A 57,671-nucleotide genomic window follows, 5' to 3' on the forward strand; every position below is an offset into this window, starting at 1 on the left:
GTCCTGAGTCCTGGGCCTTTCTGAGATTGGTGAGAACTTTCACCGGATTCTCCGGTGTTGTGGTCTCGACCTCGATCGCAAACGTCTCTTCGAGGTCGGGATGCGTCGCTGTGGCATCTGGCAGTTCGCTCCCATCCTGTGTGGGGATCGCGACACGGAATCCAAGTGGTGTGAGTGCTGCTTCGACCGCAAGTAACGCTGCATCGTGTGCCTCGCTTCCGGCGGCTCGTGTGTCACCAGTCTCTGGCGCTGCTGCTTCCTCTCCGGCGTCGGTCAAACGGATGAGGAGTGCGTCGCCGGCTGCATCGAGGTCAATCTCTAGCAAGCGAGACCGCTCGCGGATATTCGCCAGCACATCGTACTCTGGTGGCTCGGTATCGAGATCGTCGAAACACGATCGCAATTCGGCGTCGACGTCTTCGACGGCCACCCAGCCGTTCTCTTCGCGAACCCCTTCTCTGAGCTGAACGATCCGAATCGTCTTCGCCAGCGCCTGATCGAGATCTTGATTCGTCGTTGCCAGAGCCTCCTGTATTGCTTCAGGCAACTGCTCTGTAGAGGTATTCTCCTCTTGTGGCACACAGTATTCTTCGCGAATCCGCTGGTGCATCGCCGAGAGCGTCTCTTGGAAGCGTTCTTCTTCCTGACCGCGCAGCGGGAACTCGCTTTCTGGATGACCCGCGGGGATCGGCAATGGCTTGACGCTAAACGGATACGGACCTGTTTCACCAAATGTCGGGCTCGGGAGGTTGGCAATCCATTCTCCCCGTGGGAGTGACCCAACTCGATTAGCGAAGTCCTCCGGGTCCATCTCTTCGTGTGCCATCGCTCTGGCTAATTCCCGGTCGACGTTGACATTCCCGACGAGTGAACTCCCGACGTTATTGAGGACGTTCAGGTACATCTTCCGTCCGCCTTCGGCTTCGATCTGCTCTGGAAACTGCATTGCCAGCCCCACGGACAGCCGGAAGCTTCGTCCCTTTTCGAGGAGGTCATTCAATAGATCGGAGACCACGAGCGACGCCGCTTCGTCGATGAACAGATTCACGACGTAATCGTCCGAGAAACCGTTTACTTCCTGTTTCTGCTCTTTGAGCGCTTCTTGGAGATTGCTCAATATGAGGCCAGTCAGCAAGTGGGCACTCTCCTCACTCAGGTCACCAAGATCGAAGATGATGACCGTGTCCTCCTCAAGCATATCGCGGAAGTCGAATCGAGCCTCAGTATTGTTGAATATCCGGCGGAGATGAATATTGTCGGAGATATATGCAAGGCGGCTTGCGACGCCACTGAGAACTTTCTTGGCCGTCTTTGTATCACGATCAACTTGTCGCCGGATGCGTCGAGTGTCCACCTCGTCACTCGACTTGGGTGCCTTCTCGAGGTCGGGATTTGGTGGTCCTGCCGCCGCCACTTGGTCAACCATGTCTTCCAATTGTCGATAGGCGAAATAGTCTGCTGACTCCCGGTAGCGGCCGTTTTCGCGACCGTGTTCCTCGTCCAAGAGCGAACCGATGAGGGCCTTGATGAGCGTGCCTGAGGTGACGGTGCTTTCGTACTTGTCCTCGCCCATCACGAGGATCATCATCTCTCGGAAATATTCGTAGAGGCGCTGGATCGCATCTCTTCGTTGGTGCCCATTCGCCAGCGCTGGAGTGAGGTTGAAAAAAGAGAAGCCGGGGAGCAGATCCGGGACTTCAAAGTGGATCACATTCTCTTCGAGGTCGGTCGTACCGAATCGGCGAGCGTGGGCACGCATGTAGTTCCTGGCCATCCCGTCGCCTTTCCGGTCGAGCATGATGGTTGGGCCGCTCGTGTTCTCGTGCAACGAGAGGAGAGCAATGATCAGTTGGATTGACTTCCCCGCCCCAGTCATTGCGTGGATGGCATAGTGGACTGGCAACAACCGTGGTGGAATGTAGACCGGAGTGTCTTCGGGTTCTCCGTCTTCGTCAAGTGCGTAACCGAGCGCCATACCGGTACGGAACTCACGCATCAAGTCCGGGTGAGGCCGTGGGAGTGGGTTGCGACTCTGATGTTCAGCGCGAGTCCCTCTGCTCCCTTCGACAGTGAGTTTCTCAGCAGACGGGGCGAGCACGAAGTTCGCCAATTCGCCTGCATTCAATACCAGATCTGAGCGGCTCTTCCCGCTCCCGGTGCGAATTTCTCGATCCAGAATATGGCGAAGCACCTTACGCGCATTCTTCGTTTTCGTCGTCTGTCGCCAGCCAGCCTGACGGATCCGTTGCCCCTCAATTCCGTAGTATGTGCCATCGAGCGAATCGAAGACCGAACGGAGCGACTCCATCTTCGAATCCAGTGTCACTTCGGCATCTTCGTTCGGTGGAGCCGCGATCGCTCGCAGGTTGACGGTGAACGTTCGCTTCGGATCCTTGTTCGTGATCTGGTCGATTCGCTTCTTGACAGTCTCGTCCAACTCTCGATCATCCCTGTCGATAGCGTCACCTTCGAGTAGTGAGCCAATCCAGCGTTGGCTCCACGTATCTCGGGCATCCCTGAGATTTTCTTTTCGAAGCTCTGCGTCTGAGACCCACCCCGAACGGCGCTCAAAGAGCGCCTGGAAGCCAATCGGATACTCAGCGTCACTCAGTTCGTCGATGAGTGTTGCAAGCGGCGGTCCCGTGAACGCATTCGTCGATCCGGACCGTGTCGACGCCGACGCTGGATTGTCGATCGTCGTCATCCAGTCGTCTTTCCGAGTCGCAACGCCACACCACTGCACGCCGACTGGTTGCAGACGGTCGATCGCTTGACGAGCTAGAATTGTCCCATCTGCCGTCTGTGTTGGCTTCTTGATCGACGTGTGCATCTCGCCCTCGGAAAGTGCCTCGCGGGAATCGATCTCGATGGTCCCCGTCTCTGTCTCGATCACTGTCTCAACGGTTGTCTCGCCATCTTCTTCGGTGGACGCCGCAGGTTCCATGGACGTGTCCACAGCACTCGAATCGTGCTCTGGTTCGGCATCTTGATCACTTTCGACTCGTTCATCCTCCGAAAAGTCGTAGAGCAACTCACCGCTATCAAGGGCTTCGACGAACTCCTCGTGCTCGTACTGAGTTGGTGGGATGAGCTTCGTCGCCGGGTCGATCTCGACTCGGGTAATATTGAACGTCGAGGGATAGATCGAGCGAAGCCGGTTTTCGAGGGTATCGAGATGCTCATCTGCTCCATAGTAGAACTCGACAGGGGCGTCCTTTCCCTCGCTGAGGATCAGAAACTCGAAGCGAAGTGGTGCTGTCGATTTCAGCGGGTTGAGCCTTTCGAGAAGGCCGGGAGTCTCTCCAGTCGTCAATTTATGGAGGCTGGCGAGGACTGGTGCAGCCGCCTCAGTCTGCAGTTCCTCGGACGTCAATGTGACACGGATGTATTCGCGTTTCATCACGGTCGCTCTTCCTCTGAGCCGCCATCTGTTTCTGTCTCAGCTGTTGGCTCCACAGTACTCGAAGCTCTGGCTTGTAGGGCATCACGCAGTGCCTGCCCCTCAGAATCAATTGCATCCTGGTCTGCACCGGGAAGTCGCTCTGGGATCTGTGCTGTCGGATCGAAGTCGATGACGTGCTTTTCTTTCTGCATTGCTTGTACCTTGATGCCGCGCCACTCGGCGTCGACGCCGACGAGTGCTTCAGAGAAGCCTGCCTCCTCGTTGCCGGGGACCGCATCCTGCACATAGCGCATCTGGGCGTAATTCAGGCCGAACTCGTTGGCCCACTCTTCGTCCATCCCATTCAGGCGATGGAACTGTTTGACCGCACACTGATCGAGAATCGCCTCGGATTCGACGTGCTGGAAGAACTCGTCGACAGTCTGCGTGACGAGACGAATCGAGAGATCGTGGTGGCGGTGATGTCGGAACACCGTTTCGAGGAACGCCAGACTCGCGGCGTCCTGCATGATGTAGCGTGCCTCGTCGATGACGAACACGACTTCCTTGTCCGTCTCCTTCGCCCGCTCGTATACGAGCGAGATGAGCAACTGCATCGTCAGCGCCGTGCTGCTTTCGACGCTTCCTTCCTGCTGTGCAAGGTCGAGGTAGATGACCTTCTCGTCGCGAATGTCGAACTCTGAGGACTTGCCCAGATTAGCATGGCGGCCCTCCTCCTCGAAGGGGCGAAGCTGGTCCAGCAACCACGTCGCGTCCTCACGTATCTTCCCGGTCTCCTCGTCAGACCGAACGACGAACGAGTCTGGATCGTCGACCATCTCCTCGAAGACGTCCATCATCTCTCGGATAGTCGGGCTAGGATTGCTGTGCGTCGCAATGTCGTCGGTGATATCGTTGCGCTTGTACGCACGCTTCAGGCCGAGTTCGAGCGTCGTCCGACGGTCTCCGAGTGAGATTCCACGCAGCGCAAAGAAGTTCGTCAGGAAGCTCATCGCGTCGTCGAGCTTCTCGTTGAACGGGCTCGCGTCCGTCCCCATCGCCCGCTGGACGTGCTCCGGCGTCTGGCGGATCTCCAGCGGATTCAGGCCGAGTGTCCCACCAACGGTGATGCGTTTCGCTCCGAGTGCCTCAGAGACACCCGCCCAGTTGTTGAGCGGTTCGAGGATGATGCCGATGCGGTCCTTGCTCTGCTCGATCGAGCGGACGAAATTCTGTTTCGAGCTGAACGACTTGCCAGAGCCAGTATCGCCAACAGTGAACATCGCATACCCGTTGTCACGGGCGAACGGGTCGATGACGACGGGGCTCTGGTTGTCCTTGTGGATGCCGAACTCGACTCCACCCTCCTCGAGGATGGTCGCATTATGCGGCGACGAGAGCAGTGCGCCAACGGCCCCACCGAGGGCGATGGACTCGCGCCCGAATACGTTGTCCCCGATGGGAGCAGCCGACTGCAGCGCGAGGTCCTGCCGACAGATCGCGGTCTTCGGCGTGAGATTGGCCGGATCGTCTCGGAGGGCGCTTTTGACCTTCTGGACTGAATCTCTGAGGTTTTCTTTGTCATCAGCGCGAACCGTGATGAACATCGCCTGCCCGAAGACGCTCGCCCCGTTCTCGACAGCTTTGTAGGTCGCAGCGGCTTCGTTTGCTCGCTCTTGCAGGTAGGCACTGCGGACGCTCTGTTCCAGATCAGCGTCGACCTGGAGGTCATCAGCGATCTCCTGCAGTTCGTTGCGTGCTCGCTGTTGATTCTTTGGCGTGATGTGCGCTGTGAGGTCGAATTCGACGTCGGTCAGCTCGAAGAGTTCGCTCAGGTAGCCGTCACTCGGATAGTCGGCATAGTCGACGATGTAGAGCGTCGTCGTCCACTGCTCTCCGACGTGCGCTGCCCGTGTCTCCCACTCGACGGCTGCCGGTGCGGTTACTGTCTTGTGAGACTCGGAGATGTCATCGAGGAGCTGGCCTTCTGTGTGGCCTTTTTCGAGTGTTGCCTCGTCGAGGACGTCCGAGAAGTCGACTTCTGGTTCCTCGTCGGCGGTGCGCTGGTCCCAGAAGTATTTTCCAGAGATTCCAAGGACCACGATCAGGAGGATGTAGATCGACGCTCCTTCTGATGACGCCGGATTCAAGAGCCACTCGGTTAGCTGTGCGACGGCTCCATCGCTTGACTGCAGAAGAACGTCACGCATCGGTCGTCTCCTCTCGGCGCGAATGCCCGATGATCGGTTGCTCACGGATGAGGTGGTCTGCCTCGTCGTAGTCGTGCTCGCGGCCGTTCCAGAAATCCATATTCAGGACGAACAACTCCACCGTGCTGAGCCGGCGAGCAGACCAGCCGGAGGTCTGTTGGATAAATTCCGCACGAACGTCATTGACGCGCCCGTCGAGTTTCTCGAACATCAGCGCTCGTCGCTCGACATCGGTGAGATCTGCACGGCGAGTCACGAAGGGGTTGAAGAGGAATCCGATGACGGGGAACTTTGTCAGTTTCTCGGCTGGCGTCCCCTCATCTCGATATCTGTCGTAGACTTCGAGCGGCGTGACCTCGACGCCAAGGTAATACCGCATCTGCTGGATGCCACGGTCACGCATCTCTCTGGGGCGAGTCTCTCGATACTCTTCGAGAAGTTCTCGGAAGATCGGATTTTCAGAGACATCTTCGTCAGTGAGCCGTTGTTCGATGGTTTCCGTGATTTGCTCGACCGGGAACGAGCGGGTTTTCGCGTGGAATTTGAGCTTCGAGTCGAGTTCCTTGTTGGCGAAGTCTTCGCCTGCACTTTGGAGGTGTGCCCAGTCCTCAGACATTGCGAAGTCCATATTCCCCGGGTCGATCTCGATGAAAGCCTCCATCGCGCCGTCCGTCCGTTGGATCGCGCCAGCGCCCGGCCACGCCCGCTCGACGTTCGTGAGATCCTGCGTTCGCTCGTCCGGTTTGAACGGTGTGTAGTTTGCGAACCCGCCCTGATTTCGCGTTGTTTCGTCCGTACTACTGTCTGCTTCCTCTGGGACACCGAACGTGACTCGTGGGCGCTTGAGGTACCGGTAGACAGCCTTCGTCCACGTCCACGCATTCAGGTGGTCAGGAGTGACATAGATGACTGCAACACCGAGGCCGAGTCCCCCAGCCACGAATGGAAGCGATAGCGAATCGACGCCGGTGAAACTCGCGATGAACAGCCCGATGATTGGGAAGGCGATGAGCACGCCGACATCACCTTCTTCGATGTTGAGGTAGGGGACACGACTCTCTTCGCCAAGCTGGTTCATGATACGCCGCGCTGCCGCGTCGGGATCTGTTGCCATTAGTGAATCCCCCGATCGTACTCCATTCCACGGCGGTTACTCGATCTGTCTGCTGTGGCCCCGCCAGGATCATTTTCGGTTCGACGGTACGATGGAGCCTCGTCCTCCGTTTCGTGCCCGCCTCGAGCAGCAGCTTTCTGTGCGATGGCCTGGCCGGCTGCTGCTTTCGGTCCCCACCGCGCTGCTGTCGTCGCGACACCTGCACCACCAACGTAGGCACCAGCTGCGACACCACCGACGAGAGCTGTCCCTCTCGCTGCGCCACCAACGACCCTGGCTGTCAGCGGCGTCGCATACTTGAACGTCTTCCACGTGATGAAGAGGGCAACAAGCGGGAGTGAGACAGCGACGAGGACCTTGAGAAATGCAGTCGGTGGTGTGAGCGCTCCGCCGCCGTAGATCAGATCATATCCTTTGAACACCATTGCAGCTGGCAGCGGCAGGACAGCAAGAGGGACGAATCGTTTGACGAATCCCATGGAGATATCAGAGAGAACGGGTAGGTTGCCGTAGGCGAGGGCGAACGCAATCGGCATCACATACAGATATACATAGAGCAGGATCATTCGGATATAGAAGAGTGCCTCCAAGGCCCACATCGAAACTCCCCCGATAAACGCAAACAGGAATCCCAGTCCAGGGTTAGTAATGGAGACACGCAAGAATTGTAGCATTGCTGTTGCTACTGAGGAGAGGTCGGGCATCAGGGCAATCGTGAATCCATCCACGAGATACAGGGTGAGAGTACCGATCCAGTACCAGGTGACGATCAGGAAAGCACCAACCCAAGCAGTTTTCTTGGTTTTTCGGGCTTCATAGGCGCTCCCCATGTTGAATATCCGAATGCTATGGCGCCCTTGTACGCTCATCACGAGAAGCAACAGAGAGATCAGCATGATTTCACCACCAACGAGCGCATCCTGAATCGTCGGCCACGGAGCATTGGTTGCCTCACCAAAAATGAACGCTCCGTCAGTCTGTGGTGTTGGTGTTCCAAACATCGCTTCGGTCAGGGTCTGATACCCTGACCGGAGCCCATCCATGAATAGACCGAGAACCCACTCTACGATGTCTTTGAACCCCTCCAGTACGACATCGATTAGGTCAACCATCGTCAGGCCTCCGTGATCGTGACCTTACAATTACTCATCTCCTCAGACCCAGAGTACTCAACATCGAATGCTTTCCTGACCCTGTTTCCGTCGACTCGTGTCTCAACGAGAACGGTGAATTGCCCGCTGTTGCCCTCGGGAGAACACCCCATCCCTTTCTCAGACTCTGATCCAAAGGGGAACGAATTGCTGAAGAGGTCCACTGTCTCCCTTGGTGAAACGACTACTTGCTCTGTTTCGTACATCCCGCTCCTTCGGGGATCTTCGATGGGACTGGGGGCATCTCCAGAGAACACGAGTTCAACAATCGCATCTGGGCCTGTCCCGGTATTTTTCACAGTAACGAACGCTTCACCGTTCTTCAAGCGGTCTGTCTCAGTATCACCGTAGATCTCGTCCCACGGCTTGTCAGGATTATTTCGAAAGAGTCCAACGTCCTGAATCTGGATCTCCGGGACGATCTCCGTCGTACTCTCAGCGACGGTTTCCTCATCCCTCAGCGCAATTACGCGATAGTCACCAGGCTCGTACGCAGTCCCGATCTCGAACGAGACCCGTTGGGCCCCTGCGGCCACATCACGGGTTCCAAACAGTTCTCCGTTCGGCTGAATGAGGTTGATCTGATCAACATCAGCGTCGGGGGAAGGCTCAACGACGAGCGTCGTCCCTTCGACAGCGATTCGTTGCAGCGGGCTTTGTCCATCCGAAGAACTGTCCACGTCACCGGACGTTCCAGACTCTCCATCATCGCCCAGGCAACCAGCAACGCTCACAAGCGCAGCGCCGGTGACTGTTCGAAGGGCATTCCGTCGACTGATCTGTGGGCTATTTCGTGTCATAGATTTCGATCGAAGCGGTCTTTGGGACCGAACATTCTGAGGAGACGATGTCCAGTGTAGAACATCACGAAGAACGGGATGAACTGCCAGAAGATCTCGAAGAGGAACGCGAACCAGCCGTCGATGGTTCCGAGTGGATGCCAGCGGACGCTTGCCGTATCACTCACGTATGCAGGATTCTGGCTCAGCCAGGACTCTGGTTGGTACCGCACCTCGTCGATTCCAGGATCGTCGACGGCGACGATAGCAACACCGGACGCATTGGTCTCGACTCGCTGGTCGGCGATGGTGATGTAACCGTTCCGGGGGTCCTCACGAATGGGATTCGAGCGAGCACGATCGTCGAGGATGATCGGCGCACCCGTCTCGTTGTCACGGAGCTCGATCCGAAGCGTGGCCTGTGACTGGTTCTGTTCGAGAACCGATACCGTGAGGTTGCTCCGACGAAGCTGTCGTTCAGACCCTCCTCTGGACTCGACAATTGATGCGTTGACGCCGCGAACGATACCTGCAACGTGGAGTGCGTCCCGGTCGACAGCCTCGGCTCGAACAGCAAGACCGTGGGTCGCCGTGTACGGCTGGTTCACGACCTCGACGGTGACATTCTCACCGATGGTCCCCGCTGGGGAGGGTCGCTCACTCCCCCAGATATCCACAATCTCCGGGCCGTCATGGACGGGTTCTGCACGCGGTCCAATCCGGGAGGGATACGCGTGGACGTAGACCGGGATCGCATCCGACTGCATTTCGGCGCTAGCGGTTCGGTTGGACTGAACGAGCGTATCCCAGTTCGGATCGCGGGCAGTGTAGAATCGCCAGACTCCACGAACATTTGTGTCGCCTTCCTCAGTAAGCGTGTACCCCTGCCAGGGTCGAGACTGGAAAATGGCAACGCCGGAATCACCGTTCGGATACTCTGCGTAATAGGGGTACGCAGAGAGGTCGTAGATCTCGACGTCGATCGAGTCTGAGACGCTCAGCGTCTCCTCACGATCGATCTCTTCAATCTCGATTTCACGAATCAGTTCGGTTCTATTGGTCGCAACAGTCCCGTTGGTCGAATTGGTTTCATTCACTGCGTCGGTACTGTTGGTCACATTGATTCTGGAGACCACTTCGGTCCGTACCGTCTTCCGCAACTGGATGTGGATCTCTGCTTCGAGGGTGAGGGTCGTGCTCCAGTCATCCTCAATCTGATAGTCGAGAACGGGTGTGTGAGTTCCATCGCTCCTCGCGATGGTCTCTTCGTCTGCTTTCAGACGCACCTCTTCGATCTCGTGGTTCGTGAGTGACCACTGTACAGTCCTGTTCTCCGAGGATCGGTCGTCTGGGAGACGGATCCGGTAATCGACGAATCCGCGGACCGCGCCATTTGGGGCGACATAGAGCGGCGTCTCACCGGATTCCAGATGGCCCCGAGTCGAAGGCTGGACCGCGAACATTGACGCGTGAGCGTTCTTAATGAATTGACCGTCCTTGAGGGATGCATGAGACGGATGGACGGACGTATCAGATCTACCGGCGTCGAGATCGGAAAAATCGCTTCGAGTCCACGTGGCGGCAGTTGCAGGCGGCCGCTTGAACGTAATGTCTGTCCCGTTCGCAAGCTGGTGGATCGACGTTCGCTCGCTGCCGTAGCGTTGGCGGTACTCTTCCTGGTTGATGTAGTTATCCGCATCACGAGACCAGAGCGTTGCTGAATCGTTTTCAGTGAGTCCATTGTCTTCCGTACCCGGACGCGGCGGGAGCGCTGAGACGATACCCGTGACGACGCTCGCGACGCAGAGGGTTGCGATGAGTACAGCGATTTCTCGTTGTTGTAGGGGTCTCACGGAGGCTGTGACCGACTTACCAGGGGACGAGATTCACGCAACTTGCCAGTGGAAGGCTCATCATCGACCCTGCAACCGTGTACAGGGGGCCGAGAATGAGGAGGATCACGGCAGACCTCATCGCGGATTGCTTGTGACGCTTGAGTCCCTTCTTCTGCTCTGGATCAAGTGTGAACATCTCGATAAGAGAGTCCGCTTGCCAAACGACAGCGAGACCCAGAATGCCCAACCCGGTAGTGAGCTGAAAGAAGCCCTCGATCATTCCGGGAAGCTTCTCAGTACTGCAAACGGCTCCGTCTGAGGCTTGTAGAGCGAGTGCGGGTTCAACTGCGACCAGTGAAATCGCTGTAAGCGTGACTGCGAATTTCGTCCCAGCGGTACTCCATGGAGTGCGTTTCGGCTTCTGTGATGGTGAATCAGTATCTGGCCCTTGCATACGTGTCTGTGTGTCGCTGTTCCATCGCTTGAGGGGGTCCGGGGTCGTTGCAGATCTGTGGAATCAGCGTTCAGTTCTACCACTATCAAGCTAGTATATGAACTTGAACATTCGAATGTATTTCTTCAGATCTTCTTGTATGTCTTAGAAAATGAGAATACCTTCTGGGAGCGCATCGAATAGTATTTACATTGTTTCCTACAACAGATAGGTGTCCATATGTATCGAGAAGTCAATTGGGCAGTACCTGCCGACCCATACATCCTCGAAGAGCTCGGGAAGTACGAAGGCTGGCATACGGCAAAGAATCTCGAGATCAACACAGATTTCAGTCGCCAATGGATCTCCCAGCGCTGTCCAGTCTATGTCGAACATGGGCTTGCAGAGCGCCATAAAGAAGAGCCAGCGTTCCGTATCACAGACTTGGGCCTGCAGGTTCTCACTGGTGAAGTGGAATACACAGAGCTAAACTAGACGAACGACTAATGTATTAGAATAAAATACCCTCATCATGGGGAATTTGAATATTAAATGATGGTGTGTGAATCCATACATTCTAAAAACAACTCTCTATAACCATAGAAAAGTTTGAAAACTCTATCACTGTGACTCTATGAAGGAAGTATAGGTCCGCTCTAGTGGATATATCGCTCTATAATCGCATCTCTATAGAAAGATCGTCTAATGACATTCTCAGTTGTACACTGCCTACTTGAAGGATGATGAAGTAACCAGACTACAGAATTCAGAACATATAATATTCCAGCTGTAGTGAATTAGTCTACACACATTACCAATGAGTGATTCCGTGGGTGAACGGGTGGAAAACCAGTGGTTGTCGGCCGTGCTTGAACTGCATACAACAGTAGCCGAGCTGGCGTGTTCGACTGCGCTGTCGCCCGGCTTGCTCTTGCAACGGAAGACGAGTTAGTGCCGACCGCCAGTTCTCAGGACGAACCAATCGAAGAGATTGCGCCCGTACCCACGACGTTTGGCTATGCTGGCCAGGCGTTTCAGTCCGGATCGACGATCTCACCGACACGCGATCTGCAAGCTCGGAATCTTCACTGACAGCTTCTGGTGTTGGACCACAACCGACTTGCCACCGCCATCGAGCACTGGTAAGTATCCCACTCGAGGAATACGGCGTCGTGCAATTGTATTCGTCTGAGGCAGGTGCATTTACCGAACGAGATGAAGAGCGAGCAGCCCTGTATGCCAACCACGTCTGTACTGCTCTCGATCAAGCCGAGACTATCGCACAGCTTCGCACGCAACGCGACCGCAATCGAGAATTTGCCGAGCTAGTGAGCCACGACTTACGTAATCCACTGCAGGTCCTCCGTGGTGCGCTGGATGGAATCGGTGATACTGGCGATCGATCCCACCTCGAGAGGGGCTATCGGGCACTCGGGCGGATGGAATCGCTCGTCGACGATGTGTTGGTGTTGGCTCGTACCGGCGACCAGATCACTGAGAAAGAATCGGTTGATCTCGACCAACTCGCAGAGACCTGTTGGCAGACCATTCCGACCGAGGACGCAACACTCCGAGTTGCATCGGGTCTCTGTCTTGAGGCCGACAAAGACCGGGTACAACAGCTCCTCGAGAACCTGTTTCGTAATGCTGTCGAACACGGTGGTACGGACGTCACCGTCACGATTGGCGAGATGGAAGATGTATTCTATGTTGCCGGTGACGGATGCGGAATCGCACCTGCCCTTCAAGAGCAAATTTTCTATGACGGCTGCTCATCGACAGCCGATGGGACTGGCATAGGACTGGTAATCGTCGCGACCATCGTTGAGGCGCACGACTGGGAAATCTCCATGAGTGACAGTGAAGATGGAGGCGCACGGTTCGAGACCAGCGGGATCAGTAGTTAGTATGACCGGCCCCAATCATTCTTGACGTTCGTGTGATGGGATAGTGGGTGATGGCACTGTCTAGTTGAGGGATGAGCGACCCGCAGACGGTAGCGCCGTCGCGGGTCGCGGTCGACGAGAAGCAGATCGAAGTCGCCGGCGAAAAGAAGTGGTTGTTTGCGGCGATCGACACCAACTCGAAGCTACTGCTCGAAATCGACGTATTCAGTCGCCGTGGGACCGATCCTGCGGCGTTCACGAGAACGCAGTTCTCGTGCAGCCCATCAGAAATCTAAGATTTCTGAGGACGGCGTTCCTGTACCGACTCACCGAGAAACACGACCTCGCCGATACAGAGTGTCTCGTCGATGCTGGTGGCTAACTGACTGCCCTCGCACGTCACGAATTGAGCGGTCGGCTCAACTATCGAACTCGGAACCATATCGAAAAGTGGTTCCAGACCGTCACCATACGAATCGACCGCTTCCACACGTTCTGGCGGGGCAGTCAATCGAGTACCAGACAGTGGTTACGACGCTTTAGACACCACTACAACCACGAACGACCCAATCAAGCACTCGACGGACGAACGCCAGCGCAGGAGGTTCTGAACTAGACAGTGCCTGGTGATGGATTCCTTCCGCTCTGTTGGTTGATTTTTGTGCGCCCGCCGAGGGGCGGAGGCGCGTTCTAACCTCCGTCGAATAATGACTGAACCCTATCTCACGACGGTCCTCGAGGAAGCCGAGCACGTTGCCGAGCAACACGACCAGGTCGCTCGTACGACAGACAACCAAGCCCACGAGTACCTCCGATACGCCGTCTTCCGGGTGCTCGAAGGCGAGGCGGAACACCTCCCAGCAGACTGGACGCCGATCGACGGCGTCACGGTGGGCTACGGAAGCGATGACGCGATGTTCGACAGATGGGGCTCCAGCGAAGACTGGTGGGAGACCGTCCCGCCGCAAGAAGCGTGTACCCGCTTCCGATTGTTCTTCCCGGACGACCACCAGACGGTTCCCTCGCGACATCGTCGACGTGATGGCTGCGCTCGGGGCCTAGCGAGTGTGGACCGGGAGCGCAGCGGCGTGCGGCTCCTACGACCATCGCGAGCGCCGTGAGGTCCACTACCTGTGGCCGGAAGGCCATTCGGTGGAGGTAGTGCTCCACGAGCGACTCAGTGGCCCTGCGGAAGCCGTCGCACCCGACGGTGGTCGAACGAGCGACGTTCGCAACCGACTGGTCGTCGACAAATCGTGTACCTGTCCCGACTGGCAGCAGCGCTCACCCGAAGGCGGCTGCAAGCACCTGCGCCGCGTCGATCACGAGATTAAACGGGGCCGCGTTCCCCGCCCAGACGGCCGCCTCCCTTCCCCGTAATCGTGACCGGACTACTCCACAGGACGGACTGTGTCGCCATCCCGACGGACCCGATCGAACGTTGAGAGATACGTGAGCCGGTCGTGAACCTCGTCAGTATCCAGCTCCAGTTCGGCGGCCAGTTCATCGACGGTCATCGGCTCGTCGAGTGCCTGGAGGACTTCGAGCCCCCGGTAGTATCTATTCGTGAGCTCCTGGACGCGGGCCTCGATCGGCGTGGTCACCCCGTACCGCTCCTCGAGTTCGACCAGGGCCTCGTTCGCGAACGTGGCGAACTGATCGTCCCCTAGGCGTTCGATCTGGGCTTCGAGTTCATCCCGGACGACGTCGTAATCGAGGCCGGCCTGCACGAGCATAGTCATGTCCTCGATGTCGTCGTCGCGGCCTGCGATCGACTTGAACAGGAAGATATCCTCATTGCTGACCAGCCAGACCGTCAGTCGATCCGTGTCGAGGAACGGCTCGCTGCGCTCTTGCATCCCGTCGGTGAGCACGAGCTTGTTCGCGACCTGCTGGTTGAAGATATCGAGGCGACACCCATCGTCGTTCTCGACGCAGCTCGTCGCGCCAAGTGCCCGATAATCTGGATCCAGCGACTGGACCTCCGCATACCCGAGGTCCATCAGGACGGCCCACAGCTGGCCGTACGCGTCGCCATCCGGGACGACCAAGTCGATATCTTTCGTCGCCCCCTTGAGGTCGCGAAGCGACATCGCGCCACCACCGATCAGGTAGACCGTGAGCGGTTCAGATAGCCCGTCCCCGATTCGCTGGAATTCGTTCTCGATGTACTTACGTCCGAATGTTGGTCTCATTGTGATAGTGGCACCTCGTAGTCAGCCGCCAGCTTCTGGAACTCGTCCCACTCCGGGAGTCGCTCGTCGTCGACCTCGCCGTGCGTCTCGAGGTAGCGCAGCAAAGCGTCGATTTCGTCTTCAAGGCCATACTTCACCGCCTGCTCTCGGAGCTCCGCCTCGTCGACGTCGACGTGGCTGAGCAGGAGGAGGCAGTACGAGCGGTGACGGCTGCCGTCGTCGATCAGTAGCGTGTGACAGCAGAGCTCCGCCGGCGAGACTGCGTCGTGATCCTCGGAGTAGACGTAGTAGCGATGGCCGGTGAGCAGGAACTGGAGGTCGAAGGCCGCGAATCGAGCGAGGCCTGTTTCGTGGAACGGCTCCGCGTCGATCTCTGTTTCGGCCTGGGCGAGGAATTCGTCGTAGTCCTCCCAGAGAATCGTGCCCTTCGGGGCGACGGCTTCGAGGCGTTGACGATGCAGATGGTGTGCGAGTTCACGGGCGAACTCGTGGAGGCGGTCGAAATCGGCGTTGAAGTCATAGCGGCCGTCGGCCGTTCCGACAAGACCACGGTCACGAAACCGCTTGAGGACGCGGTTGACCGTGTTGCGGTAGTTGTCGCTCCGGTCGGCGATCTCGGAGACGGTTCGCGGCTGGTCGAGGTAGTACAGCACCTCGAGTGCCTTGCCGGTCAGCAGCTCGGGGAAGTCGATGTGGGAGTGCTGGCGGACGAGGTCCTGATAGAGTTCGACGGCGCGAGCATCCGACGAGACGACGCGTTTTCGCCGCCCATCGCGTTCCGTGTTGACGAGTCCCTTTTCGACGAGGCCGCCGACGGCACGAGAGAGGTAGCTCTCGCTGTGGTCGAGCTTCGTCGCGAGCTCGGAGATCGTGTCGCCGCGGTCGATCATGGCAAGGACCTCGAGTTCGATGCGCCGGAGCACGGTGTAACATAGTAAGAAACTTATATATAAAGAAGTTTCGAGTAGTGTTACAGCCAGCAATCGCGAGAACCGCCCCCATCGTCTTAACCAACAAAACTATGGGTTCATGGGCCGTGTTGGTTAACGTCTGCCGAGCGTTCATCTTCTCTCTTTCTTGAGCGCTGATCACTGCGGGGCGCCTATCCGCCACGAAGTCGAGGGTCTATCGATCACACTGCATCTCGTTCGGTCTCGATGTGCTCGACGTACGTCTCTACGACATTCTGGATGATCACTTCACCTGCCTCGGCGGTTGCCTCTGTCGGATCACCGAGCACCCCGTTTTCCGTGATCGATTTGAACCCCTCACTCAGCAGACGGGCTGGCGAGATATCACCTTCAGGCCCGGATTCGATGTTCTCCGTCCTGACGAGGCCTTCGTCGATGGCTAGTACCATTGCCGTCTCGGCGGCTCCGGCGTGGATCACGTCCTGGCTGTACTCAATGCCTGCTTCGCTAAGCCCCTCGTTCAGCAATTGCATGTGTTCGTCAAGATCGGCAAGTGGAATCACCGTGGCGTCGAGTTCGCGGGCAACATCGGGAGCTACGGTTGTGACCGGTCCGAAATTCCCTCCATGAGTCGGCACGAGGACGATGTACTCGAAGCCGTGTTCGTCGAGGGATCGGCAGTACGACCGGATTACGTCCATCAGCGTTTCTGGCGGGACCGTAATCGTACCGGGAAACTCCATGTGATGTCCCGAACACCCGGGACGAATCGTCGGGGCGGCGAGCGCATCGCCCAGTTCCGACGCGATCCGCCGAGAGAGTTCGTCCCCGTCGAGTGTATCCATATTCAACGGCAGATGAGGCCCGTGCTGTTCGATCGAGCCGACGGCCACGATTGCTGTCCTCGTACCGGCTTCGAGGGCTGCTTGTACCTCTGGCCATACCATCTCCTCGAGGCGTATAGTTCTGCGAGAAGACATGCATCTGAGCCTGTCCGACCAGCTTTGAAAATCTTGTGCCGGTGCAAGGCCAGTGTTAATCCGCACGCGAGACGTAAGGACCGCAATGATCGAGCGACTGTCGAACGAGACTCAATCTATTGGTGAGCTTGTAGTCTCACCCCACGGGTGTGAGTGATGGATCCGTTTCCAGCGGCTGTCCGACGGGATATTGACGGGAAAACGACCGGCCAGGGTATCGAGCAAGATGATGGGGAACCAATACAGACGATTGAACCCCAGCGATCATTCACGGACCGACGGACAGCGGGAGTCACACGTGCGATCCACGGAGTCCGGTGCCGTACCAGTTCCAGTGATGCAACGACTGCATACCGAGATCATCCGATGCGAGAACAGCGATGACACTGACACCGACGGTGCTGCGTGAGTACGACCGCAAAGCGCCAGACGGAGACGAGACTGAGACAGCGACCTTCGCACTGGGCTGTTTCTGGGGGCCGGAGGCACGGTTTGGGGCACTTGATGGCGTCGTTCGGACCCGCGTCGGCTACGCAGGCGGCACGAAGCCCGATCCGACCTATCACGCGCTCGGGGACCACACTGAGGTGTTTCAGGTCGACTTCGACCCTGCTGATATTTCGTATGCCGACCTTCTGGAACTCGTCTTCCAGCGTCACAACCCACGTCAGCAGACCCGGAAAACCCAGTATCAGAACATCGTGTTCGCGGCCACACCCGAGCAGCGCGAGCGTCTCGACGAGTTCCTGACAGCGAACGACTATTCGGACACCGATATCCAGACTCGGATCGAGCAACTCGGTGACTTCTCCCTCGCCGAGGACTACCACCAGAAACACAGCCTCCAGTCACAGCCCGCACTTCGGGATGTGTTCGAGACAGCAGACTACGACGACGCAACACTCAGGGAATCACCAGCGGCCGCGAAGCTGAACGGGTACGCTGGCGGCCACATGCTCCCGGAGGAAGATGATCTTGCGACGATCCTCTGCAGGACGAGACACAGCCGATAATACAGCACCTCTATGCGACTGGTGCCGTGGGTCTGTGCTGACTAACTACCAGTACCGCCAGACCAATCCCACATCCTGCGGATAGTCCGACCGAGTTGGGAACAGAAGTCCCTTTTCGCGTTCCTCGGAGTCGTGCTGACGCTTGATACAGCATTACTGTGGAACCTGAACCGTTTATACTGTCGAGACTGAAGTAACGGTTCAGGTGTGGTGACCAAAACCTATGGGAGATTCCCCTGACACAGAATCCGAGACGCCCGACACGGCGAACAGCGATCGAGACTGCCTCTGTCCACTGGGTGGGATAATGGATCTCCTCAGCCGTCGGTACGCGATGCAACTCGTCTGCGTCGTCGGTGCAATCGGTCCGGCACGATACGGCGACATCGAAGAAACATTCGACGGCGTGAGTAGTTCGACGCTCTCGACGAGACTCGACGAACTGGTCGAGGCTGGGATCCTCTCTCGTGAACAGTACGCGGAGATCCCCCCACGTGTCGAATACGAACGTACGGAAACTGGTGACGAACTGGGCCAGCATCTGGAGCCGCTCCTCAAGTGGGCAGAGCAAAACGACGCGGATGACATCTCAGTCGATCTGGGATAGGTAGCCGGCGCGATGCCGGGACCGAGAGAGCGAAGATCGTAAGGCGGCCTGCAGTGAGGACGAACACCATCGCTGAAACAGCCGCTTTCGGCGGTGGATCACAGCGAGACGGTGGTTGCTCATCGTACCCATCATGACACTACCCGGGAGCAAGCCACCGCCAACGTGAACTCAGGGAGCCACGACAGGCCCGCGATAGACTGGCTTCGGTCCCGGTCTCGGTGACACCAGTCTCGATTCGGAACGATCGTGGGGACCAGAACCGCTCGAACTCTCGGCACTGATCCTCTTACTGCGCGAACTTCGTTCCGCTGGAACCCAGACCGAGTAGACCGAGGCCAACCCGAGCGCCACTCATTGCGACGCTGGACACGTTCATGCGTTCGTCTCTTGTGGACTTGCCGCCGTCAGGGCAGCGGCGATGGGAACGCCAGATTCGAGCGGGATACCAACGGTGGTGGCTGCCACGCTCTCTGCCCATCGCTCGTAGCCTCCACGGGTATAGAATGCCTTCACGTACGGGCAGACGGCTCCGTAGACGTCCTTGGGTCTCGGTGTCTCGTCAGCAGGAACGTCACTTTCGGTGGCGACCCCGAACGACATGACTGCATCAGCGGGCGTGACATCGATGGGAGACCCAGGTGAGATCTGTATCTCGATGGACTCGTTCGTTGGCGTTTCGGTCTCGATTTCGACGGGTTCGTCCACGAGATGGGCCAGTGCGATTCCATCGTAGAAACACCGGAAGTAGTGGGTCTCGTCTTCGGTCTTCGCGACGTGGGGCGTTTCCTCCTCGACATGACAGAGTTCGCCGATTGCAATGCCGTCCCCTTCGACGACACTACGGATTAGCGCGATCATGTCGTCGAACGATTCGATCGAATCGCCGAAGAACCGGCTCGTGTTGTCCGCCATAGTCTCCGGAAGCTGTGCGGTCTCCACAGGTCGTTGTGCGATCCAGTTGTCCGCATTCGAGGTCTGTTCAGCCGTCTGTTCGACCGTTCGATCGGCACAGTTGCAGTCGTGATCGGACATGCACCTATACATCTATCTTCGAAGTAATTATACTGTCAAGTCCGAAGTTTTGCAGCCACTGCAGTGAATCGAAGGGAGTGGGCTAAACGAAAACGTCGGCCCGTTCTACCGTCTGTCGCTGGACGATTCACTGGACATTTTTGAGTACCGTCGAGTGCGTTCAGTAAAGGGTCCCACCGTTTGGCACCTGCTTTTCCGGAGTCACGAGGACGGGATTGCCATCGTCACCCGGAACACCGACGGTCAGTGCCTCGGATTTGAATCCCGCGATGCGGACTGATCCCAGGTTCGTCGCACAGAGCACCTGACTCCCGACGAGGTCATCGACATCGTGATGATAGCCCAGTTGGGCCGCCGACTGGAACGAGTCGTCGCCAGATTCCAGCCAGAGTTTGATCATCGCTGGCTTCTCTGCTTCGGGGAAAGCTTCGGCTTTCTGCACCTCGGCAACGCGAATCTCGACCTCGAATGGACTCTCGCTCATGCAGGGACAACTCTCTGACACTGCATAACTTGAACGGGTACTCGTCGCCTCTGGCGATAGTTCAGTGAGGCGAGGAGATGGTAGCGCCCACTGCGATCAGGTGTCGCCGAGCAACCGAATGAGTTCGTCTTTCGACAACGGTTCGACAAACACACGCTCTCCCGCCCCCGTGTAGTAGATCGACGCCGACACCGATCGCTCCCCGTACTCCGCATCGAGGACGTGGTAGTACACGCTCAACTGTTTGCGGTACTCGCTCTCGGCGACCCGCGTCCGGTCGGTCTTGTAGTCGATAATCTCGACTGCCTCGTCCACGTGGACGAGGTCGACGACCCCCGAGATCACCACCTGCTCGTCCCCGAACGACAGCGGCAACACGGCCTCCGTCTCGACGAACACGGCACCGTTCAGGTCGTCCAGCAACGCGGCGATGCGCTCCTCGTGTTCGTTCGATGGCTCGACTGCGTCTCCCAGCGCGTATCGCTCGGCGAATTCGTGAACCCGGGAGCCGAAGTTCAGACCCCCGCCCTCTCCGGTGTCACGCTCGCCCACTTCGACCGCCTCGCCGACTTCCTCGAACACACTGTCATCCATCAGATCGTGGGGGGTATAGCCCGCTGGCTCGTCCGGCGGTGACACGCTGAACGGGAGTTGCGTCTGGGTCGGCGTCGACGACCGAGCAGACTCCACGTCGGCACTCACTTCCTGTACGTCCACGGGCAGCCCATCGAGGAACGGACTCGGGTCCGTCCCGGCCAGCACCAGATGGTGCTCTGCTCGCGTAATCGCCACGTACAGCAGCCGTCGCTCTTCGTCGTAGCCGTCGGGGAGACAGCGTCGTAGCACGTCATAGCGCCAGTTGTCGTAGACGTGGGGATACGCTCCGACTTCGCTGTAGCACTTGCGCTGGCGGACCCCGATCGACTCTTCGTACCGCAAGACGCCCGAGGAACGAGTCGACGGCGGGAAGCAGCCATCGTTCACGTTCGCGAGGATCACGATGGGATACTCTAACCCCTTCGCCGCGTGGATCGTTTGAACGGTCACCGAGTCCGCCCCGGCGTTCGTGGTGACGGCGTGCGTGCTGGCGTTGTCGATCCCACGTTCGATCAGGCGGATCAGATCGCCCGGTGTCATCGTCGTCGACTCGTGGATCGACTGGATCAGGTGCAGGAGTTCGTCGGCGTACTCACCGCGTAGTCCATACCGCTCGAAGACGCGCCGTGCGACCGCCCCGACAGTCGAGAGCGCCGCCAGTTCGTCACGGAACCGCGCCATGTTCGATGGGTACATCTCGCGGTTGAGGATCCCGTTGCTCTCGTCGAGCGTGTAGCCTGCGCGTTCGAGGACCACTGCCCAGCCCCGGTCCGAACCACTGTCGAGGATCCGCAGCCACGCGAGCAGTAGCTTCGCCGGATCGCTGTCGAACAGTTCGACCTCGCCGTCGTATGCCATCGGGAAGTCGTACTCCTCGGCCACCGAAAGCAGCTCGCGGCCGTAGGAGCGCGTTCGCGTCAGGACGGCGATGTCGTCGTAGCTCGGTTCGACCAGTTCGCCGTCGTCGTTCTCGATCAGATACTCGTCACTGTCGTCCGCCACGATCGACTGAATCTTCGCCAGCACCGCCTCGTGTTCGTCTTCGTGGGTGATGGCGTCGATCCGGGTCACGTCGTGGTCGGCGTTCGACCGGAGTGGCTCGTCGCCATCGAGGACAGTGTCGGACACCGACTCTGAGTGCTTTGCCGGCGTCGTGAGCGCGTTTCGAGAGAAGTCCAGCACGGTCTGAGTCGATCGGTAGTTCTCGATTAGCTGGATGTGTACGATGTCGTCAGTTGCAAACGACACTCGATCCGTCGCGCCGTCGTCGTTCAGGTCGGCGGCAAACTGCCGGAGTCGCTCGTCGAACTCGACGATGTTGTCCACGTCGGCGTACTGAAACGAGTAGATCGACTGCTTCCAGTCGCCGACGACACAGAGGTTGTTCGTGCCCGCGAGCAGGAGTGCCAGTTTGAACTGGATCTCGCTGGTGTCCTGAAACTCGTCGACCATCACGTAGTCGAAAGACACTCGCTCACGAACGGCGGGGTCCTCACAGAGCGTGACGAAGGCAAAGAGTTGCAGGAAGCCGAAGTTCAGGTAGTCACGCGAGAGCGCGAATTCGAGGTATTCGAAGTACAGATCGTGGACGAACGCCTTCAGTTGCTCCCGGTCGGCGTCGAACACGTCCCGGGCGATGCTGTCGTCGAGTTGCTTGGTCCCGCGGCCCCCACGAATTTCTGCCTTCGACGGCCCATTAGGATGATACGTCTTCTTGCTCCCGAATCGAGACAGATCGTCGCGCAGTTCCGACTGTTTTCGGCCATCGTTCCGGGGCTGATTTCGGTCGTCGAAGTACTGCTTGAACCGCTCGAAGTCACCGTCGAGGGCAGTTTCGCCGTCACGATACCACCCCTCCGCGGTCGGGAAGACGCCTTTCGCGGCGAGTTCGTTGATGAGGTCGAGTCCCTCCAGCGGGTCAGAGAGGGTCCGGAACAGGTCGCCGTACTCGGGGTGGGTGTCGCGAAACTGGCCGTAGAACTCCCGGAACAGTTCGTGTTCGACGAGGTCGTCCTCGACGATGTCGACGGCATCGGTGATCCGGTCGTCGATCCCGAGATGTGTCGGTGCCTCGTAGCCGTGTGCATCGAGCAGGTCGTGACAGTAGGAGTGAAACGTCTGGATCGGTGCGTCGGCGAGTTCGCGCATACCGTAACTACAGTGCTCGACGATCCGCTCGCGCATCTCCGTCGCCGCGGAGTTCGTGAAGGTCACGAGCAACACGTCCTCTGGTTCGACGCCGGCCTGATCGACGATGTTCGCGTAGCGACGTGTGATGGCGAAGGTCTTTCCTGTCCCCGCACCGGCGTCGACGTGATAGATTCCCTCTGTCTCGTCGATCAGCCGCTGTTGGCGCTCGTTCGGCGTGGGTGCGTCGCTCATCGGTCCCCCTCCAGTAGCAGGTCGGGGTGGTCGACCCGTCGCTCGTTTGGCTCGCCGGCGGTCCCTTCGACCGGGAACCGCTCTTCGCCGCGACGCCGGGCGTTCAGTTCGTCGAGGCGCGCCTCGACGAACGCCTCGAATCGGTCCAGATCCTCCGTGAAGTAGTTCTCCTTTCGAACACCGTTGAGCGCGCGAATCGCCTGATCACAGCCCTTCTCGGCGTCGACTCCGTCTGTCGCTGTCGCGACGGCATCAGTGAACGACGCCGCGAACTGCGAGTCGCGGAGTTCGCCCTTGTCGGTCGTCTCTGGGAACGTCAGGTCGTCCATGATCGCCCGGTATCTGTCGAATCCGAGTTCCTCGAACGTCGCCACACAGTCGTTGTAGCCGTCCATGAGCACGTCGTAGGCCGCCCGCGTCGCGACGTACTCGTCGAACGTCGTCGGGTAGTAGGTGACCGTCGTGACGGCGTCCTCGATGGCTCCCCCGCCGGTGACAATGTCGTCCAGCGGTTCGAGAAAGTGCAGGAAAGCGAAGGTCAGACGCTCGTCAGGCCGGACCGTTCGGAAGTGAGCGAGATAGGCCAGTGCCTGATAGTTCACCGTATCGCCCGGTGGGTCCACTGCAGACCGTTTGACGACTGAATAGGCCGACTTCTGTGCTCCACTCTTGTAATCGAGCAGCCGGTTCGGTCCGTGGACGAGATCGATCTTGCCCTTCACGCCGATCTCGTCGTTCTCGAACCACCGCTCCGTGAGCGCCGAATCGATCGGTTCGTCGAAGTGCTCCGCGAAGGTGTTGGTCCCCCAGCCAGAAGCGGGCGTCAAGAACGCGCCGTCGCCCGGTGGGTTCGCGTCGAGATACTCGACGATGACTTCACAGCCAGCCCGGTAGCGGGCTTCACAGAGTGCCCGCTCGGTCTCGTGGTGAAACACCTGTGCTTCCTCGTACATCACGTCGACGACGGCGTCGAGACCGATATCGTCGATCACCGCTGGGTGGGCAACGTAGAACTCGGCGAAGTCGTGGAAGCAGTTCCCCTCGCGGAAGTAGTCCCGATCGGGCGAGTCGACGAGGCGACTGAAAAAGTAGTCCCGCGGACTGTTGACGTAGGTGTTCAGACTCGACTGGCTGATCGTCTCGACGGTCGTCGTCTCTACGGTGTCGTCGAGGGGTTCTCGTTCGAAGCCGTCGCTGTCGGTCCGAAGCGTTCGTGTATGCGAAACCGAGTCGAGGTCGCTGAACCGCTCGAACTCCTCGTCGAGCAACTCCGAGAAGTACAGACACGGTGTCACTGGCTGGCCGCCGCTCGTGTCCTGCACGAGGTAGTACTGGTCGGTGCCGCTCTGGATGAGGTGTTGAAAGCGCTGGAGCGAGCGCTCGACGTGTGCCTCCGTGTCGATCCAGGGGCGATTCGGGACGCTGTCGGTCCACGACTCGTCGAGTCCCAGATGAAAGACGACAGGCCGGTCGACGTAGTCCCCTGACTGTGCATCGGCCAGTAACACGCCTTCGTTTTCCCGGTCGACAGGGACCTCGTAGCGCGACAAATACGTCGTCAGGTCGTCCAGTCGCCCCCGCGTCACTCCTGTCTCGTGAAGCCCGAGTGCAATCAACTCCTCACGCAGGCGCCCGAGCGACGCGTCCAGTTCCGACTCGAAGGCTTCGAGTACGTCGCCGAAGGTGCGTGACCCGACCGACGCTGCCAGTGACCGAAGCCGCTCGACTTCGGGATGGTCGAACGCCGCGAGCCGTTTCTCGTCGTGCTCGACACTGATGGTGCTGTCCAGTTGCGACAGCAGCGGGCGCACGTCCCCGACGGTCGTCTCCGAGCCACGATAGGCCAGCCCCAACAGCGTGAGGTAGGCTCGAAGCGCCGGACTCTCTGCGAAGCCCGGCCCGCCGTAGTACGGAATGGCTGCGGTCTCCAGTGCTGCTTCGACGAGCGACGAGTACTGGCTCCCGGCGTCGAGAACTACTGCGACGTCCTCGGCAGTCTCCGAATCGATCGTCTCGACGAGGGCCTCGACGATTTCGCTCGGCGACTCGAAGATACTGAACGTCGGGCAGGGAACGTCGTCGTCGAGCAACAGCGAATAGGTGTCGTACTCCGGGGGCAGTATCGACCGTTCCAGTGGGGTGAACTGTTCGATCCCGGCGACGGCAACTGACTTGTCGCCGTCGACCTCACACTGGTCGAGCTGACCGACTGTCGTCCTGACATCGGAGAGGGCCTCGACGACCTGATTCGTCGTCTCGTCGACGAAGCGGTCGTACTCCCGGATCGCTGTCCGGCTGCCGTCGTACTCCCAGCAGCCGAGTACGTTCTCGATCGCGTAGCTCAGTTCGTTCCAAGAAGCATCGATTTCGTCGACGAGTTCGAGAAACGCGTGTCGATCCTCTGCTGTCTCTTTGCGCCCCGCCGCGTACCGCCGCGGGGTCGTCGCGAACGTCCCAAAGTGCGGGCGGTCGATGCGGCGATTGACCGCACTCGCCAGTGCCCCGTCGGGGACGAGCACGAGATCGTAGTCGGCCACCTCCTCGTAGAGCGTCTGAAGGGGTTTCGCACGTGTAATTGACACACCACATAGACACCAATCGGTATGAAAAAACTATCCGTGAGTGTCTGACCGACGACGCCGACTGTTTCCCACCGACTGTGTTCTCAGAGTTAAAAACCATGGCGAACGCGTCGTACCCCCCGTACGACTGGGACACCGCCGACGCTCAGTTCCACTGGACGGGTCGTCGATCCTCTGAGCGAACTGATCGAAACTCCGTAGTGGTCTGGATCACAGCGTCGTGCCCAATCACACTAGCCCGTTCGAATTCCACGATTCTAAAAGCAAAGAATCAAAAGCAAATTCAAATATTCGATATAAACCCTGTGTGAAGGAATTTAACTTCATACATGAGAAGTACAACTCTCGTCGTGGGTATCTTGCTTAGACATTTATGCTATTAGAATCAGATAATTCGACTTCCCAACTTATGTACCTCTATTTTTCCGCACAACACTCTATTATGGTGATATATATGGTATTTCGATCCTGTATGGTGATTTCGAAATCAGTGCTATACATGTCCCACACGCCTTCCTCGTATCCTCGTCACCGTGACTCTCTGTTGAGCGGGCTGCTCTGCATCTTCGCGGTGAGAGGCTTGGGTGTCCCGATGCATCGCCCGCTACGATCTTCCAACCGCGAGAGATAACACATGTACTCCTGTTATATTAGCTGCTGGGGCACGACACTCCTTGAAGCACACCGATACGTGTACTGGCCTCGACGGAACACCGAGAGTCGATCGAGGATTCCGATCTCTGGCTTCGATACACCAAACGGAGATTGTACGTCTTTCTCCCGTTCGATATCGACGGCCCGATACTGCCATCTCTCGATCCGACTTCACAGCCACCCCTCACATAAAATATTAATTTGGCAATTACAAAGGAATATCGAACCTATCGACTATCATACTATACTGGTCCTCACTACTTTCTCAGCACCACTTTTCACCGCACAGGACCACAAGCATCTCCGGAATCTCCGCTAGCTAAAACTGCTCCTATATATTACCTTTCCTCGCTACCTTTCTTTACGAAAACCTATCTAACTCCTTATCTATTCCTCAGTCCACCTATGGTAAACATTCATACGCCTGGGCACAGGCCATCCTGTATGGATCGCGATACGCTGAAACGAGCGCTCGAAAACGCGGACCTCACCAGCTACGAGGCAGAGGCGTACCTCACCCTCGTCGACTACGGCCGGTTGCCGGCGGTCGACGTTGCGAAGAAGTCCGATGTCCCGACCTCACAGGTGTACGACACACTTCGGTCACTGGAGACGAAGGGGTTCGTCGAGACGATCGATCAGGATCGGCTGCACGCAGAGCCGTCGAACCCGGTCGATATCCTCACTCACCTGCGCATGCGAGGTGAGCTATTCACCGACGCTGCCGACGAACTCGAAGATCGGTGGGAACAGCCAGACCTGAAAGACCATCGGGTGGGCGTCGTCAAGCACGCCGAAACGGTGCTCGAACACGTCCGCGAGCAGGTCCGCGAGACCGATATCGCCGTCGAGATCGCGCTCACGGCCGACCAGTTCGAGTCGCTGCGTACGGAACTGAAGTCGGCCGCTGACCGGGGTGCGATCGTTCACGTCGCGATCTACTACGAACCGGCGTTAGCCGACCGGAGTGAGTCGTGGGATCTCGAACAGACGAACCTCGAAGTGCGCGTCGTCAACATCCCCGGCCCGTTCCTTGCCATCCTCGATCGAAGTCGAACGTACTTCGCTCCGAACTCGCGGGCCACGGAGAACTACGGTATCCTCATCAACGACAATATTCTCTCGTTCATCAATCACTGGTACTACCAGACCTGCCTCTGGTACTCCTGGGAACCGTTAGTCCCCCAACAGCAGCTCCCGAAGCCGTACATCAGCCTCAAGGAGTTCATCCGAGATATCTCGACACTGTATCATGACGGTGCGAACATCGCCGTAACCGTCTCCGGTCTCGATGTCGAGACACAGGAGTTCCGAACGGTCACGGGAACGGTCTGTGACCTCTACTATCCAAACGTCTTCGCCGACGATTCGCCCTCGCTCGAACGCCTCTCGACGTATTCGATCGTCTCGCTCGATACGGGTGAGGAGGTGCTCACCGTCGGTGGGTGGGGGGCAGTGTTCGAGGATATCGAGGCCCAGAAGATCACGCTCGAAGCCATCTCGTTCGACGACCCCGGTCACACCGACAGTCGTGGCCGCTCACCCGGACGTCCCCGTGACAGCGTGCGGTCTACCCGGTGAAGATCGCCAACGGACCGTCTCAGTCGTCGGTCGTCTCGACCGTGAGTTCGACTGTCTGTTCGCCGACGTGAACCGAGTATTTACCGGGCGTCGTCTGTCGGACGCCACCGTCGTCCAGTCGGCCTAATTCGGTGCCATGGAGTTCGATTTCGGCCGTCACGTCTTCTCTGCCGTCGAGTGAAATGCGCTCGAAACCACGAAGTTCACGTACCGGCGTGATACGCGGACTCGCGTGGTCGGTGACGTACACCTGCACGACATCGCTGCCAGAGCGATCGCTGACGTTCTCGACGGGGACCCTGACCGTCGTGGTCTCGTGGGGACCGATCGTCGATTCTGCCAGCGTTATGTCACCGTACTCGAAGTCCGCGTAACTGAGTCCATGACCGAACTCGAACAGCGGATCGTACGACGAAGGGTGCTCCTCCTGGCCGATCGGTGTGGGGTGTGGGAAGTGATTGAACCGCGTCTGTAGGTGCCCCATCGACTTCGGGATCGAGATCGGCAGTCGACCGCTCGGGTCGTTGTCGCCAAAGAGGGTTTCGGCGACGGCCTGCCCACCCATCGTGCCGGGGTAGTACGCCATGAGGAGGGCCGGTACGTTCTCGGCCATCCAGTCGACGATGAGCGGCCGGCCTGTGACCAGCACCCCGACGACGGGGGTCCCCGTTTCGTGGATCGCTTCGACGAGTTCGCGTTGTGCGTCCGGGAGCGACAGCGTGTGCCGGTTCGGGAACTCGTCCGGTTCGGTGCCCGTATCCACCGTCGGACCGAACTCGTGGAGGTACCACGGTTCGCCGACAGCAACGACTGCAACGTCGCTCTCTTCGGCGGCCGCCGCGGCCGCGTCGACGTCGAGTGTGTCGTTCATCGTCGCCCCCTGTTCGTAGACGACGGTCCCGGTAGTGGTTGCCTCGATCCCGTCGCGAATCGTCACGACATCGGTCCCCTCGGGGTCGGGGACGCTCCAGCCACCGAGCTGGTGGACCACGTCGTCCGCGTTCGGCCCGGCGACGAGGACGTCAGCGCTCTCGTCAAGCGGGAGGAGGTCGTCGTTTTGCAGGAGTGTCATCGAATCACGCGCCACGTCGAGGGCGACTTCGCGATGGGCGCTGGCACCGACAACGTCTCGTGCCTCACTCGGATCGACGAACGCGTCCTCGAACAGGCCCAGTCGGAACTTCTGTTCGAGGACGCGTTCGACGCTGTCGTCGACGACAGCCTCGGCAATCTCGCCGTCCTCGACCAGCGAGACGAGGTGGTCGGCGTGGTCGGTGGCGTCGACCGACGCGATGTCGAGTCCGGCCGTCCGGGTCTGACGGACGGAGCCACGGTGATCCGAAGCGACCTTGTGATCTCGATGGAGCATCTGGACGCCACTCCAGTCAGAGACGACGGTGCCATCGAAGCCGAGCCTCCCGCGAAGCAGATCAGTCAGATAGCGCCGCGACCCGTGTGCGGGTTCCCCGTCGATCGCGTTGTAACACGGCATCACCGACTCGACGTCCTCGTCCAGTACGTCGAGGAACGACGGCAAGAACACGTTGCGCAGCAGATACTCGGACACCTCGACGGGTGCGGCGTCCTCCCCTCGTGCCGGTTCGCTGTACGCGGGAAAGTGCTTTGCCGTGGCGATGACCGACGATGGGTCCTCGATGCCGTCACCCTGATAGCCGCGAACCTTGGCGGCCGCCAGTTTCCCACAGAGGTACGGACTCTCACCGAACGTCTCGAAGGTGCGCCCCCACCGTGGATCACGAGCGATGTCACACGTGGGAGAGTAGTTCTGCTGGGCACCAGTTCGACGTACCTCCGTCGCGGTTATGCTAGCGGCCCGCTCGACCGCCGCAGTGTCCCACGTCGCTCCCGAGCCGAGACCGTTGGGAAACGCCGTCCCCTCGGCGACGTACGCGTGCCCGTGGACGGCGTCGACGTTGAACAACAGGGGAATCCCGAGCCGTGTTTCCGAGAGTGCGACCTCCTGCAGACGGTTGACGGTCTCGACGATGTCGTCCAGCCGCATGTCAACGGCACCACCCCACCCGAACGACGCGACGGCTCCGACGTGGTGCTCCCTGATCTCCGTAGCGACGTCGTCGACGTCTTTGAACTCGTCGAGATGGCCGGCCCACGTCCCGACTAGCTGACCGACCTTCTCTTCGAGCGTCATCCGTTCGAGCAGGTCGTCGACACGCTTCGACGTCGAGAGAGTTTCGTCTCTGTACGGTGGCTGCCCGCTTTCTGACTGCATGGAGAAAACGATCCGCTTACGGACATTTATAGGTTTGGATGACCGCTCCGGACGCCGTTACGGCGGGTCCGCTGTCACGAGACCATCCTTTGTCACGCGGAGCCGCTGACCCGCTTCGACGCCGTCGAACTGTCGTTCGGTACCGTCAGGCCATCGTACGTGGAGTGTCACCGTCTCGTGGGTCCCGAGACCGACGTGTTCGACCCGCGAGTCCTGTGAGAGATAGTCGACGTTAGCAGTCTGGGTGACCACCTGTTCTGTCTCGCCGGCAGTCACGGTGACGACGGCTCCGAGCGCCGTTGCACCGTTCTCGTCGACGACGCGGAACTGGAGACTCTGCCGGTCGGCGGCAGCCGCGTTGTCGTAGACCACGAACGAATCGTCGTAGGTGGCGACCACCATCTCCTGTGCGCCGTCGTGATCGTAGTCGAGCGTCGCCAACCCTCGGCCGTCGGTCTCTTCCATCCCGTGCCGACGCTTGTCCACGCGCGAGAAGCTGACTTCGTCCGAGGTCTGCGTGGCCTGAAACACCATCGGATACGTGTAGACCGGATCGGTCCGGTTAATCCTGACGACGTGCTGAGTCGTGTGGACGAGATCACGGTCGCCGTCGTTGTCGAAATCGGTCGCGCTCGCGGCCCATCCCCACCCGCCGTGACGGACGCCGAGTTCGTCCGCCCGATCAGTGAACGCCCCCTGTCCGTCGTTGACCAGCAAGGTGTTGCCCCGCGTCCGGCTAGAGTGGATGACGAACTCGAACAGTCGCCGCAATCGTTCGTACCGCTCTTCGTCCATGCTGGCTTCGAGATCCGGGAACCAGATGTTCGAGACGAACACGTCGGGGTGGCCGTCGGCGGTCACGTCCGCGACCTCCGACGCCATGCCGTTGCGAGCGGTAGAGCCAGCGAGCGACTGGCGCTCGAACCCACCATCCTCGCGATTGATGTACAGTGTATCGTTGTTGTAGTCGTTTGCGACGTGAATGTCCGGCCGGCCGTCCCCGGTGAGGTCGGCGAAACTCGCCGCCAGACTCCAGTGGTCGCCGCTGATCGTGTCGGTCTCGACGCGTCGGAACTGCCCGCCGACGTTTTCGTAGAGGTAGTTCGGATTCCCGTTATCGGACGTGATGGTCGTCTGCAGATTGAAGTACCCTGCCGGCTTGTGCTCGCGCCACGACCCGGACTGGTAGACGAACAGGTCCGTGTCCCCGTCACCGTCGTAGTCCGCGGCCGTTGCACCTAACGGGTACGAGAGGTTTCCGATGCCGTAGTCTGTTTGCTCGAACGTCCCGCGGTCGTTGTGGTACCCGTGTACCGTCCCGTCGTGACCGAAGAGGAACAGGTCGGGCCAGCCGTCGCCCTCGACATCGACGAAGGCGGCGCTCTTGATGCGACCGTCGACCGCCGGCAGCGCGTCTCCCCGGACGAACCGTCCGCCGTGGTTCTCGAACACCGTCGGTTCCGCCCCACCGATGGCGAGGACGTCCGTCCACGAGTCGTTGTTCACGTCGGCGGCGTACACGCCGGAGTTCCCGCTGCCCACCCCGCTGGCGGTCGCCTCGTAGTGGAGTCCCGACGCCGCCGTGACGTTCTGGAACTCCAACCGTGGGTCTTCCTGTCCCGAGGTCTTCGATCCGAACGTGTCCACTGCCGAACAGCCGGCAAGCACTAGTACCGCCGACAGGACGACCGCAAGCACCATTCGTCGCATGGCTAGACCACCGTGGGCGCTTCCGCCTCGCGTGGCGTAACGAGAACGCCTCCCCGTCGATTCGTCCCGGGATCGTCGCGCATTCCGTGATTCTCCGGGGGAACGTCGTGGTCGTTGGCCTGTTCTCTCCGCCTCGATGAGGCGCGCGCACTATCGATTGTTCCTGCTGCCCGGACCCAGCGCCGGTGGGAACGGTCCCGTGACTGATCACAACGCATCAAACACGATACCGAACAGCAGGTGTTAATTCTTTTGCTGCAAGTCCCAGATTGCCACACACACCGCATCTACTACTCGTTGGCGCCGCTTCGGCGCTGGACCGGCCACGTGAACGACGCACCCGAGTGTCGGATTTAACGAAAACTTTTATTACCTATTGGTGAATCCTCCGACTGTACGCATGTCAGAAGCGACTGATGACTTTAGCGACTTGATTAGCCGCAGAAACTTCGTTAGAATGGCTGGTGTGTCCGGCGCAGCGGCGCTGGCTGGCTGTGGCGGGTCGAACAACGACAGCGAGTCGACGGCCGCCGCAGGTGATGACACCGCAACGAACACCGAGGGTGGTCCACAGGTGTACGACACTACGCTCACGGGCGCGACGAACAACGGCGTTCCGTCGAATCTCCACCTGAACCCGATGGCGACCCAGAATTACGACTGGATCGCCGGCAATCACCTCTTCGAGCGGTTCGCCGCCTACAATTTCGAAACCCAAGAGTTCGAACTGGCGGGTCTCGAAAGCTGGACCTTCGAGGACCAGACGGTCACACTCACCCTTCGCGACGACCTCAAGTGGGACACCGGCGACGATGTCACAGCCAGTGACGTGATCACACAGTTCAAGCTGATGAAAAAGACCGGCGCGACGCTGTGGGACTTCGCCGACACCGTCGAGCAAGGTGGGGACGACAAGACGGTCGTGATCACGCTCGAACGCCCGTCGAACCCCGAGATCATCAAACACACCCTGGCGAACGGTGATCTCAGAATCCACTGCTATCAGCCCGTTTACGAGGAGTTCCTCGACAAAGACGCAGCGGCCATTCAGCAGTTCAAGTGGGAAGAGAACGTCCACGGCAACGGACCGTTCAGCTTCGAATCCAAGAACGATCAGGCGTGGACGCTCTCGCGCAACGAGCACTTCCACAGCGCCGAGAATATCAATTTCAGTACGTACGAACTGCTGAATCGACAGGACAACACCGCGCTCCAGCAGGGCCTGATGGGCGGCGAACTCGACGTCGTCACGAGCCTCTTTACCCCGCCGAAGATCGTCGCGAACTTCCCCGACCGTGTCGAGGAAGTCTCCCTCCCGGCCAAGTGGGGCTACGGGATCATGTTCAACCACGACGACGCTGATTTCGGCACCAGAGCGGTTCGACAGGCCGTCGCTCACGTCATCAACCGCACACAGGTCGCCGAGAACGCGGGGCCGCGGACGAAAGAACCTGCACCGAAGGTCACCGGTATCGCGCCGACCGATCAGGAATCGTGGCTCGGCGACGACTTCGACAGCTTCGAGAGCTACGGCGTGGACGCAACCCAGTCAGAGAAGGCCGCTACGTTGCTGCGCGAGGCCGGCTACTCGAAGTCCGGCGGGAAATGGCAGGACGGCGACGGCAACACTCTCGGAGGAAGTTACGTCACGCCGGCAGGGTGGACCGACTGGACGACGGCGACAAACACCGTCGTCGATCAGCTGAACTCCTTTGGCTTCGACTTCGAGATCAATTCCCTGCCGGGCGGGGATTACTTCAGTGCCTACGTCGAGTCGGATTTCAAGCTGGGTGCATTCTACTGGCTCCCGGGGGGCGCTCGGTCGTCGTTCCCGTACTTCCCGCTGCGCTGGCAGCTGAAGGCGCCCGATATCGACGGGGGTCACAACTTCCCCGACAGCAAACAGACGATCCCGGCGATGGACGGCTCGGGCGACATGACGCTGAACCCCCTCGAAGAGATCACGAACGTGGCGACGATGCAGGACGAGCAAAAGGTCAGGGAGACGGTCCGGCGCGTCGCGTGGCATCACAATCAGAACATTCCGGTGCTCGGTCTGGTCGGCAAACTGGACCAGTCGTGGCTCACGGACGCCGAGTGGAACGTCGCGTCGGCTGACGACCCTGCTCGTGGTATCAAATGGCCGTCCCACTGGCTTCCAAAGCAGGGCAAGCTGAGCGCACCCAGTGAGTAATCTCACGAGAGGAAGTCGCTAATGGTCAACTACTACGTGCGGCGGACAGCCAGAGTGTTCGTCACGATATTCCTCGTAGCGTCGCTGACGTTCGGGCTGGTTCGATTACTCCCTGGCGGTCCGTTCACGCTGTTGCGAGCGCAACTGCTCCGGCAGGGCGTGCCAGCCGATCAGGTCGACGCCAGAATCGCGAGTCTGCAGAACATTCGGCCCGATGCGCCCCTGTGGCAGCAGTACGTCGATTACATGATCGCGCTCTTTCAGGGGAACCTCGGGGAGTCGATTTCGCTGGGCGAACCCGTCGTATCGATCCTCGCCCGCGCAGCGCCGTGGACGGTCTTCGTCGTACTGGTCTCGACGATCCTCGTCTTCGTGGTGGGCATCTTCGTGGGTTCGTTACAGGCCTACTGGGAAGGGTCCCGATTCGATCAGTTGGTGTCGGGCGCTTCGATCAGCCTGATGTCGGTCCCGTTCTACGTCGTCGCCGTCATCGCACTGTACATCTTCGCCTATCAGTTCGGCTGGCTCCCGACGGCGGGAACGGTCGCCAGTGGGGTCGAGCGAGAACTCGGCATCCCGTTCGTCGTCAGTGCCCTGAAACACAGCGTGTTGCCGATCGTCTCCTACACCCTCGGTGCCGCCGGTGGTCAGGCACTCGCGATGCGGGGCAACAGCATCCAGGTGCTCGGGAACGACTACGTGCAGGTAGCACGGCTGCGTGGCCTCTCGGATCGCCGAATCGCCACGCGATACGTCGCCCGGAACGCCATCTTGCCGATGTACACGGGCTTTTTGCTTCTACTGGGGTTCCGCCTCGGCGGGACCGTCATCTTGGAGCAGATCTTCTCGTACACCGGGCTTGGCTACTACATGATCTCGGCGTTGAACGCCAACGACTACCCGCTGATGATGGGGACGTTCCTCGTCATCACGGTGGCGCTCGTCCTCGGCGTGTACGTCGCCGATCTGACCTACAGCAAAATCGACCCGCGAATCAGTGCAGGTGAGTCTGATGAAGCATACTGAAACGGACAGCACAGATGTCGACTGGCGCAGTGAGAGTACGTCGTCGGTCGAGGTAACGATCGAAGATCGACTGCGAGAGGCGTACGAAGAGCAGATTCTGACACCGCTCCGTGTCGCGTGGGCCGACTGGCGAACGCGCTTTGGCTTCCTCATCCTCGGGGCCTACTTGGTGGTCGCGCTCGTCGCGATACTGGGCCTCTGGCGGGAGCCGTCGACGAGTCAGGCACCGCGCTATCTCATGCTGTTCGAGAACATGGACTATCCCCTCGGGACGACCGCTTCGGGAACGGACCTCGCCGCGCTCATCATCCACTCGACACCGGACATCCTGTTGATGATCACGGCCGGTGCAGTCTGGGCGACGGGGGTCGCAGTCGCCATCGGGACGCTCGCCGGGTACAAGGGTGGCCGCGTCGACCGTCTGTTGATGTCGTTTTCGGACCTCGTGATGGCGATTCCCGGTCTCCCGCTCGTGATCATCCTCGCGGTGACACTCAATCCCGAGAACCCGATCCTGCTGGGCGTCATCATCAACATCAGTTACTGGGCGGGTCTCGGCCGGTCGCTTCGCTCGCAGGTGCTCACCATCCGCGAGAACAACTACGTCGAGGCCTCCCGGACGATGGGTGTCAGCACGCCACGCATCATCGTGTCCGACATCATCCCGAACCTGATGCCCTACGTGACGGTCAACTTCGTGTTTGCCGCACGCTACGTCATGTTCGCATCCGTCGGGCTGTACTTCCTGGGCGTGTTGCCCTACTCGACGCAGAACTGGGGTGTGACACTCAACTTCGCGTACAGTGGCGGCGCGCTCTTCTCGTGGAGTGCCGCTCATTGGTTGCTGGCCCCGATGGTCGCGATCATGGGACTCTCGCTCGGACTCATCCTCCTCGGACAGGGGATGGATCGAGTGTTCAACCCCCGGGTCAGAACCCGAATGGCCGGCGAATCAACGTCGACCGCCAAAGAGGACGACGACGCCGGCGTGACGGAGGTGCTCTAGATGACGACAGATATGGTCTCGGACAAACGCGACGACCGGATGACAGCGACCGACCCGATCATCGAGATGCGCAACGCGGCAGTCACGTACGACGACGGTGAGACGTTCGTCCTCGACAACGTGAGTATGGCGGTCGAGCGCGGCGAGATGGTCGGCGTCGTCGGAGAGAGTGGCAGCGGGAAGTCGATGTTCGCATCGGCGATGCTCGATGCGATTCCCGATCCCGGGCGACTCTCCGGGGAGATACTGTATCACACGCCCGAGGGGACGACTATCGACGTGCTGGAACTCGATCAGGAAGAACTCCGGCAGTTCCGCTGGGGAGACGTCGCGATGGTGTTTCAGGGCGCGATGAGTTCGTTCAATCCGACGATGAAAGTCGGCGGGCACTTCCGTGAGACGCTGAAGGCCCACGACGCCCACGTCACCGACGGGATGGCGTTTGCACGCGAACTGCTCTCGGATCTGTATCTCGACCCCGAGCGAGTGCTGGAATCGTATCCACACGAACTCTCCGGCGGGATGCAACAGCGCGCGCTGATCGCACTCTCGCTCGTGCTCGAACCCGAGGTCCTCGTGATGGACGAACCGACGGCTGCACTGGACCTGTTGATGCAGCGGTCGATACTGATGCTGCTAGAGGAGCTACAGGAGAAGTACGACCTGACGATGGTCTTTATCACCCACGACCTCCCGCTGGTGGCCGCGCTGGCCGACCGGATGGCGGTGATGTACGCGTTCGACCTCATCGAAGTCGCACCACGCGACCAGCTCATCGGCAACTCCGGCCATCCCTACACGCGTGCCCTGCTCAATTCGACGCCGAACCTCGACGCTCCCCTCGAAGAGATGCGTGCGATCGAAGGCCAGAGTCCGGCACCGATCAACGTTCCGTCTGGCTGTTCGTACGCGCCGCGATGTCCGCTCGCGACGGACGAATGTCGGTCCGTCGACCCAGCGTTCTACGAGACGGGCAGCGATCACAGCACGGCGTGTCACCACTGGGAACAGGCCAGAGAGACTATCGACCTGAACTTCGAGACGACCGACGACGACTCGGCCGCTGCTGAGACGGAGGATCATTCATGAGCCAGTTCGACACTGCCACTGACGGGACAGCCGACGACACCACCGACACACCGCTCGTTTCACTCGAAAACGTCCAGGTCCACTTCGAGAAGGACCAGGGGTTGCTCGATGTCTTCGACGACCCCGATGTCGTCAGGGCGGTCGACGGCGTTTCGCTGGACATCGAAGAGAACGACGTGCTCGCGCTGGTCGGCGAGAGCGGCTGCGGGAAGTCGACGCTCGGGAAGACGACCATCGGTCTTCAGCGACCGACTGGCGGAACCGTCCGCTATCGCGGGCAAGACATCTGGGCAGCCAACGACGGCAGGGGCGACATCGATATCCCGTTCGACGAGATCCGCTCGTCGTTGCAGATCATCCATCAGGACCCCGGCAGTTCGTTGAACCCCAACAAGTCCATTCTCGACATCCTCGCGACGCCGATCAAGCTGACCCACCCGGACGTGGGACCCAGCGAGCGTCGAGAGCGCATCTATTCGCTACTCGAACGCGTCGGCATGAATCCCGCTGCGGACTTCGCAGACCGCTATCCCCATCAGCTCAGCGGCGGCGAGAAACAGCGCGTCGCGCTCTCCCGTGCGCTCCTGATGAACCCGGACCTGATCCTCGCCGACGAGGCGATCAGCGCGCTGGACGTCTCGCTTCGCGTCGAGATGATGGACCTGATGCTCGACCTGCAGGACGACTTCGATACGTCGTTCGTGTTCATCTCCCACGACCTCTCGAACGCTCGCTACTTCGCCGAGCACGGCGACGGCCGTATCGGCGTGATGTATCTGGGTGAAATCGTCGAAGTCGGGCCGGCTGAACAGCTGATCAAGGACCCCGGCCATCCGTACACGAACGTGCTTCGGTGGGCGACGCCCGACCTTTCGCTTCAGACGGCGAGCGCGAGCGAACCCCCGATGCGAAAGATCGACATTCCGGACCCGGTCGACCCGCCGAGTGGGTGTCGGTTCCACACTCGCTGCCCCGAAGCACGAGCGGTCTGTCAGGAGGCCTGCCCGTCCCTCACGGGTGGGACGAGCGAACACCGTACCGCCTGCTTCCGCAGTCAACCAGATCACGACTACTGGGAGAGCGACCCACTCGAAGACTGACCTCAGTCCCGTCGGGGACTCTCAATTCATCACACGGCCGTTGCTTCCAGCCCCGTGCGTCACGGAGTGTGACCGGTGACCATCCCAACTGTCTCGGCTTCGGCTCGTGTGACAGGACCGTACAGATCGGGACGTTGATGGGCGTTCAGACAGAGAGACGAATATGACGATACGAGGAAGCCTCTTGACTGTGATCTGCAAGCAGCGAAACCAGATCCCGCTCCTGCTTGCGGTCGTCATCGTGATGGGACTCCTGCTTGGGTTTTCGTTCCTGTTTCTCCAGCCCGGCACCGCCGCCTACATCATCGCCCTCGTCGACCTGACACTCGCCGTTGGCTGTTTGGTCACGTTCGGTGCTACGTACTGGTACTGCACGAAACAGGCGATGGACGACTGAGCAGGCCCTTATTCTTCGAGAAAGGTGGCCGTCTCGGCGGCGAACGACGCGATTCCCTCGTCCGTGGCCGTCGTCGCGACAGCCCGGAGCGTGTCGGCGTGCTGTGGGTCGTCGAGGAATCCGAGCGTCCGAATAGCCCGCGCCGTGAGAACGCGAGCGTCGGCGTCGAGACACGCGACGACGGAATCCGTAACGGGGTCGATCATCGCCGGCGTTTCGCTGGCGACTGCACCGAGGACGTCCAGTGCTGCCCCGCGTACGACCATGTCCTCGTCGGTCGTGAGCGCAGCGACCGTCTCGATGTGTTCGTCGACCGCTGACGGGTCGGCTTCGGCCACCGCGACGGCGACATTCGCCAGCACCTGACGGGCGACCTGCTCTTGCTGTTTTTCCTCTTGTTCGTGCTGTCTGACCGTCTGCCGCGTGATTTCGTCGTCGATACGGGCTGCGACCGATTGATTACCACTGGCGACTCGTTCTCGCTCCAGACAGTCGAGAAGCGTCCCGACGATCGGCGCGCAGTGGGCCGGTCGCTGTCGTGCGACGGTCGCGAGCAACTGCGCCCCGACCAACCGTATCCCACCGAGGTCAGCGTCTGCGAGCGCTGCCGCGTCTTCGAGTACGTCGGCGACGGCGTCGGGATCGGTTCTCGCGACCTCCGTGAGTGCCGACGCGGCAGTCTGGACAACGCCGGGATTCCCGTCAGTCAACAGTCGACCGAGGTCGCCGAGATACGGTCGAACGGCATCGACGTCGTCTTCGACCAGTTCCAGACAGACGCGTACACCACGCTGTCGGACGGGTGCGCTATCGGCGTCCATGGCTGCTCGAATCGCGTCTGGTGTGATCGACTCCGGTGCAACGTCGTCCGGCGCTACCGCTTCGAGAGCGGAGTGGCTGCTGTCGGACATCTACCCCCTGATTCCGAGTCGAGCGGCAAATACGTATCGGTGCTACGGGATACCGTGGCCGTGCGGTGCGACAGCCCATCGAACATGCACTCTCGCCGCGCTACTGAGCCGATTAGCAGTTGGGGTATCCGAAAACATACGAACCCTGCCATGACAATATTTCAACCTCGTTCTGACGAAAAGGTGGGACATAGCCCCCTCCATACTATAGAGAATTTGCTATATAGTCGGCGAATCAAAATATATCTATCAGTACTGACCCGAGTGGATCGGTCGTCGAACCTCCCAAATATAATATTCGTACTTTTGTTATCTGAGGACTTCTGCTGTTCGATCACATTAGCAGACTGCTGCATGCGTCTTTCAGGGGGTCGTTCGAGACTGAACCCACTGGACGGTCGTCGACATCGCGCAGTCGTATTGATGTCTCGCTACTGGACGAGATATCGGGACTCATATCCAGCGGTGCCGGATACTGATATAATGGTTATATTACCGACAGCGTCGCGTGACTCGTCACTCGCGTTCGGGTGTCCGAACGCTGTTGTGTGTGCGTTCGGATCCGTCGTCAGAACCATCCTCTCCGAAGCACTTACCGAGGTATACTGACGGTTACCCCGAGTCGATTCGATCGATTTCCGTTCGGCTTCATCTGAGCAGGTGTGGGAGTGCCGAGAACACGATCCCCGCTACTGGTGAAGACGACGGTTCCGAACCCGGCGGAGAGTAGCACCGCCGTACGTTATTGGCCGATGAATGCAGTCTCGAAGATTCCTCCGAGCAGGCCCCACTCCGCAGGGGTCAACCCCACGAGAACAAGTGTCTGGCCGTCACGATCCCAGACTCGGAAGGCTGGGGCAGTGCTTCGGTGAGTTCGTCACGCCGAGGCACCAACACTTCGAGGGTAATTGCCCGGCTATTGCTGACTTCACGGGAGAACTGTTCTTGCAGGATGGGTCCGACGATGGACACGGCTCGCGAGTCGTTCCCGTGTTCTCCCGTCGGAGACCTGTGTCTCGATAAATCCGACGTGAACGACGACATCCCGGTTGAACTCCGCAGTCAACTGGTCGTCCCAGCGCTGCGCGAGGTCGGGCGGCACCCCCTGATCCCGTGGCACACCGACGAGCACGTCCACCCGTGGTTCGTTTCCAAGGAGCAGATCGATCGGCTCGTAGTCGACGGTCACCGAAACGAGTTCGACCCCTTCGATGTCTGCCTCGTCGAATTGTTGCTGGAGTTCACTCCGGGTCTGCTGCTCGAAGGCCTGTGTCTGAAACGTCGTCCAGGTGACGCCACCGAGGACGACCGAAAGCAGTGCGATGGCGATCGCTAACACGAGAATACGCGAGACGATCGAAGCGCGAACCCCCTCGAACGCGGTCGTGTCGAGTGGCTTGAACCCCGCTATCCAGAACAGGGTCAGGGCCGAAACGTTGATCGCGAGCAGGTTCACGACGACGAGGACGGATCCCGCGATGGCGACACCCACCAGGCCGAACGCGATACCGAGGCCAGAGGTCGCGGCAGGGGGAACGAGTGCGACGGCGATGGCGACGCCGACGAGCGTCGACCCGGAGCCACGCATGATGCTGAGTGACCCGGCGATTCCCGATCCGAGCGCGAGAAAGAGCGACAGGAAGTTCGGACTCGTCCGCTCTGCGATCTGCGGGACGGTTCGAATATCGAGTCCCGGCGGAATGAGAACGGTCTGCTGGAGGAGCCAGCCCATGACCGCCGCCGTTGCGATGGCAGCGACGAGACCGATCACCTGCAGTCTGATGCCGCGTTTGGTCATTCCCGGATCGTCGAGGATCGTCCCGACGGAGGCGGAGACGGCGGGTCCCATCAGGGGCGCGACGACCATCGCACCGATGATCGTGGCCGCGGAGTCGAGTAGCAGGCCCGTCGTCGCGATGACGGTGCTCAGAATGAGGAACGCGAAGAAAGTAGAGTTCGCTGGCGCGAGATCCTGTGCCCGTGCGTACAGTTCCTCACGTGAGATTCGGAGGCCGGGAAACCGTTCGACGAGTGCGGACAGTCGCTCCGAGACGACGGTCTCGGTCGAGAGGACGATGGTGTACGCGTCTTCTCGGATACCAGCCTCGATCAGTTCGTCCAGCACCGGTTCGACGCCGCTGGGCGGGACGGGAAACTGTACCATCGCCTCGAAATCGCCGCGGCCAACCTCGTCGAACACGGCGTAATCGATACCCTGGTCGTCGAGCGTGTCGAGGACGGCCGATCGAGTTCCCTCGGGAATCAGAACCTGGACGAGTCGCATGTGATACTGGGTGGCGGATTGCCCGGTCGGTCCAGACAATCAGTGGTTGGTTTCCGCTCCGATAGCTCGGCTCCGGGCCGCGGGTCCCCGAAGGACTCACCCGGCGACTTCCTCGGCCGCGAAGGCGTCGCGGAGGCGCTTGTCGTCTTCCGGGGAGAGGTTCGTCTCGATGATCTCGAAGCCGTACTCGAAATCCGACAGTTCCTCCTCGATGCGCTCGAGGTTACCTTCTCGGCTCAGCAGGAACAGCGCGGAGTTTCCGGGTTCGATAGCGTCCTGCACTTCGTCGATGAAATCGTCGTCGATGCCGATGTCGCCGAACTTGCCGGCAAGTGCGCCGCTTGCGGCACCGGTCAGGAGGCCGAGCCAGGGGGCGAAAAACAGCAATCCGATGAGCATGCCCCAGAAAGCACCACCGAGCGCTCCCGCGCCGACGAGGCTGTGGGCTTGTTTGACCTTGGCGCGGCCCTTTTGATCGCGGACGACCACCGCTGCGTCTTCGAGTTGGATCAGTTCTCGCTTCTGGAAGTCGTACATCTTGTCACGCATCGCTTCTGCGCCATCCATGTCGTCGAACTTGAGCACGACCAGTGAACTCATATCGACGTCTTCCCTTTCAGCGGTCTTTGTTAATAACTTTCATCAGAACAAACGGTTGGCTTACTCCCCCCACGTCCTGCAGGAGCAGATGTGAGTAGCAATCGATCTGCTCTCCTCGGTCCGAGAATTTGCCAAAGTGGCGTATGGACTTCCGGGAGCCGGACTGCTTTACAGTGTGGGGTTCCAGAGCCATCGCGCAGGACGCCCGCCTGTATCGATAGATCATCACCATCCTGGGACGGTCACCGCCACCGTAACGCGCTAATAACTATGTCCGGCGCTCCTTAGACACTGGCATGTCTGCACACGGGAGCGTTGTCTTCGACACGGCGGATTCGCGAGACTGCTGTAACCAAGACTGCCAATCGGTGGGCCACTCGGTCACATCGAGCACGGCATGTAAGAGGATACGACTGACCGGGGACCCAATTTTGGGAATCCGGGCGCGAACTCACCCTGTTACTTCGTTGATCGACGGATACCGTGTCGCGCACGGTGGCTTTCGTGCCGTTGAGGGCACAACTGGCTGAAGGACGTCTGGGACGTGACACCGATGACCGAAATCTCCGTGTGGTTACTCTCGAACTACTTCTACCGTGAGGTGCTTTCGTCGTTGGGATTTGCAATCCGCTCGTTCCCCATTCTGTTCGAAATCGGTGTGCTGTCCGTCACAGTGGTCACGTCCGAATCTCGTCTGCTGACCCGGACTGCACTCGTGTCCTCACGCTGGAAGCGAGCGCAGAACGTACTGCACGCCCGACAATTGATAGTGACGACGAATTCATACTTTTGCTCACCGATGTCTGAACCCTGTCGGCAATAACAATCCCATCATGCCCGAAGACTCACCGACCGATCCGAACGAATCGCCCTCGCCGAACACGTCGTCTCTCGGCCAACTGACGCCGACGCTACAATGGCTCCCGTCCGATCGCAGTCGTGCGGTCCTCTGGGTCGTCGCTATCGTGACGGTCGTCGGACTCCTCTACGTCGGGTGGCAGTTCGTCGGCACCGTCGTCATGGGACTGTTCGTCTACTACGTCACACGACCGGTCTTCCGACGTATCAACACCCGTGTCACATCACGGACCCTCGCCGTCGCCGCCACGTTGTTGACGGCGGCGGTGCCGCTTCTTTTTATCATCGGCTGGGCTTTTGCGATCCTCATCGGGTCGCTGACGGACCTGCTGGCGTCGGATGCGTTCAGAGACTTCGAAACGGTCGTCCAGCCGTATCTCGATATCACTGCTCTCCTCGCAGATTTCGGGGCCTTCATCGAGGTCGCTGTCGTAGACCCCGCTCGCCTCGGCGACGTTCAGTTTGGACCCGCTCTCAGCGGGATTGCGGAGTCGCTGCTCTCCTCGTTCGGCGTGGCGTTCAAAGTGGGCATCCACGGGTTCATCGTCCTCATCCTCGTGTTCTATCTCCTGCGGGACGACTACCGTATCAACCGCTGGGCGCGCAACACGTTCCTCGAAGACGGCGGTGTGCTGGAGACGTATTTCACAACGGTCGACACGGCCCTCCACAAGGTCTATTTCGGGAATATCCTCAACGCGCTGTTGACCGGGGTGCTCGCGGCGGTGGTCTACACGCTCCTCAACGTCGTCGCCCCTCAGGCGACTCGGATCCCCGAGGCGGCGTTCCTCGGTCTACTCGTGGGTGTGGCAAGCCTCATTCCCGTCATCGGGATCAAGATCGTGACCTGGCCTGTCGGCGTGTACCTCCTCGGACGTGCACTCTGGCTCGATCCCCGGGCCCTCTGGTTTCCCGTCCTGTTCTTCTTGATTTCGTTCGTCGTTGTCGACTACATTCCCGACCAACTGCTCCGACCCTACGTGAGCGGGCGGACGCTCCACGTCGGGGCCGTGATGCTCGCGTACACTATCGGTCCGCTCCTGTTCGGTTGGTACGGAATCTTCCTGGCTCCGTTCCTGTTCGTCGTAATATTCGAGTTCGGGCGGATCATCTTCCCGTGGTTGATCGATCCCGAGCGGACGCCACTTGCGTCCCCGTCTGCTGGCTACCCGCCGGAGGAGGAGGCAGAATCACTGGGAGGCACCTCGACAGATCAGGAAATCGACGAGCGCCCAACGGACGCCAACGCCGACCGAGGACCCGGCACAGCCGATGAGAAGCGGTCGCGGAGCGACGAGTAGTCGACGTGTCGTGGCATCCTTGCGACAGCCCCGTTCGAATCTCGCGAGACCGCCGGTCTCACCGCTACGGAGCCGTGATCCCGTTCGGACGATGATCGAACACTCACCGATACTCATATCACAGTGGGACTGAACCTGCTATCCGTCGATGGTACGACAGTTCTCTGTCAGTAGCGACGACGGTATCTACGAAGCCTGGCCAGACGTAGCGTTGTCGAGTGCTGGGACACTGGTGTGTGTCTTCAGTGAGTGCACCCATCACGCTGACCGCGCTTACACTCGAATCGTGGTAACGAGGTCAGCGGATCGCGGTCGAACGTGGACCGAGAAGCAGCCTCTCACTGCGGCGCTGCACAAGGAGACGGAAACCGATCCACACTGGAACTGCGCCCGAATCGTAGCACTCGACGACGGCCGTCTAGCTGTCGTGGCCGACCGGGTCGCGGGAGCGAGCGAAGGGAACGAGCAGGGAGAGCAGAGCAACTGGCTGTGGTTCAGTGCCGACGATGGGGAGACCTGGGACGGTCCGCATCAGACGCCGGTCAAGGGGATCGTTCCCGATCAGCTCGTCGAACTCGAACACGGGGAGCACGCGGGTCGGTGGCTTCTTAGTGCGCACACTGTGGACAGAACAGGTGACGGCGACGACCGCTGGAAAGAGCAAACGTGGTACTCCGACGATCAGGGAGCGTCCTGGGAGGGACCGATCACTGTCGCGTCTGAGCAGGACCTCGAGCTTTGTGAGGGGAGTATCGTAGAACTCCCGACGGGCCAACTGGTCTGTTTTCTCAGAGAGAACTCCGGGCAGGGTCACGATTGTTTCAAAGCGATCAGCGAGGACGGTGGCGAGACCTGGGAGGGCGTGTACGAGATGCCGATACCAGCGTGTCACCGCCCAGTCGGCGGCGTCCTGAACAGTGGGAACGTTCTCATCACTCACCGGTTCATGCAGGGGGGAAGTGGATGGTTGGGGACGTGGAGCCAGAACACGTTCGCGGCGCTGACCGACGTTCAGTCCTGTCTCGCTCGTCGACGCGACGAGGCCTGGACGCGCATCCGTCCGCTGGGATACGACCGGAGCAAATTCTCGGATCTCGGATACACGGGCTGGGTCCAGTTCGACGACGGCGAAATCTACGTCGTCGATTACGCCGTCGACGACGCTCCAGCCGTGCCGGTCCGCGAACCCGACGAGTATAGCGGCGAATACGACGATGTCCCGAAAGCACAGATCCGAGGGTACGCGTTCGAGGAGCAGGATATCGTCATCGAACACGACGATTGACATCCTCCCCGTGATCGACTGCCGTTTTCGCCATCGACTCACGTCTCACAGGGGCTGTGTCACGACCGTTCTTCAGTGGCTCACCGGGCGCTCGTCGTCGAGGGACGCGGCATCGTCTGGCAGCGTCGAATCGGCCTGCTCGGAAAAACTATATCGCGATATATGATTTATCGAATCGGTGCGTGCTATCACCGGAATACGCGTGGGTTACGCAGACTCTCTCGGTCAGCCGAACCCACAAATTGATTAGCGATCCGAATAAAAGGCCGAACAGCTCGAATATGGCACGCTCAGCGGCACCACCTCGGACAGCGGACAGGGTTGGAAGGAATCTGGCCGGTTCAGGATGTCGAATCTGCCGATGAATTCGACGAGACGATCGAACACTGGACAGGAGCGCCGGAGCGAGGCAGAGCAGACGCCATCGTTCGAGGATGTCCGCTGGACCGCGTGTTCACTCGACGACTTCGTGGAGCTATACTGGGACGAGATCGCGCCCTGCCTCGACGCGTCGGGTCTCGATCCACGCAGCGAGAAGCCCACCCACCAGTGGTTTCGAGCGCACGACGCACGGTCGTTTCTCGCAGCGCTGCGGCGTCATCACGACCGGTCTTTTGGAACGTTCTGGGCCGAGGACCTCGGCCTCGGTGACGAGGACGGCTACGCGTGGGCAACGAAAGACACGGATACGATCGATGCCCTCGAACAGTTCCTCGACCGTCGGGCCGCCCGGTACAGTCTGGCGGATTCCTCTATCGATGCGCTTCGAACGCGACTCAATCTCTACGTCCGCGCCTATCGAGCGGCCAACGGCACGGGCGACCTCCTCACGCCCATTCGACGTGATCGCGAGGAACCGGCGTACGAAGCCGTCGACGCGTGCTACGCTGCGTTCGACTGGCTCAACGAGGCAGAGCGGGAGTACAGCGCCAAGACGCTGCAGCGTGTCCGGCGCGTCGTCGACGCCTGGTATCAGCATCTCGTCGGCCGACGGGTCGCATCGATGAACCCCGCGAGCGGACTCTACGACGAGTTCAAGTGGGAAGTGGAACCCGCTCCGACGCCCTCGCTATCCTCGACCCACGTGCGAAAGCTCGTGCGGGCAGCGGGGACGACGTGTGAGCAGTTGCTCGTGGTGGCGCTCGCTGGCTGGGGGCTTCGAGCCAGCGAGGCTGCCGCACTGCACGTCTCTCAGTTTCATCGTGACGTCCCGACAGACGATGTCCCCTACATCACGTTCGAACAGCGCAAGAACGGTCCCGGCGAGGTCTCGCTCTTGTTCGGGATGGCTGTTCTGGACGCCCGAATCGACGAGCTGGGGGCCGACGACGGCTGGACGGGATACCTGTTTCCGTCGGCACAGGGCGAGACGCCCCACGTGACCAGAGACACGATCCGAAACCGGTTCCAGACGCTCGCGGCGGAGGCGGGACTCCCGGACCGAATCGAGGGCCAGCGCCCGAGTCCACAGCTCTGCCGGCGCTTCTGGTACGACACATACACTGCAGTCCTCGAAGGCGTCCTCGAAGGCGTCGACGAGATCGCCGCAGAGCAGGGCAGTAGCGATCCACGGGTCGTAATGGAGAATTATCTCTCCGACTCGCGTTCTCGACGCGTGCGCCGTGAATTCATGCGAGAACAGCTTTCGGCAGCGTTCGAGGACCGGGCCTGATACGAGCGGCTTACCCGCCGGTACCGCCAGCCGACGCCGGGATAGCTCGCTGCTAACCAAGACTGTGCGAGCGGTAGATCCGGTGCCATGCTCGCGATACAACAGGACGGCGACGTGATCGAGATCGGTGACTTCAAAGCAGTGCGAGGCGGGATCGTACTCTTCGAGTCCGAGGACCGAGAGAAGACCATCGGCTTCATTCCGTCGAACACCCTCAAGGCCGTACTCACCGAGGACCTCGCACGGGAGCGTGGGTACGGGCACCAACAGCAGGTCGCCCAGCAGGCCGGGGGCCAGCAGCTCGGTCAGCAGGCGGGCCAGATGGGCCGACAACAGGCTGCCCAGCCGTCAGGACAGCAAGGAGACCGTCAGCAGATCGGCCAGCAGGCACAAATGCCGGGGTCCTCCCAGCAGTCCACGCCGCTCCCATCGTCTGGAGTGTCCCAGCAGTCGTCTCAGCCCTCCGGCCAGCAACCGTCTCAGCCCCCCGGCCAGCAACCGTCTCAGCCCTCCGGCCAGCAACCGTCTCAACCCCCCGGCCAGCAGTCGTCCCAGCAGCCCCCCGCGCCGCAGTCGACGTTCCCTAAGCAGTAGTGTCTGTGTTCGAAGCGCCGCCTCGCCAGCCAAGACGGAGCGACAGGGACGTACTTTCGGCGGCTCGTTTTCGACTACTCCACAGGTCGCTCTCGATTCCCCGACGACACCGACGGACAGCACTCGCCCGTTCGCCGAGTTAACCAACAATACGGTGAAATCCTTCGTCTTGTTGGTTAAGAATGTGATGCAGTCACTGCTCGGCCACCGTGATTCATTCGGCAGACGGGGGCATCACTCGTCGGTGTCCGGGGACTCCAGCCAGTGGATCAGGAAGAACCCGACGAGCAAGCCAAGCAGGAGCAGGAAGTAGACGCCAGCGGTCGCGAGGGCTGTCTCGGGGCCACCGGCATCGCTGGGTTTGAAAATGATGATCTGGCGGACCACGGCGATGAGTCCGGCGTGGATGACCGCTCGGACGACGTTCTTCGCGGACACGTAGGCGATGATGGTTCTGTACAACTCGACGACGATGAACAGGTACAGCACGATCTCGATAGTCGTCGAGATGAGGTTGATCGCGTTCTTGTATCCGAGTATCTCGATCGCGAGCGCGGCCTGCACGAACGTCGCGAGGAGATTGATCACTCCCACGGCCAGCACTACGACGAGGAACAGTGCGATGGCAGTCTGTAGGAGGCGAACGCCAGCGTTCAGGTAGCGAGTGGCCGCTTCGACGTTTTCGTGTTCTGTCATTGGAACAGGGTCGCTGATTCGGGTGTGGACGGGGGTGTCTCGGTCACCACGTTACGATACGGGAGAGAACGAACACGAGGAGCGCAGCCAGCAACGCTCCGAGGAGCGCCTCCGTTCCCGCGAGGAATCGCGCCCACGGACCGATCGGCTGGATGTCGCCGTATCCCAGCGTGGTGAACGTGATGATACTGAAGTACAGGCTCTTTAGCAGGACGCGTCCGATCCACCACGACGGTGCCTCCTCGGGGTTGTCCAGCGAGTATGTGAGTGTTCGGCCGCCCTGTACCTCCTGAATGCCGCCGGTCAACGGAAACAGCACGGCGAACCCGAAGATGACGACGAGTGAGGTGCCGAGTACCCGGTACGGACTTTCACCGTACCCCATCACCCAGCGCGACAGTTCTCGCCGCAGGATCGAGGTGTAATCGGACCGTTGCCACGCGAGGCGTCGCCGTGCATCCTTCTCGGCACGATAACTTCGACGGGCCAGCACCGCGAGACCGTTGTCCTGATACAGTTGTTGTAACTGCCGGTAGACCCACGCGGCGGCCTCCAGTGGCTCGTCCTGTTGCAACTTCGGCGGCGCGTTCTCCTGATCGTAGAACGCAACGTCACCCATCGTCGTTCCGCCACCGATGGTGACGTCCGTCAGGACTGCCTGGTGCAGGCGCGCGTGTCCGAGTGACGCGCGGCGAATATCGGCGTTCGTGAGGACCGCCCCTTCGAGATTCGCCCCGGTGAACGTGGCACTGATCGCGGAGACGCGGGATAGCTGCGCCATCGTCAGGTCCGCATCGGTGAAATCGACGCCGCGAACGTCCGCGTCGCGCAGGTTCGCACCGACGAGTGACGAGCCAGTGAACCAGTCCACGCCGAGGAGCGATGCGCCTTGCAGGTAGGCCCCGTTGTACTGGCCGCCAGATTGCGGATCGTCGGCTTCGAAGTCGCTCTCAGTCTTGCCGTCGACGGGTGCGTGCCACACGCACCAGTCGTGATCGTCCCAGACGGGGCGGTCACAGGGTTCGGACGGCAGATCGTTGTCGAGATGTCCGATCGAAAGCTGATGCCCGCAGGCGTCGGTCTCCGTCGTGGTCCTGCTGTCCTCGCCGGCCGACGATGTCTGTTCGACGGTGGGAGCATTCATTGCTCGCTCCCGATCTCGGAGACGTGCGATTCGAGGACGAACGACGTATCTTCGGCACCGAATTGGTACCGGCCGTGCTCCCCGCACTCGGACGAGACGATGTGTGCCCGGGGAGCCGTGACAGCGTGTTGCTTTCTGGCCTCGCCGACCGCCCAGAAAAACGGGAACCCCGCCGCGGGGATTCGGAAGTCACCGATGACGCTCATATCTGGGCTGGGGACGGAATGGGCAAAAGAGTGGACCCGGCAAGTCAAAGCCGGTGGCTCGTGAGTGGCTCTCAGCCGGCCCAGTTCGATGTGTCCCCCTCGGCCCGGTTTCGGGCGCAATATCGACACCACCCTCTGGGATGCCCTCGTCGACTGAGGACTCTCACCACCGGGTCAGTCGACGGGTGAACAGCGAGATCAGATGTGAGAAGTACTGCGTTCCCCAGAGGACGACGAGGGCAGCGGCGAGGGTGTTGAAGCTGAGGTCGAGGACGATGTCGCTGACTCCGTACTGCACGAGCGGCTCCGTGCCGGTGAGCCCCGAGACGAGCATCCCCGAGCCAAACTCCAGAATCTCCCACGCGACGCCAGAGGCGAGGATGACGGCGAGCAGGAAGACGAACCTGAACTGCTCGGGAAACTGGAGGTGGGTCGCGGTACGGTCCAGCGCGTCCAGCAGCGCGTAGCCGACGCCGGCGACGAGGGAGGCCGACACCGCGTGGGCGACGCTGTCGTACAGCGACAGCGGCCCCGACTGCACGCTGTAGGGGCCGAGGAAGCCGGCGCTGTGAATCGTCGCCGCCGCGACGATCCAGAGTACCAGCCGTGGGTCGGTCCGGTGACCGTACCGCCACGAGAGGACGGCGGGCACGAGCGTCACGGCGAACGAGAGGACGCCGTTGATCGCGAGGGCGAACTGCCCCACGATCAGGCCGTAGCCAGTGATGGCGAGCAACAGGACCTGCATGCCACGGGCCACGCGCCGGAGCGTCGGCCCGTCTACGTTGGAGTCGACGAGGCTCATTCGACCGCCCCCGGTCGTTCGCGGACGATGGTGTGTCCGGGCGAGAGCCGTCGAAAGTACAGTTCGAACACGAGACCGGCGACCGCACCCACTGCCGTCGCAGCGACGAGGTTCCACATGACGGCCCGCTGGTCGGCGAGCACCGTGGTTCCGAGATACACGTCCGAGGCATACTGTACGATCGTCCAGAGACCGGCCAGCGCCATGGTGACGACCACGACGAAGACGATGGCGAACCGGGGGGTCATCTCGACGGCCGTGTAGGCGTCCAGTTCGACGGCGACGACGAGTGCCAGCGCAGCGACGGCGAGATAGGCGAGCGTCTCGACGCCAAGCCCCGCTGTTCGGGCGACGACCGGGAACGTGGCGACGAGAAGCACCTCCCACGCGGGCATCCTCGTGGGTCGTCCACTGGCCCAGAACGGGAGCAGCGAGAGGACGATCACGACGACGGCAAGCCCGGCCCAGAGTACGTCACCAGCCAGTAGGCGTGCTCCGCCGGACAGGCCCAGAACGACGACCGTGACCCAGCCAGCCACTGCATTGGCCGACTCGTAGTCGACGAGACCGGTGACCATACCCCAACTACTGTCCCGAGATGTGTAAACGCGGTGCTGGTGTTCACACCATCTTATTCCGGTCGCGGGTCGAACTGGACGTATGGCCTCGCAATCTTCGAGTGTCGCGTCTATCGAGCAGACCGAGCAGAGCATGTCCTCGCTCGCGTACTGGGTGTTGCTCGACGCGAACCGTCTCGTCGTCGCTGGCCTCCTCTCGATCGGTGGCGTCGCGCTCACGTACCTCGCGCTCACGCTGGGTGTCGTCAACGTCGGGCCGACCAGTGTGATGGCAACGCTCATGGGCAGTGGCGTCACATCGGGCGTCGCCACCCTCCTGACCATCGCGCTGTCGATCAATCAGCTCATCATCGCCCGCGTGTTCGGCTCGCCGGACGACCTGTCGAGTCGACTCGCCGGGACCCGCGAACTGCGAGCGACCGTCGAAGACCTCGCCGGCGAACCCACCTCACCGTCGGACCCCGCAGCGTTCCTCTCGCTGGTCGCCCAGACGCTCACCGACCGCGTCGCGTCGGTCGAGGAACGGCTCGAGGCTGCCGACTGGGACACCCCCGCCGAGGTCGAGACGGTACTGCGCGACGTCGAGCAGTACGGTCAGAACATCGAGGAGAAGCTAGAGGACCAGACCGAGATCACCGACGTGCTCAACGTCTTTCTGGGGACCAGCTACGCGAAGAACATGATTGCCATCGATACGGTACACACGAAATACGCGGACGACTTCCCGGAGGGCGTCGACTCGGAGTTCGATGCTATCGACCAGCTCCTCGAATCGATCGCGGTGAGTCGGCAGTTCCTCAAGACACTCTCGCTCCAGCAGGATTTCGGGCGGCTCTCACGGTATCTCATCTACACCGGATTCGGTGCCCTCCTCACGGCGATATTCCTGACGCTGCTGTTCGGGAGTCAGTCGATCGCCATCCCTCGGTCGCTTCACGGCATCGTCTTCAGTCTCGGTATCGGCGTCGTCCTGACCCCGTTCACGACGTTCATCTCCTACATCCTCCGGGCGTCGACCATCGGCGCTCGGACCGTCTCCGTCGGGCCGTTCATCCCGCCGGTCGAACGCTGATACCGGTCGGCGGGCCACGAGCATGATCCGGCTCGTCCCAGAGTACGATTCGCGTGAGTCGAAAACGGTGCTCCGGCAGGGCGTTCAGAGGCGCGGGGACTGGGATTCGACCGTCTCGGCGATGTTGCCGAGGACGTTCCCGAAGAGGACCAGCATGTCGTCGAGGGTGACGATCCCACGGAGCGCCCCGTTGTCGTCGACGATCGGGAGGCGACGGATCCCGTTGTCTTGCATCAGTTCGAGCGCGTCGAAGATAGTCATCGAGGGGTCGGCGGTGATGACTTCCTGCCCGATCAGTTCTTCGGCCACGCGCTGGGCGATGTCCGGGGCTTCTTCAAGCGCGATTGCGACGGCTCGGTCGGTCAGGATGCCGATGGGTCTGTCTTCCTCGACCACGACGACTGAACCGACGTCCTTCTCTGCCATCTGGGCGACGGCGGTTCGGATGGGCGTGTCCCGCTCGACGGTCACCACGTCCTCGGTCATGATCTCGTTGACCCGCGCGGGCTTGAGTACCGGCCGGCGCGGTGTGGGTCGGCCGGGCCGTTGTTGTGCCGGCGCCTGTCCGGTCATCGGCTGACCGCCGCCCACCGGCTGCTGGACCGCCTGTTGCTGTGTCATCGGAACCTGGCCGCTCGCGGACGCGTGCTGCTGTGGGGCCTGGTACTGCTGGGGTTGGTGCTGGTACTGGGGCTGTGATTGTTGCTGGTACTGCTGTTGGGTCGGTTGCTGGGGTGGCTGCTGAGGCGCTCCCTGCTGGTACGGTTGCTGGCCCGGGACGCCCTGTGCCTGATTGGTCGGCTGTTGCTGACTCGGTTGCTGGCTGGGGCCGCCCTGTGCCTGATTGGTCGGCTGTTGCTGACTCGGTTGCTGGCTGCCCTGTTGTCGCGTCCGTTCGTCTGTCGGATCGTATCCGTGATTCGGTGTCATGGGGGGAATGTCGGCAGAGACTGTCGGCTGGGGCCGACGGTCGAACTGTTCGATCTATCGACAGATAAAACCTTGCCGCAGCCGCTCACGTATCTGCTTCCTGACGGATCGGCTGCGTAAGCTGCTGGTCGCGTCGGTGGATTCCGTAGTAGAGACCGTTCGAGATGACCGTCTCGTGTGCGCGGCGTAGTCGCTCGGAAATCGCCTGATGCGAGATGTCGAACTGCTTGGCGAGTTCCTCCTGATTCACCCGTCGTGGCACGTCGTAGTAGCCACACTCGTAGGCTGCAAGGAGCGTCTCGTACTGGCGGTCGGTCAGGCCGAAGTAGCCATACTCGGACTCGCCCGAGAGTTGATTGATCCGTTCGAACTCGATGTCGATGCTGTGTTGCTCACAGAGGTCGTGTGTCGTCGAGACCAGATCGTGGTCCGGGAAGAACAACTGGAGGTACCAGAGGCCGCCGTAGCCCGTCGCATCGAGGATGGATGCGTCGTTCTTGCCGATGATCGACGCGAGCAGGCGCACGTGTGGCCCCCAGTTCAGGTGAATGAGATACTCGTCGTCGAGTTCGGCGAGTACGTCGAACGACTCGATGCTGCGGTCGTTGCCGAGTGCCTCGCGGAGTCGATCAGGGCACGAACAGTCGGCACAGAGGAACGGTACGATGTGGTCCTGCCCGTGGGCGACCAGTCGGACCATCCGGAACTCCACGTCGGGACAGCGGTCGAAGGCAGATTCGAGCGCGAACTGGTCCGCTGGTATCGTCGCCTCCACGATCGTACTCATGAGCGAACCATCACGTCTGTCGGTCATGAGTGTGGTCCCTATAGAATTAGGTTGTCAGTTCTCGCCTCGCTCCGTTGGTCTCCCGCCGTGGCTGGCACTGGTGACGTTAACAGTGGTGTCAGCGTGAAATCCGGCGAGAACACGGTGCTCTGACAGCCCTAGCCCGGTCTCGACGGCTGGCTGCTCGGTCGACGGGACCTCCACTCGACGGCGACACGTCGGCGATGACAGCGCCGGTTCGACCGCCGACGCGACTGCCGGAGACGGGTCGTCTCGTCCCCGTCGCCGTCGGACTCACGTCGGAGACGGGGCTGTCAGGTCAGAAGGTGCCCTGGTGTCCCGAAGTGGGTGGCTGTTGCATCTGCTGTTGCTGTGCCATCCCGCCAGTCTGCTGGCCCGGTGCCATCTGGCGCGTCTGGGACTGCTCGGCCGCCCCGGCACGCTGTCGGGGCTGCTGGATCATCTCGTCCGGGAGCACGAAGTGGACCTCCGGCGTGGGAACGAACCCACTCGCTCGTTCTTCCTCGATCTCTGCCTCTTCGTCTGTGGCCTGCCCACGGTAGAAGAGGACGCCCGAGTCGATCACTTCGAAGTCGTCACACGGTATCGTCGTTCCGTCTTTACAGATGAGTTGCACGGCGAAGCACCAGCAGGGGCTTCTTGCGCGTCGCTTTTTAGTACTAATTGGTTAGTACACTGTCTGGGCTGAGTAACGGCCGTTTACCACGGCTACTGTTGCCGGAATCGGTCCTTATCGACCGGCGAAAACGTCCACAGTCCGGGTCATTCGCTCTCGCCGTCTCGACTACATGTTCTCGACGAGCATCTTCTCTTGCTGTCGCTCCTCGTCGGTGTTGCCGCCGATCGTTGCCGGCTGTCGCTGCGTTCCCGACTGGCCCATCCGGGGCTGTGCCTGCTGTTCCACGGGTTCGGGCGGCGCGGGTCCGGTCTGCGATTGCACCGGCGGTCGCTGGATCGTCTGCTGTGGCGACTGCTGGCCTCCTTGCGGCGGTGCCATCGGCGGCTGGCCGGTCTGCTGCGGTGGCTGTTGTTGGTGCTGGGGCTGTGGCGTCGCCGCGTTCGGCTGTGCCGTCGGTGCTGGGGGCTGCTGGGGTGGCGTCTGTGTCACGTTCTGTGACTGGACTGGCTGGAACGCTGGGTTCGGTGTTCGCTGCTGGGGCTGTTCGATGCCCGCAGTGGACTGGGGTGACTGCGATCGAGCGGACTGGGGTTGCTGTGTCGACTGCTCGCTGGGTGCCTGTGCGGGCTGTGTCATCGCCTGCTGAGACGTGTTCCCCGTCGGCTGTTGGGTCGCCTGATTCCCGGCTGCCCCGGCGGCGAGCTGGCGCTGCTGGGCCGCGAGCCCGTCCTGGCCGAGTTCGCTCGCCTCTGCGATCCCTCGCTCGGTGAGTGTCTCTGCACGCTGCGTGGCGTCGTCGACGGAGTCGAAGTATGTGTCGAGCGTCTCGCGCGTGAGGTCGACACTCCGGTCCTGCAGCCAGTTGGTCATCTCCAGTCCGTTGAGGAACAGCTTTCCGGCGCTCTTCTGCAACTGGAGGGACTGTTGCATCGGAATCTCCACGGCGTCTTCGAGCGCGCGCTGACTCTGTTCGATCGCGTTGCGCTGTATCTCGATTGTCGTCTGCATCAGATCCGTTGTTTCACTCATAGTGAGGTGGTCGTCCGAGCGGGTGCTCGGGGCACACACGGACACCGGAGAACCCCGCGTGTCGCTGCCCGCGAGTGTCGAGGCGTCCAGGAACCGTGTGCAGACAGGGCGATGGCTGTTTTGCTCATAAACTGCCGACACTGTTCACAGCGTAAGTCACTGCCCGCACGCAGTAAGCCGGTCGCCAGTCGAGGACTAATCGATCGTATCGAGACGTGTGAACCACTACAGGCTCCCGTTCACTGGCGGTAACGAATCCATACTCGACCGGGGCGGGTGCGCCGTCAGCGTCGGCCCGGCGCTTGCTGTGGCGGGACGACCGCGATGTGACCGTCGCTGTACACCGTCACCTGATAGCCCCGGATCGTGAAAGAGCAGTGGCCGTTCAGTCGGAGCCGTCCGTCGTCGTTCGGTTTGAACAGATTGTCCAGTGCCTCCGGGTCGACGTACTCCGAGAGCGTGAATCCCGCATCGGTGACATCGGCCCCGCTCACGTCGGCGATGGCGTGTGCGAGCGTCGTGGTCAACGCCGCAGACCCGCCGAAGTCGTGTTTCACGACGTACGCCTGCGTGTTGTTACTGGGGTGATGGGTGCCACGAGCGTGCACAGTGGTTTGGCTGCGATACATTTGTTGGTACGAACCACGCTACTTCCCCGAGTAGCAAAAGCTTTCCGTCGGTTCGCTGCGCTTTCAGACAGTGACTGGCCGCTTTGGACGACCTCGATATAGGCTCCGTATGACGGTCTTACCGGGTGTCTCAGGCTACGTATCACCAACCGATCCACGAGGGGAGCGTCGTCGACCGGGGATCAGTCGCTGACGATCTGACGGACGAGCCAGCGGATCGACGGCTCCCTGATGCCGAGTGATCACTCTCGGTCGTCGATCTTGAGGACGACTTTGTCGTCCTCGACGCGGGCGATGTAGTCCCTGTCGACGGGGTAGGCGTCCTCGTCGTGGTTCGACCATCCGAGCACCGTCCGAATCCGGTTAGTAATCGACGGGTCTGGATCGACGGTGATGGTCTCACTGTGGACGTCCACCACCATTCCGAGTTTTTCTCCCTCGATGTTGACGACCGTCTTCCCTTCGTCGTCCTCGCTCAACACGACAGGCTCGTCGACATCCGCTCGCGCGCTCGGGTCGACGTCGACGGACCCGTCCTCGTCCATCGCCGTCGCCGCCGCTTCCCGGGCGGTCGTTCGCGCGGTGAGATCGATCCCGTACTCCGTCTCGTCGACGATCTCACTCTCGACGACGGCGTGAGTGATGGCCTCCGAGGAGACGGTGTCTGCGCCGCTGATCTGGCCCATCACGTTACGACGGACGCGCATCTCCTCGTCGATCGTTTGACGCCGGAGGAGGTGCGTTTCGATGGTGTCGTCCTCGCGGAACTGACTCTCGACGATGCCGCTCTCGACGGCGGTGGTAGCGGCCGCGTGGGAGTCGACGAGTTCGCCTTCGAGGATGGTCTCGGTGACGCCCTCGATGTCGACCGTCTCCCGGATGGTGTCCGACTCCAGCGTCTCGTTGGACTCGATGTCGGTGTCGACGATTCGACTCTCGACGGTCAGCCGTTCGACGACGTCTCTGGTGAGTCGCCAGTTCTCGTCGACGAACAGTTCCACGTCGAACGCTTCGTCGATCTCGGTGCCCGCCTGAAACCACGAGAGATCCGCGCGTGTCTCGTCCG

46 protein-coding genes and 2 pseudogenes (2 of these 48 cut by a window edge) are annotated in these 57,671 nt (G+C 60.4%); 18 read left to right on the forward strand and 30 right to left on the reverse strand.

The annotated features are described in order from the left end of the window. The 7 genes in view from AC5FRW_RS12980 to AC5FRW_RS13010 are tightly spaced (at most 16 nt apart) and all read right to left on the reverse strand, a layout consistent with a single transcriptional unit that may run on beyond the window. Positions 1–3,400, reverse strand: partial view of a helicase HerA domain-containing protein gene (locus AC5FRW_RS12980; protein WP_493568881.1) — the 5' portion only. It extends 902 nt beyond the left edge of the window; 3,400 of the gene's 4,302 nt are visible here — the first part of the coding sequence; it begins with the start codon at positions 3,398–3,400; the stop codon falls past the left edge of the window. Beyond that, complete coding sequence (locus AC5FRW_RS12985; protein WP_493568882.1) at positions 3,400–5,592, reverse strand: VirB4 family type IV secretion system protein; 2,193 nt, start codon at positions 5,590–5,592, stop codon at positions 3,400–3,402. The genes AC5FRW_RS12980 and AC5FRW_RS12985 overlap by 1 nt, the downstream gene beginning before the upstream one ends. Continuing rightward, positions 5,585–6,706: a TraC-like domain-containing protein gene (locus AC5FRW_RS12990; protein WP_493568883.1), complete on the reverse strand. Its 1,122-nt coding sequence runs from the start codon at positions 6,704–6,706 to the stop codon at positions 5,585–5,587. The genes AC5FRW_RS12985 and AC5FRW_RS12990 overlap by 8 nt, the downstream gene beginning before the upstream one ends. After that, positions 6,706–7,818: a TrbL/VirB6 family protein gene (locus AC5FRW_RS12995; RefSeq protein WP_493568884.1), complete on the reverse strand. Its 1,113-nt coding sequence runs from the start codon at positions 7,816–7,818 to the stop codon at positions 6,706–6,708. Before AC5FRW_RS12995 ends, AC5FRW_RS12990 begins: the two co-directional genes overlap by 1 nt. A gap of 2 nt (positions 7,819–7,820) precedes the next feature. Continuing rightward, the gene (locus tag AC5FRW_RS13000) at positions 7,821–8,657 is read right to left on the reverse strand and encodes a hypothetical protein (RefSeq protein ID WP_493568885.1); all 837 of its coding nucleotides are present in this window, start codon (positions 8,655–8,657) and stop codon (positions 7,821–7,823) included. Then, complete coding sequence (locus AC5FRW_RS13005; protein ID WP_493568886.1) at positions 8,654–10,489, reverse strand: DUF8186 domain-containing protein; 1,836 nt, start codon at positions 10,487–10,489, stop codon at positions 8,654–8,656. Before AC5FRW_RS13005 ends, AC5FRW_RS13000 begins: the two co-directional genes overlap by 4 nt. A 16-nt stretch (positions 10,490–10,505) precedes the next feature. After that, positions 10,506–10,925 (reverse strand): DUF7985 family protein, encoded by a 420-nt coding sequence (locus AC5FRW_RS13010; RefSeq protein WP_493568887.1) that lies wholly within the window; start codon positions 10,923–10,925, stop codon positions 10,506–10,508. A gap of 219 nt (positions 10,926–11,144) precedes the next feature. Here AC5FRW_RS13010 and AC5FRW_RS13015 point away from each other — a divergent pair, with 219 nt between their 5' ends. From AC5FRW_RS13015 to AC5FRW_RS13030, 4 genes and pseudogenes are all read left to right on the forward strand, one after another. After that, the gene (locus tag AC5FRW_RS13015) at positions 11,145–11,399 is read left to right on the forward strand and encodes a winged helix-turn-helix domain-containing protein (protein ID WP_493568888.1); all 255 of its coding nucleotides are present in this window, start codon (positions 11,145–11,147) and stop codon (positions 11,397–11,399) included. 677 nt (positions 11,400–12,076) lie between these two features. After that, complete coding sequence (locus AC5FRW_RS13020; protein WP_493568889.1) at positions 12,077–12,811, forward strand: sensor histidine kinase; 735 nt, start codon at positions 12,077–12,079, stop codon at positions 12,809–12,811. Positions 12,812–12,885: 74 nt separating this feature from the next. Then, positions 12,886–13,406, forward strand: a pseudogene (locus AC5FRW_RS13025) (transposase domain-containing protein); the annotation flags it as partial. Positions 13,407–13,497: 91 nt separating this feature from the next. Then, positions 13,498–14,170: pseudogene (locus AC5FRW_RS13030) on the forward strand (hypothetical protein). Positions 14,171–14,181: 11 nt separating this feature from the next. Here the strand turns inward: AC5FRW_RS13030 and AC5FRW_RS13035 are convergent. From AC5FRW_RS13035 to AC5FRW_RS13045, 3 genes are all read right to left on the reverse strand, one after another. Further along, on the reverse strand, positions 14,182–14,985 hold the full coding sequence (locus AC5FRW_RS13035) for a DUF6036 family nucleotidyltransferase (protein WP_493568890.1): 804 nt from the start codon (positions 14,983–14,985) through the stop codon (positions 14,182–14,184). Further along, positions 14,982–15,908 (reverse strand): helix-turn-helix transcriptional regulator, encoded by a 927-nt coding sequence (locus tag AC5FRW_RS13040; protein WP_493568891.1) that lies wholly within the window; start codon positions 15,906–15,908, stop codon positions 14,982–14,984. The genes AC5FRW_RS13035 and AC5FRW_RS13040 overlap by 4 nt, the downstream gene beginning before the upstream one ends. Positions 15,909–16,117: 209 nt before the next feature. Beyond that, positions 16,118–16,876, reverse strand: a complete 759-nt coding sequence (locus AC5FRW_RS13045) for a creatininase family protein (RefSeq protein ID WP_493568892.1) — start codon at positions 16,874–16,876, stop codon at positions 16,118–16,120. A 380-nt stretch (positions 16,877–17,256) separates the two neighbouring features. On the opposite strand from AC5FRW_RS13045, the gene AC5FRW_RS13050 reads away from it, so the two are divergent. Next, on the forward strand, positions 17,257–17,889 hold the full coding sequence (locus AC5FRW_RS13050; protein ID WP_493568893.1) for a peptide-methionine (S)-S-oxide reductase MsrA: 633 nt from the start codon (positions 17,257–17,259) through the stop codon (positions 17,887–17,889). 307 nt (positions 17,890–18,196) lie between these two features. After that, positions 18,197–18,496 carry a winged helix-turn-helix transcriptional regulator gene (locus tag AC5FRW_RS13055; protein WP_493568894.1) on the forward strand — a complete coding sequence of 100 codons (300 nt, stop codon included), beginning with the start codon at positions 18,197–18,199 and terminating at the stop codon, positions 18,494–18,496. A gap of 375 nt (positions 18,497–18,871) precedes the next feature. Here AC5FRW_RS13055 and merB read toward each other — a convergent pair whose 3' ends face one another. The 4 genes from merB to AC5FRW_RS13075 all read right to left on the reverse strand — a co-directional run bounded on the left by merB (position 18,872) and on the right by AC5FRW_RS13075 (position 25,576). Then, positions 18,872–19,438 carry an organomercurial lyase gene (gene merB / locus AC5FRW_RS13060; RefSeq protein ID WP_493568895.1) on the reverse strand — a complete coding sequence of 189 codons (567 nt, stop codon included), beginning with the start codon at positions 19,436–19,438 and terminating at the stop codon, positions 18,872–18,874. A 253-nt stretch (positions 19,439–19,691) separates the two neighbouring features. Beyond that, positions 19,692–20,015: a tRNA-binding protein gene (locus AC5FRW_RS13065; protein WP_493568896.1), complete on the reverse strand. Its 324-nt coding sequence runs from the start codon at positions 20,013–20,015 to the stop codon at positions 19,692–19,694. Positions 20,016–20,111: 96 nt separating this feature from the next. Continuing rightward, positions 20,112–22,994: a UvrD-helicase domain-containing protein gene (locus AC5FRW_RS13070; RefSeq protein ID WP_493568897.1), complete on the reverse strand. Its 2,883-nt coding sequence runs from the start codon at positions 22,992–22,994 to the stop codon at positions 20,112–20,114. Continuing rightward, entirely contained in the window at positions 22,991–25,576 is a 2,586-nt protein-coding gene (locus AC5FRW_RS13075) for a PD-(D/E)XK nuclease family protein (protein WP_493568898.1), read from the reverse strand. The genes AC5FRW_RS13070 and AC5FRW_RS13075 overlap by 4 nt, the downstream gene beginning before the upstream one ends. A 1,098-nt stretch (positions 25,577–26,674) precedes the next feature. On the opposite strand from AC5FRW_RS13075, the gene AC5FRW_RS13080 reads away from it, so the two are divergent. Next, positions 26,675–27,811 (forward strand): TrmB family transcriptional regulator, encoded by a 1,137-nt coding sequence (locus AC5FRW_RS13080; protein WP_493568899.1) that lies wholly within the window; start codon positions 26,675–26,677, stop codon positions 27,809–27,811. A gap of 19 nt (positions 27,812–27,830) precedes the next feature. Here AC5FRW_RS13080 and AC5FRW_RS13085 read toward each other — a convergent pair whose 3' ends face one another. Together AC5FRW_RS13085 and AC5FRW_RS13090 are read right to left on the reverse strand one after the other, a co-directional pair. Continuing rightward, entirely contained in the window at positions 27,831–30,062 is a 2,232-nt protein-coding gene (locus AC5FRW_RS13085; RefSeq protein ID WP_493568900.1) for a glycoside hydrolase family 3 N-terminal domain-containing protein, read from the reverse strand. A 57-nt stretch (positions 30,063–30,119) separates the two neighbouring features. Next, positions 30,120–31,772: a CRTAC1 family protein gene (locus AC5FRW_RS13090; protein ID WP_493568901.1), complete on the reverse strand. Its 1,653-nt coding sequence runs from the start codon at positions 31,770–31,772 to the stop codon at positions 30,120–30,122. A gap of 457 nt (positions 31,773–32,229) precedes the next feature. On the opposite strand from AC5FRW_RS13090, the gene AC5FRW_RS13095 reads away from it, so the two are divergent. The 6 genes from AC5FRW_RS13095 to AC5FRW_RS13120 all read left to right on the forward strand — a co-directional run bounded on the left by AC5FRW_RS13095 (position 32,230) and on the right by AC5FRW_RS13120 (position 38,584). After that, positions 32,230–33,966, forward strand: coding sequence for an ABC transporter substrate-binding protein (locus AC5FRW_RS13095; RefSeq protein ID WP_493568902.1), 1,737 nt, complete (start codon positions 32,230–32,232; stop codon positions 33,964–33,966). 21 nt (positions 33,967–33,987) lie between these two features. Further along, complete coding sequence (locus AC5FRW_RS13100; protein ID WP_493568903.1) at positions 33,988–34,992, forward strand: ABC transporter permease; 1,005 nt, start codon at positions 33,988–33,990, stop codon at positions 34,990–34,992. Next, positions 34,979–35,998 (forward strand): ABC transporter permease, encoded by a 1,020-nt coding sequence (locus AC5FRW_RS13105; RefSeq protein ID WP_493568904.1) that lies wholly within the window; start codon positions 34,979–34,981, stop codon positions 35,996–35,998. Before AC5FRW_RS13100 ends, AC5FRW_RS13105 begins: the two co-directional genes overlap by 14 nt. After that, complete coding sequence (locus AC5FRW_RS13110; protein WP_493568905.1) at positions 35,999–37,087, forward strand: ABC transporter ATP-binding protein; 1,089 nt, start codon at positions 35,999–36,001, stop codon at positions 37,085–37,087. It begins immediately after the preceding gene. Beyond that, positions 37,084–38,187 (forward strand): oligopeptide/dipeptide ABC transporter ATP-binding protein, encoded by a 1,104-nt coding sequence (locus AC5FRW_RS13115; protein ID WP_493568906.1) that lies wholly within the window; start codon positions 37,084–37,086, stop codon positions 38,185–38,187. The genes AC5FRW_RS13110 and AC5FRW_RS13115 overlap by 4 nt, the downstream gene beginning before the upstream one ends. Before the next feature lie 163 nt (positions 38,188–38,350). Further along, positions 38,351–38,584 (forward strand): hypothetical protein, encoded by a 234-nt coding sequence (locus AC5FRW_RS13120; RefSeq protein ID WP_493568907.1) that lies wholly within the window; start codon positions 38,351–38,353, stop codon positions 38,582–38,584. A gap of 8 nt (positions 38,585–38,592) precedes the next feature. Here AC5FRW_RS13120 and AC5FRW_RS13125 read toward each other — a convergent pair whose 3' ends face one another. From AC5FRW_RS13125 to AC5FRW_RS13135, 3 genes are all read right to left on the reverse strand, one after another. After that, on the reverse strand, positions 38,593–39,495 hold the full coding sequence (locus tag AC5FRW_RS13125; RefSeq protein WP_493568908.1) for a hypothetical protein: 903 nt from the start codon (positions 39,493–39,495) through the stop codon (positions 38,593–38,595). Positions 39,496–40,423: 928 nt separating this feature from the next. Next, complete coding sequence (locus AC5FRW_RS13130; RefSeq protein WP_493568909.1) at positions 40,424–41,779, reverse strand: TIGR00341 family protein; 1,356 nt, start codon at positions 41,777–41,779, stop codon at positions 40,424–40,426. Between the two features lie 96 nt (positions 41,780–41,875). Further along, positions 41,876–42,346: a DUF1269 domain-containing protein gene (locus tag AC5FRW_RS13135; protein WP_493569011.1), complete on the reverse strand. Its 471-nt coding sequence runs from the start codon at positions 42,344–42,346 to the stop codon at positions 41,876–41,878. An 866-nt stretch (positions 42,347–43,212) separates the two neighbouring features. Here AC5FRW_RS13135 and AC5FRW_RS13140 point away from each other — a divergent pair. The 4 genes from AC5FRW_RS13140 to AC5FRW_RS13155 all read left to right on the forward strand — a co-directional run bounded on the left by AC5FRW_RS13140 (position 43,213) and on the right by AC5FRW_RS13155 (position 48,089). Continuing rightward, positions 43,213–44,538: an AI-2E family transporter gene (locus tag AC5FRW_RS13140; RefSeq protein WP_493568910.1), complete on the forward strand. Its 1,326-nt coding sequence runs from the start codon at positions 43,213–43,215 to the stop codon at positions 44,536–44,538. A 148-nt stretch (positions 44,539–44,686) separates the two neighbouring features. Further along, complete coding sequence (locus AC5FRW_RS13145) at positions 44,687–45,823, forward strand: sialidase family protein (protein ID WP_493568911.1); 1,137 nt, start codon at positions 44,687–44,689, stop codon at positions 45,821–45,823. Positions 45,824–46,184: 361 nt separating this feature from the next. Beyond that, positions 46,185–47,495, forward strand: a complete 1,311-nt coding sequence (locus tag AC5FRW_RS13150; protein ID WP_493568912.1) for a tyrosine-type recombinase/integrase — start codon at positions 46,185–46,187, stop codon at positions 47,493–47,495. An 87-nt stretch (positions 47,496–47,582) separates the two neighbouring features. Beyond that, positions 47,583–48,089 carry a hypothetical protein gene (locus AC5FRW_RS13155; protein WP_493568913.1) on the forward strand — a complete coding sequence of 169 codons (507 nt, stop codon included), beginning with the start codon at positions 47,583–47,585 and terminating at the stop codon, positions 48,087–48,089. A gap of 234 nt (positions 48,090–48,323) precedes the next feature. Here the strand turns inward: AC5FRW_RS13155 and AC5FRW_RS13160 are convergent, their stop codons facing one another. From AC5FRW_RS13160 to AC5FRW_RS13180, 5 genes are all read right to left on the reverse strand, one after another. Then, positions 48,324–48,785: a phosphate-starvation-inducible PsiE family protein gene (locus AC5FRW_RS13160; RefSeq protein WP_493568914.1), complete on the reverse strand. Its 462-nt coding sequence runs from the start codon at positions 48,783–48,785 to the stop codon at positions 48,324–48,326. A 43-nt stretch (positions 48,786–48,828) separates the two neighbouring features. Next, complete coding sequence (locus tag AC5FRW_RS13165; RefSeq protein ID WP_493568915.1) at positions 48,829–49,929, reverse strand: pentapeptide repeat-containing protein; 1,101 nt, start codon at positions 49,927–49,929, stop codon at positions 48,829–48,831. Further along, positions 49,926–50,135, reverse strand: coding sequence for a hypothetical protein (locus tag AC5FRW_RS13170; protein WP_493568916.1), 210 nt, complete (start codon positions 50,133–50,135; stop codon positions 49,926–49,928). Before AC5FRW_RS13170 ends, AC5FRW_RS13165 begins: the two co-directional genes overlap by 4 nt. Before the next feature lie 163 nt (positions 50,136–50,298). Next, positions 50,299–50,940, reverse strand: a complete 642-nt coding sequence (locus AC5FRW_RS13175) for a DUF2238 domain-containing protein (RefSeq protein WP_493568917.1) — start codon at positions 50,938–50,940, stop codon at positions 50,299–50,301. After that, entirely contained in the window at positions 50,937–51,518 is a 582-nt protein-coding gene (locus AC5FRW_RS13180) for a hypothetical protein (RefSeq protein WP_493568918.1), read from the reverse strand. Before AC5FRW_RS13180 ends, AC5FRW_RS13175 begins: the two co-directional genes overlap by 4 nt. 82 nt (positions 51,519–51,600) lie before the next feature. Between AC5FRW_RS13180 and AC5FRW_RS13185 the strand changes: the two genes are divergently transcribed. After that, complete coding sequence (locus AC5FRW_RS13185; protein ID WP_493568919.1) at positions 51,601–52,590, forward strand: DUF7972 family membrane protein; 990 nt, start codon at positions 51,601–51,603, stop codon at positions 52,588–52,590. Positions 52,591–52,674: 84 nt separating this feature from the next. Here the strand turns inward: AC5FRW_RS13185 and AC5FRW_RS13190 are convergent, their stop codons facing one another. From AC5FRW_RS13190 to AC5FRW_RS13215, 6 genes are all read right to left on the reverse strand, one after another. Further along, positions 52,675–53,520, reverse strand: a complete 846-nt coding sequence (locus AC5FRW_RS13190) for a CBS domain-containing protein (RefSeq protein WP_493568920.1) — start codon at positions 53,518–53,520, stop codon at positions 52,675–52,677. 85 nt (positions 53,521–53,605) lie between these two features. Continuing rightward, the gene (locus AC5FRW_RS13195; RefSeq protein WP_493568921.1) at positions 53,606–54,307 is read right to left on the reverse strand and encodes a helix-turn-helix domain-containing protein; all 702 of its coding nucleotides are present in this window, start codon (positions 54,305–54,307) and stop codon (positions 53,606–53,608) included. A gap of 319 nt (positions 54,308–54,626) precedes the next feature. Then, a complete protein-coding gene (locus AC5FRW_RS13200) occupies positions 54,627–54,944 on the reverse strand; it encodes a hypothetical protein (protein ID WP_493568922.1) in 318 nt (105 codons plus the stop codon). A gap of 168 nt (positions 54,945–55,112) precedes the next feature. Next, on the reverse strand, positions 55,113–55,976 hold the full coding sequence (locus AC5FRW_RS13205) for a hypothetical protein (RefSeq protein ID WP_493568923.1): 864 nt from the start codon (positions 55,974–55,976) through the stop codon (positions 55,113–55,115). Between the two features lie 284 nt (positions 55,977–56,260). Then, positions 56,261–56,605: a HalOD1 output domain-containing protein gene (locus AC5FRW_RS13210; protein WP_493568924.1), complete on the reverse strand. Its 345-nt coding sequence runs from the start codon at positions 56,603–56,605 to the stop codon at positions 56,261–56,263. Between the two features lie 242 nt (positions 56,606–56,847). Next, a protein-coding gene (locus AC5FRW_RS13215; protein WP_493568925.1) for a DUF8593 domain-containing protein crosses the window boundary here: on the reverse strand, positions 56,848–57,671 show its 3' portion. The gene runs 496 nt beyond the window's last position; only the last 824 of its 1,320 coding nucleotides appear in the window; its start codon lies beyond the right edge, outside the window — the gene reads right to left on this strand; it ends in the stop codon at positions 56,848–56,850.

The sequence above is a fragment of the Halomicrobium sp. HArcht3-1 genome (genome assembly GCF_058933345.1).

What these genes read in the sequence shown, in the direction of transcription:
- AC5FRW_RS12985 (WP_493568882.1), bottom strand. Translation starts at nt 5,592, where the DNA reads ATGCGTGACGTTCTTCTGCAGTCAAGCGATGGAGCCGTCGCACAGCTA.
- AC5FRW_RS12990 (WP_493568883.1), bottom strand. Translation starts at nt 6,706, where the DNA reads ATGGCAACAGATCCCGACGCGGCAGCGCGGCGTATCATGAACCAGCTT.
- AC5FRW_RS12995 (WP_493568884.1), bottom strand. Translation starts at nt 7,818, where the DNA reads ATGGTTGACCTAATCGATGTCGTACTGGAGGGGTTCAAAGACATCGTA.
- AC5FRW_RS13000 (WP_493568885.1), bottom strand. Translation starts at nt 8,657, where the DNA reads ATGACACGAAATAGCCCACAGATCAGTCGACGGAATGCCCTTCGAACA.
- AC5FRW_RS13010 (WP_493568887.1), bottom strand. Translation starts at nt 10,925, where the DNA reads ATGCAAGGGCCAGATACTGATTCACCATCACAGAAGCCGAAACGCACT.
- AC5FRW_RS13015 (WP_493568888.1), top strand. Translation starts at nt 11,145, where the DNA reads ATGTATCGAGAAGTCAATTGGGCAGTACCTGCCGACCCATACATCCTC.
- AC5FRW_RS13035 (WP_493568890.1), bottom strand. Translation starts at nt 14,985, where the DNA reads ATGAGACCAACATTCGGACGTAAGTACATCGAGAACGAATTCCAGCGA.
- AC5FRW_RS13045 (WP_493568892.1), bottom strand. Translation starts at nt 16,876, where the DNA reads ATGTCTTCTCGCAGAACTATACGCCTCGAGGAGATGGTATGGCCAGAG.
- AC5FRW_RS13050 (WP_493568893.1), top strand. Translation starts at nt 17,257, where the DNA reads ATGACACTGACACCGACGGTGCTGCGTGAGTACGACCGCAAAGCGCCA.
- AC5FRW_RS13055 (WP_493568894.1), top strand. Translation starts at nt 18,197, where the DNA reads ATGGATCTCCTCAGCCGTCGGTACGCGATGCAACTCGTCTGCGTCGTC.
- AC5FRW_RS13065 (WP_493568896.1), bottom strand. Translation starts at nt 20,015, where the DNA reads ATGAGCGAGAGTCCATTCGAGGTCGAGATTCGCGTTGCCGAGGTGCAG.
- AC5FRW_RS13070 (WP_493568897.1), bottom strand. Translation starts at nt 22,994, where the DNA reads ATGAGCGACGCACCCACGCCGAACGAGCGCCAACAGCGGCTGATCGAC.
- AC5FRW_RS13080 (WP_493568899.1), top strand. Translation starts at nt 26,675, where the DNA reads ATGGATCGCGATACGCTGAAACGAGCGCTCGAAAACGCGGACCTCACC.
- AC5FRW_RS13085 (WP_493568900.1), bottom strand. Translation starts at nt 30,062, where the DNA reads ATGCAGTCAGAAAGCGGGCAGCCACCGTACAGAGACGAAACTCTCTCG.
- AC5FRW_RS13090 (WP_493568901.1), bottom strand. Translation starts at nt 31,772, where the DNA reads ATGCGACGAATGGTGCTTGCGGTCGTCCTGTCGGCGGTACTAGTGCTT.
- AC5FRW_RS13095 (WP_493568902.1), top strand. Translation starts at nt 32,230, where the DNA reads ATGGCTGGTGTGTCCGGCGCAGCGGCGCTGGCTGGCTGTGGCGGGTCG.
- AC5FRW_RS13100 (WP_493568903.1), top strand. Translation starts at nt 33,988, where the DNA reads ATGGTCAACTACTACGTGCGGCGGACAGCCAGAGTGTTCGTCACGATA.
- AC5FRW_RS13105 (WP_493568904.1), top strand. Translation starts at nt 34,979, where the DNA reads ATGAAGCATACTGAAACGGACAGCACAGATGTCGACTGGCGCAGTGAG.
- AC5FRW_RS13110 (WP_493568905.1), top strand. Translation starts at nt 35,999, where the DNA reads ATGACGACAGATATGGTCTCGGACAAACGCGACGACCGGATGACAGCG.
- AC5FRW_RS13115 (WP_493568906.1), top strand. Translation starts at nt 37,084, where the DNA reads ATGAGCCAGTTCGACACTGCCACTGACGGGACAGCCGACGACACCACC.
- AC5FRW_RS13120 (WP_493568907.1), top strand. Translation starts at nt 38,351, where the DNA reads ATGACGATACGAGGAAGCCTCTTGACTGTGATCTGCAAGCAGCGAAAC.
- AC5FRW_RS13125 (WP_493568908.1), bottom strand. Translation starts at nt 39,495, where the DNA reads ATGTCCGACAGCAGCCACTCCGCTCTCGAAGCGGTAGCGCCGGACGAC.
- AC5FRW_RS13130 (WP_493568909.1), bottom strand. Translation starts at nt 41,779, where the DNA reads ATGCGACTCGTCCAGGTTCTGATTCCCGAGGGAACTCGATCGGCCGTC.
- AC5FRW_RS13135 (WP_493569011.1), bottom strand. Translation starts at nt 42,346, where the DNA reads ATGGATGGCGCAGAAGCGATGCGTGACAAGATGTACGACTTCCAGAAG.
- AC5FRW_RS13140 (WP_493568910.1), top strand. Translation starts at nt 43,213, where the DNA reads ATGCCCGAAGACTCACCGACCGATCCGAACGAATCGCCCTCGCCGAAC.
- AC5FRW_RS13145 (WP_493568911.1), top strand. Translation starts at nt 44,687, where the DNA reads ATGGTACGACAGTTCTCTGTCAGTAGCGACGACGGTATCTACGAAGCC.
- AC5FRW_RS13150 (WP_493568912.1), top strand. Translation starts at nt 46,185, where the DNA reads ATGAATTCGACGAGACGATCGAACACTGGACAGGAGCGCCGGAGCGAG.
- AC5FRW_RS13155 (WP_493568913.1), top strand. Translation starts at nt 47,583, where the DNA reads ATGCTCGCGATACAACAGGACGGCGACGTGATCGAGATCGGTGACTTC.
- AC5FRW_RS13160 (WP_493568914.1), bottom strand. Translation starts at nt 48,785, where the DNA reads ATGACAGAACACGAAAACGTCGAAGCGGCCACTCGCTACCTGAACGCT.
- AC5FRW_RS13165 (WP_493568915.1), bottom strand. Translation starts at nt 49,929, where the DNA reads ATGAATGCTCCCACCGTCGAACAGACATCGTCGGCCGGCGAGGACAGC.
- AC5FRW_RS13170 (WP_493568916.1), bottom strand. Translation starts at nt 50,135, where the DNA reads ATGAGCGTCATCGGTGACTTCCGAATCCCCGCGGCGGGGTTCCCGTTT.
- AC5FRW_RS13175 (WP_493568917.1), bottom strand. Translation starts at nt 50,940, where the DNA reads ATGAGCCTCGTCGACTCCAACGTAGACGGGCCGACGCTCCGGCGCGTG.
- AC5FRW_RS13180 (WP_493568918.1), bottom strand. Translation starts at nt 51,518, where the DNA reads ATGGTCACCGGTCTCGTCGACTACGAGTCGGCCAATGCAGTGGCTGGC.
- AC5FRW_RS13185 (WP_493568919.1), top strand. Translation starts at nt 51,601, where the DNA reads ATGGCCTCGCAATCTTCGAGTGTCGCGTCTATCGAGCAGACCGAGCAG.
- AC5FRW_RS13190 (WP_493568920.1), bottom strand. Translation starts at nt 53,520, where the DNA reads ATGACACCGAATCACGGATACGATCCGACAGACGAACGGACGCGACAA.
- AC5FRW_RS13195 (WP_493568921.1), bottom strand. Translation starts at nt 54,307, where the DNA reads ATGAGTACGATCGTGGAGGCGACGATACCAGCGGACCAGTTCGCGCTC.
- AC5FRW_RS13205 (WP_493568923.1), bottom strand. Translation starts at nt 55,976, where the DNA reads ATGAGTGAAACAACGGATCTGATGCAGACGACAATCGAGATACAGCGC.
- AC5FRW_RS13210 (WP_493568924.1), bottom strand. Translation starts at nt 56,605, where the DNA reads ATGTATCGCAGCCAAACCACTGTGCACGCTCGTGGCACCCATCACCCC.